The following is a 56,132-nucleotide window of genomic DNA, read 5'->3' as shown; positions in this document are numbered from 1 at the left end:
CGCGATGCGAGCGCTCGTGCCAGAGCATGGACAATTCGAAGCCCGGCAGTTCCAAGGGTGGCTCGACCACGCGCAGCACGGGCGCGTCGCGCACCAGCCGCTCGGGCAGCAGCGCGACAAGGTCAGTGCTGGCCACGACCGATGTCACGAACAGGAAGTGCGGCACCGACAGCACGACCCGGCGCGACAGGCCCAACGGCGCCAGCGCTTCGTCGGTGACGCCGTGGAAGCCGCCGCCGTCCGGCGACACGATCACGTGCTCGAGCGCGCAGAACTGCGCCAGGGTCGGGCGTCGCTTCAAACGCGGATGATCGGCGCGCCCCACCAACACGTAGCGCTCACTGAACAAGGCGCGCCGACGCAAGCCCTCGGGCGCGCCCTGGGTGGTGTGCAGGGCCAGATCGATCTCGCCCTGTTCGGCCTGCCTGGCCACACGCGCAGGCTGCATCTGCAGCACCGCCAGACGACAGGCCGGCGCCAGCGCACGCAGGCCGGCCAGCGCCGGCAGCAGCACCGCCGATTCGCCGTAGTCGGCCGAGGCCACGCGCCAGGTCTGCCGCGCCCGCGCCGGATCGAAAGGCCCTTGCGGCGACACTGCGCGTTCGACCGCCTCCAGCGCCTGCCGCAAAGGTTCGCGCAAGGCCTCGGCGCGCGCGGTCGGGCGCATGCCGCGCGGTCCCGGCAACAGCAACGGGTCGCCGAACAGGTCGCGCAGCTTGGCCAGATGCACGCTGACCGAGGGCTGCGAGAAATTCAGACGTTGCGCCGCGCGGGTCACATTGTGCTCGGCCAGCAGGGCGTCCAGGGTGACCAGCAGGTTGAGGTCCAGCCGCCGGAGATTATCCATTGCTATACCTGGAATATTGAGAATTCATTTCCAATATACCTGGAGGGGTTCTAGCCTGCGCGCACCCTCTCTCCGAGCCTTCGCATGAACGTCCTGCTCGTCTACGCCCATCCCGAGCCTCAATCCTTGAACGGCGCGCTCAGGGACTACACCGTCGAACGCCTGCGCGCGGCCGGTCACGAGGTCCAGGTCTCGGACCTGTACGCGATGGACTGGAAAGCCGTGTTGGACGGCGACGATCACCTGGACCGCCCGGCCGACGCGCCCTTCCATCCGGTGCTGGACTCCAAGCGCGCCTACGACAGCGGCCGTCAGAGCCCCGACATCGCCGCCGAGCAGGACAAGCTGCGTTGGGCCGACGCGGTGATCCTGCAGTTCCCGCTGTGGTGGTTCACGATGCCGGCGATCCTCAAAGGCTGGGTCGATCGCGTCTATGCCTACGGCTTCGGTTACGGCGTGGGCGAGCACTCCGAAGCGCGTTGGGGCGACCGCTACGGCGAAGGCACCCTGGCGGGCAAGCGCGCGATGCTGGTCGTCACCACCGGCGGCTGGGAATCCCACTATGGTCCACGCGGCGTCAACGGCCCGATCGACGACCTGCTGTTTCCGATCCAGCACGGCGTGCTGCACTACCCAGGCTTCGAGGTGCTGCCGCCCTACGTGGTCTATCGCACCAGCCGCATGGACGGTGAGCGCTACGCGGCCGTGCGCGACGGTCTAGGCGAACGCCTGGACGCGCTGTGGACGACCGCGCCGATTCGGTTCCGCCGCCAAAACGGCGGCGAGTACGAAATACCCGCGCTGACCCTGAAGCCGGAAGTCGCACCCGATCGGGTCGGATTCGGCGCGCATATCGAGTAGACGAATCTCTAGGCGGTGCGCGCCCGCAGTTGCTGTCTCCCCCTTTGAAAAAGGGGGATTAAGGGGGATTTGCTGTTGCCCCACCCACCGGCATCGCCATCAACTGCCGCTGCAGATCGAACAGGATCTCGTCGTCGCCTTCCAACCAGCCCTCGCTGTCCTGGCCGCGATAGTGGCGATGAAAGGCGCGCTGCGCCGCGGCGGGATCGCGCAGGTCGTAGCCGATGGTGCGCAGCGCAGCCCAGCGGTCGAAACCCGCGGGCGCGGCGGTGCGCGCGGCGCGCGGCCACAGGCCGAAGCCGGCCTCGGCCAGGCGCGACCAGGGGAACAGCGCGCTGGGATCGTGCTTGCGCGTGGGCGCGATATCGCCGTGGCCGACGATCAGTTGCGGCGGGATCGACAGGCGCTGGGTGATGTCGCGTAGCAAACGCAACAAGGTCTGGATCTGGGCCTCGGCGAAGGGCGCGCTGCCGTCGTTGTCCAGTTCGATGCCGATCGAGGCCGAGTTGAGGTCCTCGATGCCGCCCCAGTGGGCGGCGCCGGCATGCCAGGCGCGGTCCTGTTCCGAGACCAGTTGGTACAGGCGTCCATCGGCGCCGATCAGGTAGTGCGCGCTGACCCGGCGCTCGGGATCGCCCGCGCTGAGCACGCGCAGGGCGCCCTCGGCGCTGTCCATTTCGGTGTGGTGCAGCACGATCAGCTGGGCCCGGCGCGGGCCGTGGTTGGGCGAGCCGTGCCACTGTGCGAGCGGGTTGCGCGCGGGCGCGCTCGCGCAGGCGCCGAGCACGGCGATCAACAACGCCGCGATGCACAGACGCAATGCGTTCACAGGCCGAACGCGTACGGCGTTTTCAGAGTCGAGCTCTTCGGAAACGAGCTTGCTGGAACCGGATTTATTGAAAGCGGCTACCGACTGCACCATCGCGCTCCGTTCGCATCGCAGCCGGATCGTCGCACGACGCCCGCTCGCAAGCGAACCAGCGTATCGCGATCACGACCATGGCGGCCTTCGGCGCCAGCCTGCAGCGGCCTACGGCCAGGACGCGGCGGGCCGCGGTGCCGGAGGCCGCCACCCTCGCCTATTCGATGGCCGACGCGGCCGCGTCGGCCGCGGGGCGCCGGATCTGGCGGCGCAAGCCGATGCCGTACACCAGGTAATAGCCGACCAGGGTCGCCGCGATCGCCATCGTCAACGGGCTGGCCTGCGACGTCGGCATCCCGCTGGAGAACGCGCCGCCGGCCCAACGCCAGGCCAGGCGCCCGATCAGCAGCAGCGACAGCGCGCCGCCGATCCAGGGATTGGGCGTGTAGTACGCGTCCTTCATGCACGGCTCGACATGGGTATGGCGCAAGGCGAACACGCCGATCGCGGCGCCGATCAGGCTGCCCGCGAGCACGCCCGGCCATACGTGCGGCAGCATGACCGCACCGAAGATCAGGGCCAGCATCGCCACGCTCAGGATCGTCAGGCGCACCAGCGCGCGTCGCGGCCGGTAGGCCTGGCGGCCGAACTGGCTGCGGATGCGGCGGTAGTAGATCCAGCCGATGCCCGCGGTGGCGAGAATCGGCGTCATGGCGGGCAGGCTCAGTTGCATGGTCGCGCTCCAAGGTTCAGGCGCACTTTGCGCCGGCCGCGCGGCGCAGGCTAGGTGCCGGAGGTAACTTTCCGCGCTAGCCGGCCTTGACCTTGTGGCCGCCGAACTCGTTGCGCATCGCCGCCAGCAGCTTGTCGGCGAAGGAATCGCTTTCGCGCGAACGCAGGCGCTCCAGCAGCGAGGCGGTGATCACCGGCGCCGCCACGTCCAGGTCGATCGCCTCGGCCACGGTCCAGCGGCCCTCGCCGGAGTCCTCCACGTAGGGTGCGATGCCGTCCAAGGCCGGATTCTTGCCCAGCGCGTCCGCGCCCAGGTCCAGCAGCCAGGAGCGCACCACGCTGCCGTGGCGCCAGATCTGGGCGATCTGGTGCAGGTCCAGGTCGAAGCCGGGTTTGCGCTGCATGATCGCGAACCCCTCGGCATAGGCCTGCATCAGGCCGTACTCGATGCCGTTGTGGACCATCTTGGTGAAATGCCCGGCGCCGCTGGGCCCGACCCGGCCCCAACCGCGGTCCGGTGCCGGCGCCAGGGTCTCGAACAGCGGGCGCAGGCGCTCCACCGCGTCCTCGTCGCCGCCGATCATCAGGCTGTAACCCTCGGCCAGGCCCCAGATGCCGCCGCTGGTGCCGGAGTCCACAAAGTGCAGGCCGCGTTCGGCCAGCTCCGCCGCGCGCCGCATCGTGTCCTTGTAGTTCGAATTGCCGCCGTCGATCACGCTGTCGCCGGGGGCCAGCAACGGCAGCAACTGGGCCAGGGTTTCGTCGACGATGCGGCCGGCCGGCACCATCAGCCACAGCACGCGCGGCGCCGGTAGGGCCGTCACCAGTTCCGCCAGCGAGGCCGCGCTGCCGATGCCGCGCGCGGCCGCCTGTTCGCGCACCGCCGCGCCGGGGTCGTAGCCCGTCACGCGGTGCCCGCCGCGCACCAGGCGCTCGGCCATGTTCGCGCCCATTCGGCCCAGCCCGACCATACCCAGTTCCATCGCCCGCTCCCGCTGTAAGGTTGTGGCAGTGTATGGGGCCGGCCGGGCGGGCCCGCAACACGCTCCTCACGCAGCACTGCGTTGCACGGACGCTGCTGACAGGAACTGACACGCGCCCGGGCGATCATGGACCACAACCCAGCGAGGACCCGCTCATGCCCCTGCAAGGCAGTTGCCACTGCGGCAAGACCCGTTTCGAAGTGACCGAAGCCCCGACCGAAGTGACCCGTTGCACCTGTTCGATCTGCAGCAAGCGCGGCGGCCTTTGGGCTTACTACACCCCCGCCCAGTTCCGCCTGCTGACGCCGCTGGAAGACGTGGCCACCTACCGCTGGAACACCGGCATGGTCGCCCACCACTTCTGCGCCACCTGCGGCTGCACCACCTACGGCGAAAGCCCCAGCTGGGTCGATTTCAAGCCGGATTTCGACAACCCCAAGATCAGCATCAACGCGCGCCTGCTCGACGAGTTCGACCTGGACGCGGTGCCGGTGACGGTGATCGACGGCAAGAACCTGTGGTGAACGCGGCGGCGCGGCCCTAGAGGCCGTGCCCGCCCACCGGGTGGGTGGTGGTGCCGGCATCGAAGCCGGCGATCATCGGCATCGCGCGCGCGATCGCCGCGCGCACGGCCGGCAGCTTGAGCGAGGCGGCGTGGCTGTCCTGGCCGTCCCAGACCTCGGTGATCCAGATCGCGTCGGCATCGCCGGCGTCGTGGGCGACGATATAGCTCAGGCAGCCGGGCATGTCGTGCACGCCCTCGAGCAGGATCGCGACCAGTTCGTCGCGCTTGCCCGCATGGGCGGTCATCTTTCCGATCAATCCGTACATCGTCTGCGCTCCTGCGGGGCTCGCGCGCACCGGCGCGAAGGCGGCGCCGGTCGTGAGCACGAACTCGCGTCGCTTGCGGTCCATGGCGCGCATCTTAGCGCCGCCGCGGTCGATCGCGACCTCAGTCGGCCTTGACCATGCCCGCCGCGTCGGGATCGAAGCCCGGCGGGAACCGGGTAGTCGCGTCGTACTCCGCGCCCGACAGCCGACAACCGCCCAATGTCGCTTCACGCAGGTCGGCACCTTGCAGCCGCACGGGACCACCCAGCGCATCCAGTCCCATATCGGCATCGCGCAGGCACGCGGCGTACAGCCTCGCACCCTTGAGGTTCGCGCCTCTGAGATCGGCCCCTTCGAAATCGCAGCTCGACAGGTCGGTCTCTTGCAGCAGTGCCGCGTATAGGCTGGCACCGGTACAGTTGCGGCCGCGTAGCGTGGAAATGCCGCTGGCGAGCAAGCCGTCGAGGTCGGCGCCCTCCAGATCCGAGGATTCCGCGGACACGTAGCAGGCCATCAGGTGGCGGCCATCGTCATCGACGATGGTGACTCGACGCTTCGACATGACGCCTCCTACACAGCGCCCGATTATGATCCAGGCGCGCGGGTTCGCACGAGCGCGCGCTCTCCACCCGCCGAGGTGCCCATGCCCTGGACCCGCGACCGACTCGATGCCGAACTGGCCGCGCTGGAGACCCAGCTGCCGGCGGTGGAACACGATGTCGACCGCCACGACGTGCTCGCGCGTTTCGCGGTGTTGGCCAATCCCATACTCGAAGCCGCCGCCGCGGACGACTACGCGCATGCGCTGGACCGCATCCAGGCCATGCTGGCCGCGCGCGGGCTGGTGCTGGAGGACGACGGCGTCGCCGGCTAGGCCGCGCTGGCGTCGAACAGTTCGGGGCCGTAGGCGGTCAGGCGTTCCAGCACGCTGGCGCGGTCCGGGCATTCGAAGATACGCACGCGGCGCTCGACGAAGGCCTGCGAGGCTTCCTGCATCAGGAACGGCAGGTCCTGGTCGTCGCCGACGATGTAGATGGACGGCTTGCCCAGGATCAGGGCCCAACCGGCTTCGTAGAGCACGCTGGATACGATCCTCTTCGGATAGAACAGGATGAAATGACGGCTCTCGCGCAGCGCGGCCATGTCCTTGCGCAGCGCGAGTTCCTCCGGATCGAAGTCCTCCATCGTCGGCATCGTGGCGCCGGCGTAGAACACCGAGGCATAGCCGCAACGCTGCTTGAGCACCTCGATCATCGCCAGCACGGTGGCGCGGTTGTCGGCGTACTCGGCGTCGCCGCTGTGTCCGGCCATGGCCGCGGCCACGAACACGTCGTACTTGAAGCGGTCCAGGGCGATGCCGATGCGTTCCCTGACCCAGGCGTAGACGTCGCTGTCGCGGTCGTCGGGTTTGACGATGGAGGTATGCGAGCCGCGCACCACCTTGATCCGCGACGAGGTCAGGCCGATGCCCGCGCTCAGCGAGTCCACCCAGCGGTCGTAGACGGCCTCCACCGCCCAGGTCGGGATCGTGGTCCGGCGCAAGGTGCTGACGCGCTCGTCCAGGGCGATGTGGTTTTCGAAGCTCAGGTTGATCTTGCGCACCAGCTCGCCGTGCGGCCGCAACGCGCGCGCGTCGAGAGAGAACGCGCCCAGCCAGCCCGGCACCCTCAGCGATCCCAGCTGCGGCGTCGCCATCAGCAGCAGGCCGGCGATGCGGTTGAGCGCGTCGTGTTCGCCGGTTTCCAGCAGACGGTGGATCGTGGCCTTGCACAGCAGTCCGCCCATGCTGTGGCCGATCAGGACGATGCGCTTGTAGGCCTTGAGCTGGTCGCGGATCAGATCGGCCAGCACGCGCGCTTCGTCCTCCAGCGCGATCGATCGCGTCCAGGCCCAACGCCCGGCCGCGGTGCGGTACTGATACATGCCGACGTCGACCTCGGGCAGGTCGTCGTACAGGAAAGCGGGAAAGCGGCCCCAGGTCGCGCCCGGCCCGTAGCGGCTGCCGCCCAGACCGTGCACGAACACCAGCAGACTGTCGTTGGCGCTGACCGGGCTGCGCTGGTGCACGACCAGCGCCTCCTCGCCCAAGCGCGCGTAATCGGCCGGATCGGCGTAGGCGGCCTGCGACTCGCGTTTCATCGTCGTCCTCTCCATGAACGCCACGATGTCCTGACATCCAACGGCGCCGAGGCCGCCGACGGGCCAGCGCGCGGGCCGCGCGCGACTAGGCGGCCAGGGCCGCGATCGCCTCCACCTCGAACAGCATGCCGTCCAGGGCCAGGCGCGGCACCGGGATCAGGGTGCACGCAGGCTTGGCGGCATCGCCGAACGCGGCCTGCAACTCGGCCCCGAACACATGCAGGCGTTCCTCGCTGTGATCGACGATCAAGACGGTCAGTTTGGCGACATCGGCGGTGCCGGCCCCGGCCGAGGCCAGTGCGGTCTTGAGATTGGCCAGCGCCTGGCGCACCTGATCGCGGAAGTCGGGCGACAGGCGTCCATCGGCGGTTTCGCCGCCCTGGCCGGCGACCAGCAGCCAGCGCGTCGCGCCGCTCACGCTGGCCAGATGGGAATAGCCGTTGGGCGCGGGGTCGCAGAGGCCTGCGGGGTTGGAAAGGCTCAGCACCGGGGTCGGATGAAAGGTGGTCATGGTCGTCCTGTTGGGGAATGAATGCCGTCGGAGATGGCGACCGCGACGGCGCGATCAAGCGCGCGCCGCACGGCCGTCATGGGCTGGCGGACACCGGGACGACGATTCAGCGCGGATCCGCGTGACACCGCCACCCGCCCTGCCGCCGTCGGTCCGGGCGCAAACCTCACAACCGCGGCCCCGCCGCGTTGATAACGACAGGCGGACCCGTGCGCGCGTCCGCCGTCCTTATCACGCGCGCATGGAGACGCGACATGAGCCTTGCAACACACAAGTTCGCCCATGCACTGCTGGGCGCGGCGTTCTGGCTGGCCGTGCTGGGTTGGAGCGGCGCGGCCGCGGCCGCCTGTCCGGGCGCCAGCCCCTGCGAAACCATCCACGTTTACCGGATCCAGTCCTGGCCGACGATCCAGGTCGACGCCGCCGGTCGGCCGCTGATCTCGATCCAGGAAGCCAACGGCGCGGACGAAAAAGCCTTCGCCCTGGCGGTGGCCGGCCAAGTCGCCTCGAAGGCGCTGGCGATCCGCTACAACGTCACCCGCATCGAAGACCCGCCCAACGACTACTGCGAGTGCAATCTGGAGAACAAGAACAAGGGCTGCCCCTCCAACCTGGCACCGGAGCTGCTGCACCAGTGCGCGCGCGTCTGCCGGCGCGGCGCCTTGGACTCCTGCACCGGCACCGGCTTCAACGTCAAACAGGACAGCGGCGGCAAGTGGTACGCGTTTCCGGCCGCCACTCAATGCGGCGGCGCGCGCAACGTCTGGAAGAAGCACGCCTTCGGCGCGGTGAAGCCCACGTCCTGCGACTGGCTGGAGAACTCGCGCGTGATCAAGCAGGTCAGCTGCATCGCGACCGCGCTCGCCGCCGATCCCTTGGTCGGTCTGGACGCACTGTTCAACAACGGCGCGCCCTGCCCCGCGATCGCCGAAGCGACGCTGGAGTACCTGCCCTAAGCCGGGCTGCGATCGGCAATGCGCGCCCGCCTTATCAGGTGGGCGCGCGGCGCCGGCTCGGGCTGGGCGGCGTTTACAGGCCCAGCTCGCTCAAGCTCGGGTGATCGAGCGGACGCGGGCCCGAGGAATCCCAATGGAACTTGCGTTCGCCGGCCTCGATCGCCAGGTCGTTGATCGATGCGTGACGCTGGCGCATCAGGCCGTCGGCGTCGAATTCCCAGTTCTCGTTGCCGTAAGCGCGGAACCACTGGCCCGCCTCGTCGCGCCACTCATAGGCGAAGCGCACCGCGATGCGGTCCTCGCCGTAGGCCCATAGCTCCTTGATGAGCCGATAGTCGAGCTCCTTCGCCCACTTGCGGGTCAGAAAGTCGACGATCGCGGGTCGGCCGCTGAAGAACTCGGCGCGATTGCGCCAGGCGCTGTCCTGGCTGTAGGCGAGCGCGATGCGTTGCGGATCGCGGCTGTTCCAGGCGTCTTCGGCCGCGCGCACCTTGGCGATCGCGGTTTCGAGGGTGAAGGGCGGCAGCGGTGGGCGGGATGGGTTTGCGTTCATGGCTGTCTCTGGATCGGAAGAGAGCGGAACAGCGCTCCGGCGTGCCGGAGCGCTGCGGGCGGTTCATTGCTTGGCGAGGAAGTCGCGGATCAGCTGCGCGATCCGCGCGCCCTGGGTTTCCAGGGCGAAATGGCCGGCATCCAGCAAATGCACCTCGGCCTTGGGATTGTCGCGACGGTAGGGCTCGGCGCCCGCGGCCAGGAAGATCTGATCGTTCTTGCCCCAGATCACCAGGGTCGGCGGCTGATGCTTGCGGAAGTAGGCCTGCCATTGCGGGTACTTGGGCAGATTCTTGCGGTAGTCGTAGATCATCGCCAGTTGGATGTCGGTGTTGCCGGGCCGGTCCAGATAGGCCTGGTCCAGCGTGTAGGCGTCCGGGCTCACCAGCGACGGATCCGGCTCGCCGTGCAGGTACTGCCAACGCGTGCCTTCCAAGGTCATCGCGGCCTGGCGCAGGTGCTCGCCGTTGGCGGCGCTGTGGTCGTTCCAGTAGGCCTTGATCGGGTCCCAGAACTTGCCGATGCCTTCGAGATAGGCGTTGCCGTTCTGCACGATCAGCGCATCGACGCGCTCGGGATGCGCGCTGGCCAGGCGGAAGCCCACCGGCGCGCCGTAGTCCATGAGATACAGCGCGTAACGCGGCAGCTTGAGCTGGCGGGTGAACCCGTCCATCAGCACGGCGTAGTGGTCGAAGCTGTACTCGAACTCGTTCGGCGCCGGCGTCGCGCTGCGGCCGAAGCCCGGATAGTCGGGCGCGATCACCCGATAGCGATCGGCCAGGCGCGGGATCAGGTCGCGGTACATCTGGCTGGAAGTCGGAAAGCCGTGCAGCAGCAACAGCACCGGCGCATCGCGCGGGCCGGCCTCGCGATAGAAGATCTCCACGCCGTCGACCTTGACGGTGCGGTAGTGGACGGCGCTGGGATCCTGGCGTTCGATGCCGGCGGAGGGCGTCTGGGCCAGCGCCAGCGGTGCGGCGAACACGCTGGCGGTCGCCAGCAACAGGGCTGCGGCGGTGCGCAGGCTGGGCGAGGACTTGCGTGCGGTCGGGACGGACATGAGAGGGCTCCTTGGGGTTGGCTTGCGTTTTTGTACCGAACGATCGGTACAATAGATTCGGGCACCCCGCCCGTCAACGCCGGCAATGCGGACGCAGCGTTGCAGCGGTGGCCACATTGACCGCGCCGCGCACTGCAACCATATTGGACCGATCGTTCCATCCGACCGACCGCCATGCCCGCCCCTCTGCTCTCCCGCGATGCCGTCGTCGACCGCTTGCTGGGCGCGTTCCGCCGCCACGGCTACGACGCCGCGTCGCTGGGCCAGTTGTCCGAAGCCACCGGCCTGGGCCGCTCCAGCCTGTACCACTACTTCCCCGGCGGTAAGGAAGACATGGCGCGCGCCGTGTTCGATCGCGTCGATGCCTGGATGCAGGACGAGGTGCTGGCGCCGATGCAGGGCAGCGGCACGCCCGAGCGGCGCCTGGCCAAGGTGATCGCCAAGCTCGACCACTTCTACGGCGGCGGCGCCGAGGCCTGTCTGTTCGGCAACCTGGTCGTCGGCGATGCGCGCACGCTGTTCCAGGATCGGCTCAACGCGTCCTTGCGCGGCCTGATCGACGGATTCGCGCGACTGGCGCGCGAGAAGGACGGCGTGTCCGCGCGCGAGGCGCAGCGCCGCGCCGAGGACGCGGTGGTGCGCATCCAGGGCTCGCTGATCGTCTCCCGCGCGATCGCGGAATCCGAGCCGTTCCGTCGCGTGCTCAACAGCCTGCCGCAGCAACTGCTGGGCTGAGCGCGAGCTTCCGTCGCAACCGCATAGGAGATTGAACGCGCCGCCCGCGACCGTTCGTCGCCGGCCTGGCCGATTCCGCGTTGCCGATTCGTTCGTTGAGAGTGGCGCCTGGGCTTAGGGCGCGGAACGGATTCCAGGCACGACAAGGAGGTTGGCCATGCCGAACAGCGCGGACATGCTGTGGTTCAAGACCCGTTTCGCCGCGCGCGTCGTACCGGCGCTGGCGGGCACCCCGCTCACCCTGGACCTGATCACCGCCCTGGCCTGCCAGGAAACCGGCGAGGTCTGGCCGCTGCTGCGGCGCACATCCATGAGCGAGGAACGCATCCTGGCCCTGTGCGTGGGCGACACCCTGGACGCGAACGCCGGCCGCAGCGCGTTTCCGCAAACCAAGACCGCGCTGCTGAGCGTTGCGCGCGGCGACGAGATGTTCGCGATCGCGCGCCAGGCCCTGGTCGACATGGCCGCGCACGTCGAGGCCTACCAGGGCGCCGCGTCGCGGCCGAACAAGTTCTGCCATGGCTTCGGCATGTTCCAGCGCGATCTGCAGTTCTTCCGCGACGATCCGGACTATTTCCTCGAACGCCGTTACGAGCAGTTCGAGCAGACACTGGAGATGTGCGTGGCCGAGCTCAAGCGCGGCCTGCGCAAACTGCGCCTGCAGGACCGTCCGGCATTGACGACGATGGAGTTGGCCTCGGTGGCGATCGTCTACAACACCGGCGGCTTCAAGCCCGAACGCGGGCTGCGCCAGGGCCACTTCGACGGCCAGCGCTTCTACGGTCAGGCCATCTTCGATTTCATCCGCCAGGCCCAGACCGTGCCGACGCCGGACGCACCGGCGCCGCTGCCCACTCCGCGCCCAGGCGAGGCGGCCGTGCCTCCGCCCGCCCCGGTCACCGCCACCGGACCCTTCTTCCGCGTCGACACCCGCGTCTCGACCCTGCGCCTGCGCAGCGAACCGCGCGTCAGCCGTCCGCCCACCGCCAACGTCAAAGGCGAACTGCCGGACGGGCATCCGGTGCGCGCAATCACCGGCCGCGCCGTCAACGGCTTCATGGAAGTCGAAACCAGCCTGTTCGGCGCGCTGCTGCGCGGCTTCTGTTCGACCGAGTTCCTGGTCCGCGACGGCGGCATCGGCGAAATTCCAGTAGTCGAACCCGCACGCGACCCGCCGCGCACCGGCGTGGTCGCGGTGTTCATGCCGCGCCGGCCGGGCACGGTCACGCGGCGTCGCGACGCCGCTGGCGCGCATTCGCTCAACGAGGACGGCCAGCCCGAACGTTCCGGCGCCACGGCGCCGGAACTGCGCGAGCACCTGGCCCGAATCATCGACTGGCTCGCGGTCGACAAACCCGGCCACAAGCGCTACCAGCCGCATTCGGGCCTGACTTTCTGCAACATCTACGCCCACGACTACTGCCATCTCGCCGGCGTGTATCTGCCGCGCGTGTGGTGGAGCTCGCCGGCGATCGAAAAGCTGCGCCGCGGCCAGACCGTCGAGCCGCTGATCGGCAACACTATCTTCGAGGTGCGCGCCAACGACCTGTTCCGCTGGCTGCGCGATTTCGGTCCCGAATTCGGCTGGCGCCAGGTCGCTTCGCCGACGCGGCTGCAGGAAGAAGCCAACCAGGGCGCGGTGGCGCTGATCGTGGCGCGGCGCAAGATCGAGGGGAAATCCGGGCATATCCTGCCGGTGGTGCCCGAGACCGAAACCGAACGCGCGCACCGCACCGCCTCCGGCGAGGTCGACAAGCCGCTGCAAAGCCAGGCCGGCGTCAGCAACTTCCGCTACGGCACCAGCACCGCCAACTGGTGGAAGGACGAGCGTTTCGCCGAAAGCGCGTTCTGGGTCCACGCCTGAGCTGTTCGGCCGGCGCGGCGCGGTCGGGGGACCGCGATGCGCGGGAGGCGGCGCGCCCCAGGTCCACACGGACGACGTGGGGCGCGCCGGCTAAACCCTGACGCCGCTGCGGGCATCGCATCGAGGAGGCGCGACGACGAGGGTCGCACCCGTATCATGGCCCTGGCAATGCGTGGAGCGGCGAATGAAGGCTTTGTGGTTGGCGGCGGCCTTGTGCGTCGCAGGTAGCGTACCCGTGGGCGCGGCCGAGCCGGCGGCTGCAAAGCCCGATCGCGGCGTCTGGGTGATCCGGGATGTGACGGTAATCCCCGCCGATACCGATGAAGTGCTCGCGCACCGCAGTGTGGTGATCCGTGAGGGTCGCATCGCGGGTATCCAGGCACCTGGCGCCCTGCTCCATCCGTCGGGGGCACGCTACATCGACGGCCGCGGCAAATTCCTGATTCCCGGCCTGGTCGACGCGCACGTCCATATCGCCACCGAAGGCGCGCTGCGCGACAGCAAGAATCCGCTGCTGGCCGATCTCGATACCGGTGCCGACCACGTCTATGACCGCCACGTGCTGCTGAGCTTCCTCAAGGCCGGCGTGACCGGCGCGGCCAACCTGGGCGGCGGCGCGCACAGCGACGAGGACCTGCTGTGGCTGCGCGACGAGATCGCCGCCGGCCGCATCCTCGGGCCGCGCCTGTACGTGGCCAAGCGCATCAACGGGCCGCGCGCGGAAGTCGCTTCGCCGCGTCCGGCCGAAGTGCCGGCTTCCAAGCCCGGCGCGCCGACCACCGCCGCCGACGGCATCGCCGCCGTGCGCGCCGCGCGCGAGCGCGGCTACGACTTCATCAAGCCCTATCAGTTCCTCAATCGCGAGACCTACCAGGCCGTGGTCGAGGAAACCCGGCGCCAGGGCATGGTCAGCTCCGGCCACCTGCCGGAACTGGGCTGCGGCGTCTGCGCCGACCGCGCCTTCGCGTTCGCGCATCCGCTGGACAACATCGCCCACAGCGAGGAGCTGGGCCGCTACGGCCGCGAATCCGACTTGGCGCCGCGCGATATCGACGCGCTCGCCGAGCGCGTCGCGCGCGGGAAGATCGGCGTCACGCCGACCCTGATCACGCTCAAGCAGATCCTGCACATGTACGTGCAGCGCGAAGTCCCGCCCGTGCCCGGCGACTGGCTGGCGCTGGTCGATCCGGTCACCCGCCTGGACTGGGCGCCCGCGAACAACCCCTATCTCAGCGCGAAGTTCCGCAACCAGGACGGCGCCGACACCTTCTCGGCCGGCTACGATTTCTCGCGCCTGCTCACGCGCGAACTGTGGAAACGCGGCGTGCCGCTGACCATCGGCACCGACGCCCCCCTGCCGGGTCTGGCCTTCGGCGTTTCGGTGCACCAGGAAATGATCGAACTGCGCGAAGTGGGCCTGTCGCCGCTGGAGGTGCTGCGCGCTGCGACCGTCAACGCCCACCGCCTGTTCGACCGCCAGGGCGGTAGCGGCGCGGTACGCGTCGGCGAGCGCGCCGATCTGGTCCTGCTGGACGCCGACCCGCTGGCCGACCTCCGCAACGTCGCCCGCATCGACGGCGTGTTCGTGCAGGGCCGCTGGCTGCCGGCGGCCAGGATAGAAGCGATGCTGAAGGAGTCGGATCAGGCGATGCGCGAGCTCTCGCAACGCATCCAGGCCCGCCAGGCGGCAGCGGAGCGATCCAAGCCAGCGCCCTGACGGGTGGATCGCGGGCCTACGCCCCGGCGCCCCCGGGCGACAGGCCAACGCCACCGCGCGACCCGAACCGCCGGACCTATAGGCCGCGCCCGGACCGACGCCGCATCGAAGCCAGCACGGTCGACGCCTTGGCGCGATCCGAAGCATGCGGCAGCAATTTCGCCCGGCCCAGATCCACGTCTCGGCTCAGCGTGCTGACGCAGCGATTGGCGTAGCGGGTGCTGGCGTCGTACCTCGCATAGGCCGCGCGTGCTTCGTCGGGACGGCCCGCCTGCGACAGCGCGAGCGCCAGGGCCCCGTCGACGACATGCAGGTTCCAGCGCGCCTCCATGCCGGGCTGCGCCGCCAGCCGCCGCGTCGCGCGGTAATAGGCGATCGCCTTGTCGAACTCGCGCGTTCGCAGATACCACTCGCCGAGCGCACGGTAGACCCACACTTGCGACCCGGGGTCATCGGCCAGCCTCTGCAGTTGCTCGATCTCGGCGACGACCGGTCGCGCGCGCTCGATCTCGCCGCTGCGCAGCAAGGCGACGGCGTACACGGCTTGGGTGCCGATGCTCCAGGTATGCCGCGGACCGAACGCGATTTTGCGAGCGTGCAGACTGCGCGCCGCCCATGCCTCGGCAGGCACAGGGTCGTTGCCGCACAGATAGAGCACCGCTAGGTGATCCATGTAGGCGGCGGTGACGCCGTGCTGCTCCCCCAGCAGATCGATGAGGGTCTCCACCTCGCGCTGGAAGCGCCGGGTGGATTCGCGATGCCGGCCTAGCTCGCCCAGGGCCACGGCAATGCGAATGCGCGCGATGACGGCATTGCCGCTACGCGGGCCGCTGACGGCGCTGGCCAGGCCTGCGGCCCGCTCGCCGCTGAGCAGGGCCTGCGCGGGGTATCCGGCCGCCGTCTGGCAGACGCTGAGACTGCTGTAGGCATCGCCGAGCTCGCTCCCGCCTACGGCGCCCGGACGCTCCAGGATGCCGGTATAGGTAGCGATGCATTCGGCATAGCGATTGCGCAGCATCGCATTCCATCCGCGCGCCGCTTGAATGCGCCATTCCATCGAGGATGGCGCATCGACTCGGTAGGGGAACGCGGTCTGCAGTTCATCCAGGCGCGCTTGCGCACGATCCGGATAGCCGCGGTGCATGTCCACGGTCGCGCGCAGCAGACGCGCATCCGCGACCGCCCTCGGGCTCGCCCTATCCGCTCCGCCCAACAGCACGATGGCGCGATCGGCGGCGCGCTCGGCCGCAGCGTAACGCCCCCGCGAGATCAGCCCCTTGCCGAGCGCGACGAGGATGCGGCCCGCGGTACCGGGGTGCTCGCGAAAACGCGATTCGGCCGCTGCGATGCCCTCCTCCAACGTATCGGCGATGGACTTGTCGTGGTCGCGCCCTTCGAAGGGATCGCTGGCGGCCAGGATGTTCTCGCTCAGGAAATCGTTGACCGCGACGGTTTCGTCGCGCGCCAGCCGTAGCCGCGACCGCTCCTGCGCCGCATAGACCACGAACCCCGTCACCAGCGCGGTCGCGGCCAAGGTCGCCAGGGCGATGCCGATCGTACCGAGGGGATGGCGGCGGACCGTCCGGCCCAGGCGGTACAGGTAGCCGGCTTGTCGGGCCGCGACCGGCTTGAGTTCCAGGTATCGGATCAAGTCGTACTTCAACGCGGTCACGGTGGGGTAGCGCCGCGCGGGATCGTCCTGGGTGGCCATGCCGATCACGGCCAGCAGGTCCTGGCCCGGTTCGCGCAGGTTGCCCGCCCGCAGTACCGCGTCCAGCAGACGACCGAGCTGCCAGACGTCGGACGGCGTGCCGACGTGTTGCATGGCGCGCTGCTCGGGGCTGGCGTAGCCCGGTGTGAACGCGGCGGCCTGCTCCTCGTCCTGAGCCAGGCCGGCGATCCCGAAGTCCAGCAACTTGGCCTGCCCCTGCGGGTCGACCAGGACGTTGCCGGGTTTGATGTCGCGGTGGATCACCAGCCGACTGTGGGCGAACTCGAGCGCCCGCAGCACCGGCAGCAACAAGGCCACGCGCGCGCGCTCGCTCAGCGCGTTGGCCTGCGCATGCCGATCGATGGGCAGCCCTTCCACGTATTCCATCGCGAACCACGGATGTCCGTCGTCGGTGTGCCCGCCATCGACGAGGCGGGCGATGTTGGGATGCGACAGCCCGGCGAGCACCTGGCGCTCGCGCCGGAACAAGGCTTCGCCGGTCGGCGACTGGGCCGCGTCCGGCAACCATTTCAGCGCGACCGTCTGTTCGAAGTCGCCTTCGCAGCGCTCGGCCAGATAGACCTGCCCCATGCCGCCGCGCCCCAACTCGCGCACGATCCGCCAGGCGCCCACGCGCGCGCCCGCCATCAGCGCACGGTCGGCGAGCCGGGTGCGCAGCAGGTCCTGGAACAGCGCGCCGCGCAGGATCCCTTGCGGTTCGAGCAGGCGGTCGCGCAGCGCCATGCGGGGACGCTCAGCCCGTCTCGTCGGCCAGATCGCGCAGGCGCGCACGCGCGCGCTGCCATAGCCGCTGCGCGGACCGCAGCGGCAGATCCATTGCCGTCGCGGTCTCCTCCTCGCTCAGCCCGCCGAACAGCCGGCATTCCACCACCCGCACCAGTCGGGCATCGGTTTCGCCCAATCGCTTGAGCGCGGCGTCGATCGCCAGCAGTTCTTCGGCCTCGGAGTAGACCGCTTGCGCGATATCCAGATCGGCCTTGCCCAGGGTGGTGTGGGCCTGATCGCCTCCGCGCTTCTGGGTGAGGTGATCGCGTGCATGGTTGATCAACAGCTGACGCATGACCATCGAGGCCAGCGACAGGAAGTGGGCGCGGCTCTCGATATGGTCGGCGCCCGAACGGTTCAGGCGCAGGTAGCAGTCGTGCACCAGCGCGGTCACCTCCTGCGCGGCGGCCCCGGCGCTGGCGCGCCGCGCCAGGCGTTTCAGATCCGCATACAGCAGGTGCACCACGCGATCCCAGGCGGCATCGTCGCCGCCGCGCGCGCGCCCCAGCAGCACGGTGATTTCGCCTATACCCGCAAGCGTCGGCTCGGTCCGTTCAGGTCGCTCGATCACGGCGGCTCCAGGTGCGGCGGTTGCCGCGGCGCGCACGTCGTCCATCGCGTGCGACTCACGCTATATCACCGGCCGCGTTTTCGAGCTCCGAATTCGCGAGCCGCAAGCGCTCAAAACACAGGCAGCGATCACGAATTCGCGTGATGCGTTGCGGAAATCGGCGATGGCTGGCGGATCGCGCGTCGCTATCGGGTAGCTCCATACGATGGCATCGACAGGACGCCCGCTTATCCCCGCGATTACGCCTGAACAATTCCATCGCATATGCGCACATCAACGACACCATTTTGGAGATTCATTGATGAAAACCAGGCACATCAGAAACGCAGTCATCTCGCGCGCGATCGCCCTAGGCTTGATCGCGGCCGCCGCCACCTTCTCTGCCGCGGCGCAGTCGCCGGCCGCCGAGGGCAGGATCGCGTTGCGCGATCAATCGAATACGACGCTGCGCGTAGCGGCCGAACAGGGTCTGCGCACGATGATGTCGGAGTTGGCGCGCGGGCAGGCGGCCAATGCGCGCGTTCCGGCGGACTTTCCGATCGCGGTGGCGACCTTCGGCGAGCTTCGCAAGGTGTCGCTGGGTGCCGGCTTCGAGGTGAGCACGATCGACCCGGCGCCGCTGATGTTCGCCAAGCAGACGGCCGATCTGAGCCGCATGACGCGCGGCACGGATACCTGGAAGTTCATGCTGCTATCCGATGGCCGGCCGGTGGGCCTGCTGGACATGAACAAGGTCCAGGGCCGTTGGCAAGCGATCGGCGCGGGCTCATCGAAGCTGGCCGAGGATCTCGCCGCATCCGCGCCGGCGACCGGGGCCGGCGCGTTCCGCTTCGTGCGCATCTATCAGGCCACCTCCGACCTGATCGAAGTGCGCGGCGCCAACAACACCGCGCATTACGTGCCGCTGCGGTCGGCGCGGCGCTCGCTGTCGCTCTCCGACGCGACGGCGAAAAGCGCGACCTTGACCAGCGAGGAACTGCTGCCCTCGTTGCAATCCGCCGTGCAGGGCAACCTGCAGCGCGGCAGGCAGTGACCCACTACTTTCGGAGAAAGCCATGAACCTCAAGAACAAACTCTCCACTGCCCTGCTGCTGGCGCTGAGCGCCGTCGGTACCGCATCGGCCGGCGTGCTCAATGTTCCTCTGCACATGCAGGAACACAGCAACTGGTGCTGGGCCGCCTCGGCCACGATGATCCTGCAGTATCACGGCAGGCCTTTGGCGCAGTGCACCTTCGTCAACAAGGCGTTCAACATCAACTACGCCTGCGGCAACAGCACCTTCTACTGGAACAGCCCCGCCAATCAGGGCAACTGGAACTACTACGTCGACGACCACATGAACTACTACTGGGGCGGGATGCGCTTCTATCAGCAGAACGGCTACCTGAGCCAGGCCGATCTGCAGTACCGCATCAATGCCAACAAGCCCTTCATCATGTCCTGGCGCTGGAGCAACGGCGGCGGCCACGACGTGGTGGTGAAGGGGTATTCGGGCAGCTACGTGTACTTCAACGACCCCTGGGACGGCAGCTACACCCGCACCTACGCCTCGACCGTATCGGCGCCCGATCGGCATTGGGAAGACGTGCTGGTGCAGTACTGAGGCCGCTGCGCGCCCGCTCCACGGCGAGCGGGCGCGTGATGAGCGCAAGCGCACTCGCACCACGGCCCACCAGCGTCGCTGGGGTCCTCTCTGGCGGCGTTACCCGCGCATCCGCCGCGCGATCTCGCTGATCGCGGCGATACCCAGGGTCAGCGCGATCGTCGACAGCAGCTGCATGCGCGGGCCCTCGGTGAGCAGGGCCAGCGCGATCACCCCGCCCAGCATCGCCAGGCCCAGCCAGGTCAGGTAGGGAAAGGCGTTCATGCGGAACGGCAGCGGCGTGCCCAGGCGGTCGGCGCGACGGCGCAGGATCAGCTGCGAGACCAGCGACATGCCCCAGACCAGCAGGCAGGTCGAGCCGACCACGTTCAGTAGCGCCGGCAGCACGCGCTCGGGATACCAAAGTTCCAGCAGGGCGGCGAAGAACCCGAACGCGACGCTGGCCAGCACCGCGGCCACCGGTACCTGGCGACGGTCGACGGCGGCCAGGAAGCGCGGCGCTTCGCGGCGTTCGGCCAGCGAATAGATCATGCGCGAGGCGCCGTAGAGGTTGGCGTTGAGCGCCGACAGCAGCGCGATCACGGCGACCAGGGTGATCGCGGCGGCCGCGCCCGGGATGTTGGCGACCTGCAGCACCGCCGCGAACGGCGACTTCAGCGACTCGCTGGTCCAGGGCACCACCGCGATGATGACGCTGACCGAGCCGATGTAGAACACCAGGATGCGCCAGGCCACGGTGCGGATCGCGCGGGTGATGCTGCGCACCGGGTCCTGGGTCTCGGCGGCCGCGACCGCGACGATCTCGGTGCCGCCGAAGGCGAAGATCACCACCAGCAGCGCCGCGCCCACGCCGGCCCAGCCCTTGGGCGCGAAGCCGCCGTGGTCGACGAAGTTCGACAGCCCGGGCGACTTCACCTCCGGCAACCAGCCCAGCAGCAGCGCCGCGCCGACCGCGATGAAGGCCAGGATGGCGGCGACCTTGAGGATCGCGAACCAGAATTCGAAAGCGCCGAAATTCTTGACGCCCAGCAGGTTGATGCCGGTGAACACCACCATGAACAACAGCGACATCATCGCCACCGGCAGCCCCGGCCAGACCGTCGCGAGCAGACCCGCCGCGCCCACCGACTCGGCCGCGATCACGATCACCAGCTGCGCCCACCACAACCAGCCCAGGGTGGCGCCGGCGGTGGCGCCCATGGCGTCGGCGGCGTAGACCGAGAAGGCGCCGCTGGCCGGCTTGGCCGCGGCCATCTCGCCCAACGCGCGCATCACGATGATCACCAGCACGCCGGCGATCAGGTAGGACAGCAGCACCGCCGGACCGGCCGCCTGGATACCCACGCCCGACCCCAGGAACAGCCCGGCGCCGATCGCGCTGCCCAGGCCCATCATCACCAACTGACGCGGTTTCATCGCGTAGCCCAGCTGCGGTTCGGCGGGGCGGGCGGTCGTGGATTCGGGCGTCATTCGGCCATCTGCGATCGGAGCGGTGAAGGCGGAACGATACAGCAGCGGGGGCCGGGACGCGGGCCGTCGGCGCCACCGGAAGCCGGTCCCGCTAGGACCGCCCGCTTTGAATGTCCCGCCAAAGCTCCGGCGTAGGCGTCCAATCGCCCTCGCCAAGGATGGCCAGCGCCAGATTTTCGACCGGGTAGCCCAGTTCCGCGATCGCCGCTGCGGCGCCGCCGTCGTCCAGATGCGCAGACAGCGCGAAGCGGATGAAGGGGTCGTGATCGCGAGCGATCAGCAGGGTCATTTTCTTGGCCAGATCGTAGGACAAGCTATTGCCGTCGTCGCTGCGCAGGAACGAGGTACCGGCCCAGAATTCCTGGATGCGCTCACGATCCCAGAACACTCGGTGCTTGTGCGCGATCTCCTCCAGCGAGTAACCCGATGCGCGCGGATCGGCCAGGCTCGGAAACAATGCATGCTCCGTGTTGACCGCCATGCCCTCGTTGAGCCAGGCCGGTATCGGCAGATGCGACAGCAAAGCGTGAGTCAGTTCGTGCGCGATGACCGGCCGCATCGCGTCCATATCGAAGGCCGACAGCGCGAAGTGCCCGTAGCCCGCCTGGATGAATACTCCTGAAGACATGGCGTACACGCCACCGTCGTCGGGGTAATAGTGATCGATGTAGTCGTAATACGCGTCCTGATCGGCGAACACCAGGCAGACATGCTTCCCGCCACCCACCGGATGGGCCAGCGTCCCCAGATTGCCCATGATCCGACGCCGTGCGTGCTCGCAAAACGACAGAAACTTTCGCGCGTTGCCGTCCGGCAACCCCGCCAGCAGCAGGAATCGCTCAGACGTATGCACGCGGTAAACGTCGGGGCCCAGCGCTGCCGCAAGCTCGCGCAACCAGTTATCCGCCGCCGCGGTCCAGAAGGCGTCGCGTTCGGACTCCGACCAGAGGCCGTCCTCCGCTACCGCGATACGCTCCCAATCCGGCACCGGCTGGCGTGTGTCGGCCAGCCAATGCATGGTCACCTGCGGGTGCGCGGACGCGGCGGGCGGCGCGTGCGCCGCGGACTCGGGCGCAGCGCGAAACCAAGCTTTCAGTCGATCCAGCATGGGGCCTCCGGCAGAACGGTCAGGGTAACCCGCCCGGGCGAGGCGAGCCCAGAGGCCCCAGTCGGAGCAAACTGCAAGACTCAGTGCGCAGCTTCGACCTGCTCCGCCCAGCTTTTGACATCCTTGGTGCCATCCAGGAACGGCAGCACCGTGGTCGCCAGGCGCGGCGAGGCGAAGATGTCGTAGTGGGTCAGGTCCGGCAGGATCGCGAGACGGTTCTGGGACAAGGTCTCGCGGCCCCAACCGGCATCCTGCAGGCCGCCGCCCAGCAGTTGGTAGAACTTGACCATGTACTCCGGGCGGTACATGTCGCCGTCGCCGTAGACCAGCATCACCGGCAGCTTCAGCTGCTTTACCTCGGCCGACCAGTCGAAGTGGGCGCGCATGAAGTCGCCCAGGGTGTCGAGCAGGCGCGGGAACTCGTCGACGTTCGGCGCGACCGCGGCGTAACTTTGGTACATCGGCGTGTCCTTCATCATCGGTGCGGCCGCCGCGGTCAGGCCGTTCTGCTGCGCGCGGATGCCGGGATAGAAACCCTCGTCGGAGTACGCCGCCGACACCAGGGCCAGACGTCGCACGCTGGCCGGCTTCTGGATCGCCATGCGCAGCGCCACGCAGCCGCCCAGCGAATAGCCCAACACATCGACCTGCGGGTGACCGAGCTTGGCGACCAGCGCGGTCATGTCGTCGGCGTTGGCCTGACAACTGAAGGGCCGATCGCCCAGCGGCGTGCGGCCATGGCCCTGATAGTCGACCGCGATCACCTGACGGTGCGCGGCCAGCTGCGGCAGCACGGCGCCGAACATATCGGTCGAGCCCAGGCCGCCGTGCAACAGCAGCAAGGGCTCGCCCTTGCCGTGAATCTCGTAGTAGTAATCGATGCCATCGATCTTCTGACGGCCCTTGGTGACGGCGGCGCTGATCTTGGCCGCGGGACGGGTTTCGGCCGCGGATACGGCGGCGGGCAGCGCCACGGCGATGGCGGTACAGGCCCACAGGGCCAGGTCGAGCAGTTTCATGGTCGGTCTCCGGTGAGGTCCGGCGCCGGAATGGCGCCGAGTCTTAGCTCTCACTGGAACGACGAACCACGGTGGCCCGAATCGACACGCCCCGCTAAATTTTTTCGACGCCGCTCAATCCTCGGCGACCAGCCCGGTCTCCAGCGCGCGCTCGCGGTTGAGGAAAATCGCCATCGCCGTGCGCATGCGCAGGAAGCCGAGCTTGCGATAGAAGCCTTCCTTGCCCGGGTTGGCGTAGAGGATGATCTTGCGATGGCCGGCCGACAGCGTCTTCAGGCGCTCGATGATCGCCTTGCCCAGGCCGCCGCCCTGATAGTCCGGATGCACGGCGATGTCGCACAGATAGGAGCAGTCCAGACCGTCGGCGAGGGCGCGACCGGCGCCGACCAGGCGCTCGCCGTCGTAGACGAAGCACACATAGCGGCTGTTGCCGAACACCACGGCCAGATCGGCCGCGGGCTTATCGCCCAGCGGCGCGATCCGGTAGAGCTCGGACAGCCGTTCCCAATCGATACCTTCGAGGTCCAGTCGCCATTCCATCGTCGTCGTCATCTCATACGCTCGCAGGGCGCCTGTCGCGGCGCGGTGGTCGGGGGCGCGGGCGCTGGGTGGCCTGCACCGACCCAGCTTAGGCTGGCACTGGTTCCTTCTACGATCCAGTCTTGGTGAGCTCAGTGGAACGAGGTTTCGAGTTCCGGATCGACCTGGACGGCAGCGGCGGACGCCTGGGCCAATTGCACCAGCGATTGCGCGCGGCGATCCTCGACCGGCGCCTGCGCCCGTCCGATCGACTTCGAGGCTTTCTAAAGCGTTCGCGCGCGACCAGGCGCCGAACTCGCGACGCGCTCGCCGATTCTCAAGCCGGTCGCGGAGCATCTCGCACGCGCACTGAGTGATTCCCCTCACGAGGCGCGCGTCACGACGGCGTGACGTTGTTGCAGTACACAACGAATCCACAATCGACTTCACAGTTCCAATTTCACGGTGATGGCAACCTGAGCTTGAGTTCGGACTTGAACTCATCACCGACACGTCTGGACGACACCATCGCACCGGAGGCGGCAGGCAGCCGCGGCCACTCCGGCGATGCGCACAAGGAGCAGTGCGATGAACGATGCGCGTGCAGTCTCGTTGCCGCTGTCCGTGGCCCAGCTCGGATTGTGGTTCAGCCAGAAAATCGCCGGGCCTGGCGCCAATTTCAATCTCGCCGAGGCGATCGAAATCCACGGCTGGATCGATCCCGGCCTGTTCCTGCGCGCCTTGCGCCAGGTCTCGTCGGAAGCCGAGGCGGTGCGCCTGCGTCTGATCGACGTCGATGGCGTACCGCGTCAATGCGTGGTCGGCACGCGCATCGATGCGTTTCCGTACTTCGATTATTCCGAACTGAGCGATCCCGACACCGCGACCGCGGCGGCCGAGGCCTGGATGGCGCACGAGCTGAGCACGCAAACCGAGGTGGACGATCGTCCCTTGTGGGTGTGCGCCTTGTTCAAGCTCGCCCACGACCGCCACGTCTGGTACCACCGCGCGCACCACATCGTGCTGGACGGCTACGCGGGCGGCCTGATCGCGCGCCGCGTGGCCGAGGTCTACTCCGCCTACGCGCTCAATCGCGAACCGGACGCCAGCGGCTTCCATTCGCTGGCCTCGCTGCTGGAATCGGAGGAGAGCTACCGCGCATCCGACCGTTGCCGCCGAGACCGCGAGTACTGGCACGAGCAGTTGGCCGATCTGCCGGAACCGGTGACGCTGTCGCGACGGCAGGTGCGCGGCGACGGCGGCCTGCGGCGCAGCACCGGTTTCCTCGACAGCGAGCGCACCCGGCGTTTGCGCGCGCTCGGCAAACAACACGCGGCAAGCCTGCCGCAGGTGTTGATCGCCCTGATCGCCGCCTACTACTTTCGCGCCACCGGCGCCGCCGATCTGGTGCTGGGCATGCCGGTCAGCGGCCGGGTCAACCATCAGCTGCGGCATACCCCGGGCATGCTCGCCAATGCGGTGCTGCTGCGCCTGCGCATGCGGCCGCGACAGAGCATAGGCGAGCTGATCGCGCAGGTCGCGCGCGTGGTCGCGCAGGCGCTGCGCCATCAGCGCTATCGCTACGAAGACCTGCGCCGCGAGCTGGGCCTGGTCGGCCAGGGCCAGCGCGTGGCCTGGCTGGGCGTGAACATCGAACCCTTCGACTACGCGCTGGATTTCGGCGGCGCCACCGGCGTGCCGCGCAATCTTTCCAACGGCTCGGCCGAGGACCTCACCGTCTTCGTCTACGACCGCGGCGACGATGGCGGCCTGCGCTTCGACTTCGACGCCAATCCCTCGCTGTACGGCGACGCCGAACTGGACCAACACCGCCGTCGCCTGCAGCGCCTGATCGACGCCGCCCTGAGCGATCCCGCCGCCGCGTTGTGCGCGATCGATGTGATCGGCGAGGAAGAACGCGAGCGTCTGCTGCTGCACTGGAACGACACCGCCGCGCCCTTGCCCACCGCGACCCTGCCGGCCCTGTTCGCCGAGCAGGCTTGGCGCAGCCCGGAGGCGGTGGCCGTGTGCCACGGCGAGCGGCGCCTGAGCTATCGCGAACTGCACGTGCGCAGCCTGCACGAGGCCAACCGCCTGATCGAGCGCGGCGTCGCGCCCGGCCAGATCGTGGCGATGGCGCTGCCGCGCGACGAGAACCTGTTGGTGGCCATGCTCGCGATCGGCTTCGCCGGCGCGGCCTATCTGCCGCTGGACCCGGAAGCGCCGGAGGAACGTCTGGCGAACATGCTGGACGATGCGCGGCCGGTGTTGTTGCTGACCTCGGCGGAACTGGCGCCGCGGCTGGCGCGGCTGTCCACGCCGCTGGCGACGTTGGCGCCGGCCGAACTCGCGTCGTCGCTCGCGACCCCACGTGCGTTCGACCTGTCCACGCTGCGGTCGCGCGCCTACGTGCTCTACACCTCCGGCTCCACCGGCCGGCCCAAGGGCGTGGAGGTCAGTCACGCCAATCTGAGCAATCTGCTGGAGGCCATGCGCCGCCGCCTCGCGCCCTTGGCCGCCGATCGCTTCCTCGCGGTCAGTACCGTGATCTTCGACGTCGCCGCGCTGGAACTGTTCCTGCCCCTGATCGTGGGCGCGCGCACCGTGATCGCCGGCGCCGACATCGTGCGCGATCCCGCGCGCCTGGCCGGCCTGATCCGCGAGCACGGCATCGGCTATATGCAGGCCACGCCCTCGCTGTGGCGCATGCTGCTGTCCAGCGGCGACACCGACCTGAGCGGCGTGCATGCGCTGGCCGCCGGCGAAGCGCTGTCGGCCGAACTGGCGCAGCGGTTGGCGGCGTTGGCGGATCGGGTCAGCAATCTCTACGGTCCGACCGAGACCAGCGTCTACTCCACCGCGATCGAATTGTCGGCCGCCGACCTGGCCGCGCCGCCGATCGGCCGCCCGATCCGCAACACCCGCGTGTACGTGCTCGACGACAGCGGCGGACTGGCGCCCAGCGGTTGTCCGGGCGAGCTGTACATCGGCGGCGCCGGCGTCGCCCTGGGGTACCTCAATCGGCCCGAGTTGACCGCTCAGCGATTCCTGCCCGACCCCTTCGACCCCGACGGCGGGCGCATGTACCGCAGCGGCGACCGCGTGCGCTGGCGCGAGGACGGCGTGCTGGAGTACCTGGGCCGCAGCGATCAGCAGGTCAAGATTCGCGGGATCCGGGTCGAGCCGGGCGAAATCGAAAGCCAGCTGATGCGGCATGCCACGGTCGGCGAGGCCGCGGTGATCGCCGAGCCCGCCGGCAGCGAAGGCGGCCTGCGTCTGACCGCGTATCTGGTGCCGGCCGCGGGCGAGACCATCCGCATCGATGCGCTGCGCCGGCATCTGGCCGAGCGACTGCCCGACTACATGATCCCCAGCGCACTCGTGAGCCTGCCGGCGTTGCCGCTGACCCCCAGCGGCAAACTCGACCGCAAGGCCCTGCCCGCGCCGGAACGCGGCGAACGCAACGGATTCGTAGCGCCGCGCACGCCGGTGGAGCGCAAGCTCGCGGCGATCTGGAAGGAGCTGCTGGGCCTGACGCGCGTCGGCGTCCACGACAACTTCTTCGAACTCGGCGGCGACTCGCTGATCGCCGCGCAACTGATCGCGCGCCTGCCCGAGCGCTTCGGCAAGCGTCTGCCTGTCGCCAGTTTGTTCGAAGCCTCGACCATCGCCGGCTTGGCCGCGCTGCTGGAACACACCGACCACGAGCACGGCGACCCGCTGGGCGTGGTGCTGTCGCTGCGCCGCGCGACCACGCCCGGCACGGCCCCGCGCCCGCTGTTCTGCATCCATCCCATCGCCGGCCTCAGCCTGGGCTACTCCGGCCTGCTGCGGCATCTGGACCCGGCGATGCCGGTGTACGGCCTGCAGGCGCGCGGCTTGCGCGGCATGGATCGCCTGCCGGACAGCATCGACGAGATCGCCGCCGACTACCTCGCCCAGATCCGCCGCATCCAACCCGAGGGACCGTATCGCCTGCTCGGCCGCTCGCTGGGCGGTCTGATCGGCCACGCCATCGCCGCGCAGATGAGCGAACAGAGCGAGCGCGTGGAACTGCTGGCGATGATCGACAGCTATATGTTCACCGCCGGCGCGCCCGGGCAGGCGCGCGAGCCCAGCGACGAAGTGCGCGCGGCGCTGGACTTCCTGGGCATCGCGCCCGGGCCCGGGCCGGCGCCGCGCACGCTGGACGAACTGGCGCCGGCCCTGCTCGCCTACAACGCCCGTTCGATGCCGCTGCTGCGCGAGATCGCGCGCGATCATCCGCGCTTCGTCGAGCATGCCTTCGCGGTGATGCGCAACAACTTGGCGCTGGCGCGCCGGCATGCGCCGCGTCGCCTGGACCTGGACCTGGTCTACTTCCACGCCACCCAGCGCCTGAGCGACCCCTCCGCGCTGATCGAACACGATCCCGAGACCTGGCGGCCCTACATCGGCGGCCGCTTCGAACTGCACGCCTTGGACTGCCACCACGAGAGCGTGCTCGACACCCTGCCCGCCGCGCGCATCGGCCATGTCCTGAGCCGACACCTGGAACGGCTGCAACCGCGCAGCGCGGCCTGCGCGAAGGCAGGCGACGACGGCCTGCAACCGCGCACGGTGGCGCATGCCTGAGCCGACCATGAGCGCCATCCGACCGATCGCGATCTTCACCATCGGCACGCTAGGCGACGTGCTGCCCTGCGTCGCCCTGGGCCAGGGATTGCAGCGCGCCGGCTATCCCGTGCGCATCGTCACCAGCGCCAACTTCGCCCCGCTGGTGCGCGAAGCGGGCCTGGATCACTACCCGCTGACCGCCGACTTCGAGGCCATGTTGGCCGCCGACCGCAGCATCGCCGACCGCGGACTCAACCTGTACGCGATGGCGCGCACCTTCCGCGAGCGCTATGCGCATTGGGCCCGCCACTGGACCGCCGAAGGCCTGGCGGCCAGCGAGGGCGCCGGCCTGTTGATCGGCGTCAGCAATGCCATCCAGTTGGCCAAGGCGATGTCCGAAGCGCGCGGCCTGCCGTTCGCGGTCGCGCGCCTGCAGCCGCTGACGCCGTCGCGCCTGCTGCCGCCGATGGTGATGGCCGGCGGCCGCGACCGCCTGCCCGGCGCGCTCAGCCTCGGGCTGTACCGCCTGATCCACCTGCTGGTCTGGTACGTGATGAAGCCGGCGATCAACGACATCGTGCGGCCGCAACTGGGCCTGCCGCGCTATCCCTGGCACGGCCCGCATCTGGGCCGCAACGCCCAGCGCGAGAAGACGCTTAACGGCTACAGCCCCAGTCTGCTGCCGCGCCCGGCGGACTGGCCCGAGAGCTCGCAGGTCACCGGCTATTGGTTCGCGCAGAACACCGCCTGGCGGCCCGACGACGCCTTGCAAGCCTTCCTCGACGCCGGCGACAAGCCGATCTACGTCGGCTTCGGCAGCATGGTCAACGCCGACGCGGTCGCGTTCACCCGCACCGTGCTGGACGCGGTCGAGCGCAGCGGATTGCGCGCCGTGCTCGCGACCGGCTGGGGTGGCCTGGACGGCGCCGATGGCGCGCGCGACGGGCGCTGCTATTTCCTGCGCCAGGCCCCGCACGACGCCTTGTTCCCGCACATGTGCGCGGCCGTGCACCACGGCGGCGCCGGCACCACCGCGGCGGCGGTGCGCGCCGGCATTCCCTCGGTGGTCGTGCCCTTCTACGGCGACCAGCCGTTCTGGGCGCGCTGCCTGCACGCGCGCGGCGTCGCGCCGCCGGCGGTGCAGCGCAAAGGCCTGGATGCGGCGCGACTGGCCGCCGCCATCGCCGCCACACAGGCGCCATCGATGCGGCAGGCGGCCGCGCGGCTGGGCGACACGGTGCGCGCCGAAGACGGCATCGGCAATGCGCTGGCGCAGCTGCGCGCCTGGGGCCTGGTCGAGCCGCTCGCCGATCCCGTCCTACCCCACCGGCGGCACCTGCGGAGCGTGGCATGAACGCGTCGCCGGGCCGTCCGCTGAGCTTGTTCGAACGCGCCTTGTACGGCGACGGCACCCTGCCGGGCAACGTCGTCGTCACCGCCTGCATCGAAGGCCGGATCGAGCCGGCCGCGCTGCTGCGCGCGCTCGGCCACGCGCAGGCGCGGCATCCCCTGCTGCGCTGCCTGATCGTGGAACGCGAGGGCCGGCCTTGGTTCGAGCTGCGGCGCACGCCGCCGCAGATCCCGCTGCGCATCATCGATCGCCGCAGCGACGAGGACTGGGTGACCTGGTCGGACCGCGAGCTGCAACGCTGCTTCGACGGCAGGCGCGAGCCGCTGGCGCGCCTGTTGTGGTTGCGCGGCGAGCACCGCAGCGAGCTGGTGCTGATCTGCCATCACGCGATCTGCGACGGTCGTGCGCTGACCCACCTGCTGGGCGAACTCCTGCGCGATTGCGACGGACAGGAGCGCGCGGTCGAGACCCGCGACGCGCTGCCCGGCTTCGCCGATCTCTTGCCCGCCGCGGTGCGCGCCGATCGCGGCCTGCAGCGCAGCATCCGCTGGCGCGCGGCCGCCCTGGCGCTGGCCTTGCGCCTGTTGGTACGCGATCGCCCGGCGCAACGCTACGGCGCGATCTACCGCGAGCTGTGGACGCTGGACGAAGCCGCCAGCCGGCGCCTGTCCGAGCAATGCCGCGTGCAGCGCGTAAGCGCCTATGTCGCCATCAGCCTGGCCTTCGTGCTGGCCTTCCGCGCGGTCTGCGGCGCGCGGCGCATCCAGCGCTTCGTCGCCCCGGTGGACATGCGCAGCCTGCTGCCGAACATAGGCGACGACGATCTGTTCGGGATCGCGCCCACGGTCGAGCTGCGCCCCGGCAAGACCGGCGCCGGCACCGCCGCGCCGGAGGAATTCTGGACGCGCGCACGCGCCCTGCAGGCCGACCTGCAGCGCAAGATCGAAGTCCTGCCGGCCAAGGTCTATCGCAACTTCCTCGGCCTGGAACGCCTGCACGGGGTATTCGAGCGCATGGCCGTGTACGGCCGCTCGCGCCGCGCGGGCCGCCAGCTCACCCTCAGCAACCTCGGCCGCCTGTCGCTGGCGCAGGACTACCGCGGCTTCCACTTGCGCGCGGTGCGCGCCATCTCCGGCGTGGTCGGCGCGACGCCCGCGCATCAGCTGGTGATCTCGCGCTACGCCGGCCGCTACGACTTCGCGCTGTCCTCTGATCAGGAGTCGCTGCCGCGCGCGCAGGCGCTGGAGATCCGCGAACGCGCGACGGCCCTGCTGCTGGCGCTGACCGCGCCGCAAACGCAGCCCCGCGCCGAACCCGCCCCCGCCTCCGCCGAACCGGTGCGCGCCGCATGAACCGCTATGGCCTGATCTTCGTGCTCTACCAGCCCGACGCGGAGTTCGTCGACAACCTGCGCCACGCGCGCGAGATCTGCGCGGATCTGGTCGCGGTGGACAATACGCCCGAACCCGACGCGGCCCTGCACGAGGCCCTGCATCGGGAACGCATCGATGTCCTGGTCAACCGCAATCGCGGCGGCCTGGCGGGGGCCTACAACCGTGGCGCCGAGGTGCTGCTGGCGCGCGGCTGCGAGGTGATCTTCCTGCTCGATCAGGATTCCAAGATCGAGGCCTCGTTCTTCACCGCGATGATGCGGGCCAGCGCCGAGGTCGGCGGCGACAGTTTCGTGCTTGGGCCGCGCGTGTACGAGATCAACCTGCGCAAGTGCATGCCGACCTTTCCACCCGGCCGGCGCTTCCCCAGGCCGGTGCGCATGACCGAACGCGAGCACGGCCTGTTCCCGACCCTGTTCGTGATCTCGTCGGGCTCGGCGATCTCGGCGGCGGCCTATCGCAAGCTCGGCGCCTTCCGCGAGGACTACTTCATCGAGTACATCGATATCGAGTACGGCCTGCGCGCATCCAGCCAGGGGGTGCCGGTGTACGTGAACGCCGATGTGACCATGCAGCAGACCACCGGCCATATCCGCCGCCACGGCAAGCTCTACACCACCCACCACGTCGCCTGGCGCCGCTACTACGGCGCGCGCAACGCGGTGCACTGCCTGCGCCTGTACAAGGCGCATTGGGGCCTGCACTGGCTGAGCGGCGCGCTGGCCCTGCACCAGGGCCTGTGCGTGGCCCTGTTCGAGCCGGACAAGCTGCGCAAGCTCACCGCCATCGCCTGCGGTTACCTGGACGGCCGACGCGGGCGGCTGGGCACTTTCGAACGCCTGCATCCGCGCATCCACGCCTATTGCACCCGCGCCAGCCGCGATGCGCATCCGGCGGAGCACGCCAAGCCCGCATCCGCACCGGGAGACGCCGGGTGAGCCACCCGCTGTCCACGATCGAGCAGTTGATCGACGGCTGCATCGTCTACGCGCTGCGGATCGAGGGCGAGATCGACGAGACCGACCTGCGCAAGGCGATCGCGCGCGTGCAGGCCAAGCACCCGGCCTTGCGCGCGACCCTGCGCACGCAAGGCGCGGCGGTGCGCTACGTCGACGACGGTGCGGGCCCGATCCCGCTGCGCGCGCTGGCGCTTCGCGGCGGCGGCGACGCCCGCCGCGAGATCGACCTCGAGCTGCAGACGCCGTTCGCCGATGGCCAGCCGCAGCTGCGCCTGGTCTGGCTGCGCGGCGCCGGCCGCAGCGAGCTGCTGTTCGCGGCCTCGCACCGCATCTGCGACGGCATGAGCCTGCTGATCGTGGCCAGAGAGACCTTGCGCGCCTTGCACGACGACGCCCCGCTGCTGCCATACCCGCCGCTCACCGCCGCCGATATCGTCGGCGACTACAGGCCCGAGCATCCGCGACGGCGGCGCTGCGTCGCCGGCCTGATCGGCCTGGCCCTGCGACTGCTGCCGCCGATGGCCCCGCCGCGCAACCGCGAGCATCACCTGGAATGGAGCGCGGGCGCGGTGCTGTCCAGCGCGCTGCGCCAGCGTTGCAAGCGCGAGGACGTGTCGGTGCACGCCGCCCTGCTGGTTGCCCTGGACGAAGCCTTGCTCACCGCCCTGGGCCGCGAACAGGTGCCGGCCTGGATCGAAAGCCCCATGGACGGCCGGCGCGGGCGCGTGCCGGCGCTGGCCGACGATCGCCTGTTCTACGGCGGCGGCGGCCTGAAGTTCCGCACCGGCCAGGACAACGGCACCGGCTTCTGGGAACGCGCGCGCGACGCGCATCGCTCGATGCAGGCGCAGATCGAACGCGAGAGCCGTGAGATTCCCAGCCGCTACCACTTCTGCGAGCTGATCCGGCCGCCCGCGCCGGCGCGCTTGAACGCGCTGATCCGCTTCGGCAACGCGCTGGGTCTGAAGGGCAGTTGGAACCGCATCACCCTGTCCAACCTGGGCCAACTCGATCTGGTCGAAGACCACGCACCGTTCCGCCTCGAGGACTTCCGCCTCTACGTGCACTCGCATTCGGTGCGCGCACTGGGCCTGATGGTGTATTCCCTGCACGGACAGATCCGCTTCTATTGCATGGGCGACGAGCACTGCATCGACCTCGACCGCGCCCAGGCCCTGCGCGAAGCCCTGATGGCGGTGTTGGAAACCCAGGTCGCGCGCGCGCCGACCGCGGCGGCTCCGCCCGCGCGCGTCGAAGACGCGGCCCTGGCCGGCTGAGCCGCCCTGACTTTGGGCACGGCTGCGTCGCGGCCGCCATGGGGCTAACCTGAAGACCGCCCCCGATCGAGGAAGCCGCGATGGCGCTCGTGCTGTACCAGCATCCCCTGGCCTCGTTCTGCCACAAGGTCCTGATCGCGCTGTACGAGAACGGCACCGCGTTCGAGCCGCGTTTGATCGAACGCGCGGCCGCAGACGAGCACGCCCGCTTCCTCGACCTGTGGCCGGTCGGCAAGATGCCGGTGCTGCGCGACGAAGCGCGCGACGCGACGGTACCCGAGACCAGCATCATCATCGAGTACCTGGACCGGCATTACCCGGGTCCGCAACCGTTGTTGCCCGTCGATCCGGCCGCCAACCTGGACGCGCGCCTGTGGGACCGATTCTTCGATCTGTACGTGAGCGTGCCGATGCAGAAGATCGTGCTGGATCGGCTGCGCGGCGACGGCGAACGCGATCCGTGCGGCGTGGCCGACGCCCACGCCAGTCTCGCCATCGCCTACGGCATGGTCGAGCGCCGCATGGCCGGCAGGGTCTGGGCCGCCGGCGACAGCTTCGGCCTGGCCGACTGCGCGGCCGCGCCGGCCTTGTTCTATGCCGGCATCGTGAGCCCGTTCGGCGAGGCCTATCCGCAGCTCGGCGCCTACTTCGAACGCCTGCTGCAGCGCCCCTCCTACGCGCGCGTGCTGAGCGAGGCGCGGCCCTACTTCACCCTGTTCCCCTACTACGAGCGCATACCGGCGCGGTTCCTGGCCGAGGACTAGATGCGCGCGGGCGCCGACGCGCCATGACCTCGCAGGTCATGGCCGGCGCGACCTGCCCTGTCTATCATCGGCATGAAAGCCCGAACCTGGCCGCAGCAACGCGATGTCGGATTTCGCAGTCGCCCGATTGTTCGACAGCGGCACCCTGGCGGTGCGCGATGTGCTGTGCGGCGGCCAGTGCCGCCACCGCAGCCAGGAAGAGTGCGCCTCCTCGACCCATCTGGTGTTTCCCTATCGCGGCCTGTACTTGCGCCACGTCGGCCAGGACCAGTCGGTGGCCGACGCCAACCACGCCCTGTTGTTCAACGCCGGCGAGGGCTACCAGGTCAGCCACCCCGTCGCCGGCGGCGACGCCAGCCTGGTGATCGCCCTGTCCGAACCGCTGCTGCGCGAACTGGCGCCGGCCGAACTGCTGCAAAAGCGCGACCAGCTCGGTTTCCGTCTGCAATCGCTGCGTATCGACGCACGCGCGCAGGCGCTGGTCGCCCTGCTCCGGCATAACCTGCAGCTGGGCCGCATCGAAACGCTGGAAGCCGAGAGCCTGGCCCTGACCCTGGTCTGCCGCAGCCTGGGGCCGCGTACCACCCATATCACCGCGGCGACGCATGCGCGGCGCCGTTTGGTGGATCGGGTCAAGGTGCTGCTGGCCGCCGACCTGACCCGGCGCTGGACGCTGGAAGAGATCGCGGCCGAGATCGGTGGGTCGGCGGTCTATCTGACTCAGGCCTTCCAGCAGGTCGAAGGCCTGCCGCTGTACCGCTATCACCTGCGCCTGCGCCTGGCGCGCGCGCTGGATCGGATCCCGCACAGCCAGGATATGTCGGCGCTGGCTCTGGACCTCGGTTTCTCCAGCCACAGCCACTTCACCGCCGCGTTCAAGCAGGCCTACGGCCGCACGCCCTCGGCGTTCCAGCGTTCGGCGCTGGCCAAGAGCGCCTGAGGGCGCGCCGCGCAAACAGCTAAAGAATCCGACAGCGACGCCGCCGCCGCGATGGTCTCCTGAGCGTGCCCGAACCGGGCCCTATCGGAGAACCCCATGAACGAGAACACCTGCGCCGCTTGCGACAGCGAGCTGGACGAACACGCGATCCAGGTCACGATCGGCGGCCGTGCCGTCGAAGTGTGCTGCGAAGAATGCGCGCACAAGCTGCGCGAAGCGGAGCTGCGGCCATGAGCGGCGGTCAGCGCTATTTCGCCGACCGCCGTACGGTCGACACCGCCTCGGGCCGGATCAGCTACGTCGAACAGGGCCAAGGCCCGGTGGCGCTGTTCGTGCACGGCGTGCTGCTCAACGGCTACCTGTGGCGGCATCAGCTCGCCGAGCTCGGCGATAGCCGGCGCTGCATCGCGCCGGACTTGCTCGGCCACGGCTACACCGAGGCCGGTACGGGACAGGACGCGTCGGTTACCGCCAACGCCCACATGCTGGCGCAGTTCCTCGATGCGCTGGGCATCGACCGCGTCGACCTGGTCGGCAACGACAGCGGCGGCGGCATCTGCCAGATCTTCGCCGCGCTCTACCCGCAGCGCATTCGCAGCCTGGCGCTGAGCAACTGCGATGCCCACGACAACTGGCCGCCGGAGGCGTTCAAGCCTTTCGTGGCGATGGTCGCCGCGGGCGGGCTGGGCGACACGCTGCAGGCCATGCTGGCCGACAAATCGGTGTTCCGCAGCGCGCTGGCGCCGGCGTACGAGCGCCCGGAACAGGTCAGCGACGCCACCATCGATACCTATCTGCGGCCGCTGTTGGAACCGGCGCGCCTGGGCGAGCTGGAACGCTTCGTCAACGCCTTCGACTGCCGCCACACCCTGGCGATCGAGGACGGCCTGCGCCGCTTGCAGGCGCCGACCCTGATCGCGTGGGGCACCGACGACGTCTATTTCCCGCTGCAGTGGTCGTTCTGGTTGCAGCAGACCATCCCCGGCACGGTGCGGCGGGTGGAGTTCGAGGGCGCGCGCATCTTCTTCCCCGAGGAGCGCTGGCAGGACTTCAACCGCGAACTGCGCGCGCATTGGCAGGCGCATTCGGTCGAGCCGGTGCGCGCGCAGGCCGCCACGGCATGAATCGCCACGGCGCGCATCCGCTCTCTCACGCCAGGTCACGGAGTTTCAACTGATGCACACCATCGCTGTCTACGGTGCTTACGGCCACACCGGCCGCTTCGTGATCGCCGAACTGCTCCGGCGCGGCCTGGTGCCGCGCCTGGGCGGACGCGACGCCGCCAAGTTGGCGGCGCTCGCCCAGGCCCATCCGGACCTGCAATGCCGTCAGGCGTCCATCGAGGCGCCGGCCGAGCTGGATAGACTGTTGGAAGGCGCCGCCGCGGTGATCAACTGCGCCGGCCCCTTTCTGGACACCGCCGCGCCGGTGCTGGAGGCGGCACTGCGTGCGCGAGTGCCGTATCTGGACCTGTGCGCCGAGCAAGGCGCCGTGCTCGACTTGGTCGAACACCACGACGAGCGCGCCCGCGTCGCCGGCATCGTCGCGATACCGGCGATGGCCTTCTTCGGCGGTCTGGCCGATCTGCTGGCCACCGCCGCGCTGGGCGATTGGCCCGAGGCGGACGCGATCGAAATAGCGGTCGCGCTGGATAGCTGGCACCCGACCGCGGGCACGCGCATCACCGGCCAGCGCAATCAGCGCGCGCGGCTGGTGATCGCCGATGGCGGACTGTCGCCGCTGGCGCAGCCGCCGGCGACGCGCGACTGGACCTTCCCGGCGCCTTTCGGCGTCCAGTCCACCGTCGCGTTGCCGTTCTCGGAGATCGCCACCCTGTCGCGCCATGTGCGCAGTACGCGGGTGGATTCGTACATGAACCTGACCGCGATCCAGGACGTGCGCGATCCGCACACGCCGCCGCCGACGGCCGCGGATGCGAGCGGACATTCGGCGCAGCGCTATGCGGTCGATGTGCGCGTGCATCGCCAAGGCCGCAGCCATCGCGCGTTCGCGCAAGGGCGCGACATCTATGCGGTCAGCGCGCCGCTGATCGTCGAGGCCTTGGTACGGATCCTCGACGGTCGCGCGCACGCGGTGGGTGTGGTCGCACCGGGTCAGACCTTCGACGCGGCGGCGTTCCTGAGCGCGTTGCCGGCGCTGCAATGGACGCTGGAGGTCGAGGCCTGAGCGCTAGGGCCGGCGGACCCGCAGGCTCCGCCGTCCCACACTCAGTAGAACGCGATGCCCGGACGCAGGATCAGATGGAAGATCAGCGTCAAGGCGATCAAGGCCAGCAACGGCACCGCGATCGAACGCACCGGCGCGGTTTCGCCGGCGCGCGCGGGAATCGCGAACCAGGCCGCGGCCTGCATCCACCACAGGCCGATCACGTACTCGGCCACCGGCACGATCGCAACCTGGTCCAGGCTGCCCGGCACCCGCATCGCGATGATCAAGGGCAAGGCCAGCAAGCCCGGCAGGGTCGCGACGCGAAACACGAAGCCCGCGCGCCGGCCCGGCGTGGCGACCTCATCGGCTTGCGCGGCCAGGCTGAGCAGCGGGCGCAGCAGGCGCACCGCGATCCACACGATCAAGGCCATCGCCAGTAAGGCGGCGACGGTCTTGGTCGCCGCGCTCCACTGCAGGTACTCCATCGCCATGCCGACGTCGTTGCCGGGAAAGATCGCGCCGACCACGAACTGCGGCAGGGCCTGATAGCAGCCGTGGAAGACCATCCACAGCGCGAACATCCGCCACAGCGCCGAACGCGGCGGGCAGCGCTTGAGCCAGTAGGCGCAGAGCGCGGCCAGGATCAGGGTCGCCAGCGCGCCCGTGCCCTGGAACAGCTTGGCCAGCGTGTTGTCGCCGTCCCAGTTGTGATTGTTGTGGAACAGGGTCGGCCGCAAGCCCGGCGTGAACGCCTTGGGCAGGACCAGGAACAGTTCCTGCACGAAGAAGATCAGGCTGAAGCTCAAGGCGTACAGCAGCATCGAGGCCAGGATCAGCTTCCAGTCCCAGGCCGGCGACGGCGAGGCCGCGCGCGCTTGTCCGCGACTGCGCAAGACGCCCCACAGACCCAGCAACACGGGGCCGCCCAGGGCGAAGGACGGAGCGAAGACGGACAAGAAACCGGTAGAGGTCATTGCGAGCGAGCGTGGCGGGGATCAGGCGCGAGTGTAGGGCCTTCGCGGCCGCGCGAACGGCTCAGCGCCGAAATTCGTAGAGCACGTCTTCGCGCAGACCTTCCAGCAGCTCCTCGCTCAACATCGGCAAGGGCAGGCTTTCGCGCGCGGACAGCACGATGTCGGCGTCGAGGGCGCCGCTGTAGTGATGCATCAGCAGTCCCATCTGCGTGTTCTTGGTCTGGGTCAGCATGTCGCGGATGAAGGCCAGCCACGGCTCCGTGGATTCGACGACGCGCTGCGCGCGCTTGTCCTGCTGCTGGGCGAGCGCGCGCTCGATCTTGGCCCCGCTCCAACCTTTGCGGCGCAGGCGCTGGATCGCCTCGTCCATATCCTTGGCGCGCTCGCGCAGGCGCCGGCCGATCGGCACGTCGCAGTCGCAATGCCCGGGCGTGGTCAGGTAATGACGCAGGCCGGGACCGATCTGGCGGTCGATGCTGGGGTTGGATATCGGCAGCAGACGGCGCCCATGCCGTTGCGCGATCGCCGCCAAGGCGGCGTGGTCGGCGTCGGTGGGCAGGGTGGCGGTGATGAAGCGGCACATGCCCGCAGTTTAGGCGAAGCCGAACCTGGCGTTCGGCGACCATCCCAGCCATCGCCGCGGGTGGGATCAGGGCCTTCCGGCACAAGACCGCGCGGGCCGCGGGGCCTATAAACAGCGCAGACGTCACCGATGCCGACAGGAGTCCCGCATGCCGCCGTCCAGCTCCGCTCCCCAACCGCGCCTGGCCGCCTGGGTCGAACGCGGCGCGCAGCCGGCGATCCTGGCCGGCGCCTTGCTGCTGTGGTGGAGCCTGCTGCCCAGCGAGGCGGCGAGCCTGATCGTGCTGATCGCAGCGCTGTTGGCGGCCAGCGCCTTGGAGGCCTGGATGCCGGCGATGCCCGAGTGGCGACAAAGCCTGGGCACGCGCCTGCGCCTGATCGGGGTGTACGCGCTCGCGTTGGCGCTGTCGGTGCTGCTGTTGGGCGCCTACGAGGCGGTACTGGGGCCGGCGCTGAGCGGAGTCCGCGCCGGCATCGGCGCCGCACTGTGGCCCGAGACCTGGCCCCTGCCGCTGCAGGCGGCGCTGCTGTTCTTCGCCTCCGACCTGATCTATTACTGGATTCACCGCGCCATCCACCGCTGGCCGCTGCTGTGGCGCCTGAGCGGGCACGGCTTCCACCACGGCTTCCACAACCTGCACGCGCTCAATGTCGGCACCAACCATCCCTTCGAGGTGGTGTTCCTGATCCTGCCGCTGGTGCTGCTGGCCGCCGCCACCGGCGCACCGGAACGGGCGGTGGAGGCCGCGGGCATCGTGCTGATGGTCAACGCGGTGCTGGCGCACGCCAACCTGCGCATGCACACGCCGGGCCTGTCCTGGCTGATCACCAGCGCCGACCATCACCGCCGCCACCACTCGCTGGTGTTCGAGCAGAGCAACAGCAACTACGCCTGCAACGCGATCGTCTGGGACCGCCTGTTCGGTACCTACAGCCAGGGCCCGGTCGCGCAGACCGGGATCGGTCCCAACGAGCCGGGCCTGTGGCGCATGTACCTGCTGCCGTTCCGCGAACCGGTCGATGCCGACACGGTGTCGTCGCGCCGACACGCGCCGCCCGACTGAGGTCGACGGGCGCCGCGCAAGCGTCGCAAAGCCCGTCGCAGCGCGGTTTCATAATTCTTCACTCGCCGATCAGGCACTTCAGACGGTTTCCCGCTGTGATCGCGGCTCCTTCCGCCGATGAGAGCCGATCATGTCCCTGCACCGCCTGCTGCTGTTGCTCGCCCTGGCCAGTCCCGCCGCGTACGCCGCCGACGACGGCTGGCCCGACGCGCGCCCCAGCGAGAGCGCGTTCGACCCGGTGCCGCTGAAGGCGCTGGACGCCCGCCTGAGCGACGGCCGCCTCAAGCAGCTGACCAGCGTGATGGCGGTCCAGCGCGGCCAGCCCGTGTATGAGCGCTACTTCAACGGCGCCGACGCCCAGACCCTGCACGACGTGCGCTCGGCGACCAAGAGCGTGACCGCGCTGCTGGCCGGCGCGGCCATCGATCGCGGCCTGCTGCCCGGCGTGCAGGACCGCGTCTACGACCGCTTCCCGGAGTTCACCGCCGCCCATCGCGTCGACCCGCGCCTGCGCGCGACCACCCTGGCCGATCTGCTGACCATGAGCTCGCTGTGGGAATGCGACGACGAGAACCCGTTCTCCAGCGGCAACGAGGAGCGCATGTACGTGACCGAGCGCTGGCTGGACTTCGCCCTGGCGCTGCCGGTGAAGGGCTACGCGCCGTGGATGCGCAAGCCGGCCGACAGCCCGCACGGGCGCGCCTTCGCCTACTGCACCGCCGGTTCCTTCGTGGCCGGCGCGGTGATCGAACGCGCGACCGGCCAGCCGCTGTCCGAGTTCGCCGCGCAGGCCCTGGAGCGGCCGCTGGGCATCGAACGCAGCCAATGGAACCGCTCGCCCGAGGGCATCGGCATGGGCGGCGGCGGTACCCGCTACCGCACCCGCGACCTGGCCAAGTTCGGTCAGCTGGTAGTCGACCAAGGGCGCTGGCAGGGCAAGCAGGTGATCTCGGCCGGCTACATCGCCGCCATGACCAGCGTGCAAGCCCAGGCCAACGACGAATCCGAGTACGGCTACCAGTGGTGGCGCATGCACTTCCAGGTCGGCGGCCGCGACGTCGCCGCCTGGGCCATGTCCGGCAACGGCGGCAACTATGTGTTCGTGGTGCCGGAGCGGCAGTTGGTGGTAACCATCACCAGCAGCGCCTACAACCAGCGCGACGGCCACACCCAATCGCGCGAGATCTTCCGCGAGCTGTTGGCCGCGTTGCGCTGACTCAGGGGAGGTCGGCCGGCTTCCAGTCGGCCGACGCCACCCGCGCGCGCTGGGCCGCGAGGTCGGCATCGATGCGCGCCAGCACGCGTGCGTAGCCGGGATCGCCGTGCAAGGCGCGGAACAAGGGCGAGGCCTGCAGGTAGGCGCGGTCGCGATAGCCCGCGCCGACCGCCTCGTCCAGCGCGGCCACGGCCGCGGCCGGCTGCCGCCGCCCCAGTTCCAGCAAGGCCAGCTCCAGGTACAGGCTGGGCCAGGGCGCCGGTTGCGCCGACTTCGGACGCAGCTCGGCGATGCGCTGCGCGATCCATTGCGGGCTCGGCGCGGGTTCGGCGTAGAGCCCGTCGACGGTGATCCCCAGCGATCCCTGCGGGCGCAGGCGCCGCGCCTGCGCGAACGCGAGGCGCGCGGCCGCGCGATCGCTGCGTTGCAGGGCCAGCTCGCCTTGCAGCAGATACAGCTCAGGATGCGGCGTGCCGCGCGTCAGCGCTTCGTTCAAGGCGCTGGCCGCTTCATCGTAGCGGCCGGCGCCGAACAGGCTGCGCGGCCAGGCGATATTGGAGAACACATTGTCGGGGAACAGGCGGAAATTGGCCTGGTGGCGGCGGCGCGCGGCTTCGGCGAAACCCAGCAGCTCCAGTTCGCGCGCGACCTGGACGTCGCGGAAACGCACCCGCGCCGGATCGCCGCGCAGTTGCATGTTGCCGCGCAGGGCGTCGGCGATCTTGCCCTGCTCCTGATACAGATAGGCCAGCGAGGCGCGGGTGTGGTCGTCGTCCGGGTCCAGGCGCAACGCGCGCTCGTAGCCGGCCACGGCCTGGCCGATATCGCCCAGGCAATCGTGCGCATAGCCCAAGGCGCTCCAGGCCGCCGCGCTGCCGGCATCGCGGCGCAGCAACTGCCGGGCCAGGCGCAGCCCGCGCTCGGCATCGTCGCGGCTGCCGTTGTAGAGGCAGGTGCGCGCGCTGGACAGACGGCTCAGCCCCAGCAACGCCGTGGCATCGTCCGGATCGGCGGCCAAGGCTTGTTGGTACAGCGCGATCGCGCGTTCGTTGTTGTCGGCCTGGCCGATGCCGGCGTAGTAGGCCGCTCGCGCCAGCAACGGCGAGCGCGGCCGCTCGTGGTTCGCCCGCCACCACAGCGCCGCGCCCACACCGATCAATGCCAATGCCGCGAGCCCGGCCCACAGCCAGCGCCGCGTTCGCCGCGTCGGCGCCTGCGGCGCGGTCTCGGCCTCCGCCAGCGGCCGCGGCGGCGCGCACAGCTGATAGCCCTGCCCGCGCACCGAACGGATGTAGCGCGGCGCCCGGCTGTCGTCGCCCAGGGCCTGGCGCAGCAACTTGATGCGCTGGGTGATGGTTTCCTCGCTGACCACCGCCGGCGCCCAGACCTCGCTGGCCAGTTGATCGAAACCCAGCACGCGGTCGCCGTGCGAGAGCAGGCAGGCGAACAGGCGGAAGCTGAGCCCGGACACGTCCAAGGCCACGCCCTCGCGCTCCACGCGTTGGCGTTGCAGATCGATGCTCAGGTCCAGCAGTTGCAGTCGGGACACGGCGATACGAGGCAGCGGAGGGAACGCGCACCAGGGCGCGGCGTCCGCGATGCTACACGGCGCGCGACCGCGTAGTCGCGTCGACCGTGCTTTCGCCCGCGCCGGCGCGCTAGCCCGGCGGCCGCACGCGGAACACCACGCTGATGCGCGGCCCCTGCGCGCGCCGGGTCTTGGGGATGCCGTGCTCGTGGCTGAGCTGGGAGGCGTGGCTCATGCTGAGCAGGCTGCCCGGGGCCAGGTCCACGGCGATGGTCTCGCGCGCGCCGCGCTGGGCGCGGATCAGCATGCGCCGCGGCGCGCCCAGCGAGACCAGGGTGATGGGATGGCCGCGCAACAGGGTGTGCAGCTTGTCGTGGTGCATGGCCACGCTGTCGTGGCCGTCGCGGTACAGGTTCATGCCGATGCGGTTGTACGGCGCCGGCACGCGGGCGCGCACCTGCTGCAACATTCGCGCCAGCGGCAATGCGTCGGGCAGCTCGTCGGTGGCGTAGTGGGCGAGCAGGCGCGGCACGTCGACGATGCGGTCGTACATGGGGCGCTGCAGATGCGTCCAGGCCGCGCGCGCATGCAGCGCCTCGAACCAGACCCGCGCGGTCGCGGCATCGACGAAGCCGGGCCAATAGCGCACCCCGCCTTCGGCGTCGTCCACCAGGGTCTGGCAGTCGGGCGCGAACAGGTCGTCGGCGTAGTCGCACAGGGCTTTCATGGCCGACCTCAATGGAAATCGCGCGAGCTGGTCTGCAGCTCGCCGAGCAGATGGCTCAGGTCCTGCAGCTCGCGCGCGATCAGATGGCGCACGCCGTCGACCTGCTCCCAGCGCCCGCGCACCGCCAGCAGACGCGCGCCCAGCAGGGCCTTGCGCGACCGCAGCGCCACGTCCTGCCACACCACCACGTTGACCGAGCCGTGCTCGTCCTCGAGGGTGACGAAGATGGTGCCGCCGGCCGTGGCCGGGCGCTGGCGCTGGGTGACGATGCCGGCCGCATGTACGCCGCGCCCGTGCCGCTGCGCGCTCAGCTGCTGCGAGTCCATCACCCGCAGCTGTTGCAGGCGCTGGCGCAGCAAGGCCAGCGGATGCGCGCGCAGGCTCAGGCCGACCGCGCGGTAATCGGAGGCCACGTCCTCGCCCTGGGTCGGCGCAGGCAGTTCGATGAGGTCCTCGTCCGGGCTGTCGGGCAGCAGCGGACGTTGACGCTCGATCCCCGCCACCGCCCAGCGCGCGGCATGGCGATGCCCGGCCAGGCTCTGCAAGGCGCCGGCCTCGGCCAGGGCGTGGCGCGCTTTCTCGTCGAGGCCGGCGCGCAGGCACAGGTCGCGCACATCCGCGAACGGCGCCTGCGCGCGCGCGGCGACCAGCGCGCGCGCCATCGTCTCCGACAGCCCGCTCACCTGACGCAGGCCCAGGCGCAGTGCCGCCTGCCCGTCGTCGTTCTCGCCGATGCGCAGGCCGCCGCCCTCCAGCGTGTTGTCCCAATCGCTGCGGCTCACGTCGACCGGGCGCACTTCCACGCCGACGCGGCCGCCGCGCCCACGGCGCGCGTCCTGCACGATTTCGCTGGGCGAGTAGAAGCCCATCGGCTGCGCGTTGAGCAAAGCGCAGACGAAGGCCGCCGGCTCGTGTCGCTTCATCCAGCAGCTGATGTAGACCAGCTTGGCGAACGAGGCCGCATGGCTCTGCGGGAAACCGTAGGAACCGAAGCCCTTGATCTGCTCGAAGATCTGCTCGATGAAGGCGGAGGAATAACCCTTGCCCTCCATCAGCTCGCGGATGCGCTCGCGATGCGGTTCCATGTCGCCGCCGCGGCCCCAGGCCGCCATCGAACGGCGCAGACCATCGGCCTCTTCAGGGGTATAGCCGGCGTGGATCACCAGCTCCATCACCTGCTCCTGGAACAGCGGAATGCCCAGGGTCGGGCCAAGGATGTCCTCGATCCCGGCCGAGGGATACTCCACTTTCTCCTTGCCCTGCCGCCGCCGCAGATAGGGATGCACCATGCCGCCCTGGATCGGACCGGGCCGCACGATCGCGACCTCCACCACCAGGTCGTAGAAGTTTTTGGGCTTCAGGCGCGGCAGCATGCTCATCTGCGCGCGCGATTCGATCTGGAACACGCCGACCGTGTCGGCGGCCTGGATCAGTTCGTAAGTCGGACCGTCGCCGGCCGGCAGACGCGCGATGTCCAGGCGATAGCCGCGATGGCGTTCGATCAGGTCCACGGCCTTGCGGATGCAGGTCAGCATGCCCAGCGCCAGGCAGTCGACCTTGAGCAGCTTCATGGTCTCCAGGTCGTCCTTGTCCCACTGGATGATGGTGCGCTCGTCCATGGCCGCGTTCTCCACCGGCACCACCGTGCTCAGGGCCGCATCGCTGATGACGAAGCCGCCGACGTGCTGCGAGAGATGACGGGGATGCCCGCGCAGTTGCGCGGTCACCGCCAGCACGCGCCGGATCAGCGGATTGTCCGGATCGAAACCGGCCTCGCCCAGGCGCTGCTCCATCGGCGTCTCGCCGTTGCCCCAGCCGTAGCATTCGGCGAGCAGCGCGATCTGGTCCGGCGGCAAGCCGAAGGCCTTGGCCACGTCGCGCACCGCGCTCTTGCCGCGGTAGCGGATCACGGTGGCGGCCAGCGCCGCGCGCTCGCGGCCGTACTTGGCGTACACGTACTGCAGCACTTCCTCGCGCCGCTCGTGCTCGAAGTCGACGTCGATGTCGGGCGGCTCGCCGCGCTCCTCGGACAGGAAACGCGCCATCAGCAAACGGCTCTCGGCCGGATTCACCGCGGTGATGCCCAGCGCGTAGCACACCGCCGAATTGGCCGATGACCCGCGCCCCTGGCACAGGATGTTGAGCGAGCGCGCGTAGCGCACGATGTCCTCCACGGTCAGGAAGAAGGCCTCGTACTTGAGCTTGGCTATCAGTTCCAGCTCGCCGTCGATCTGCGCGACGACGGCCTCCGGCGTGCCGTCCGGCCAGCGCTGGCGCATGCCGGCCTCGGTCAGAGCGCGCAGCCAGGTGGTGGGCGTATACCCGTCCGGCACCAGTTCGGCCGGATAGTCGTAGCGCACCTGATCCATGCGGAAGCGGCAGCGACGCGCGAGCCCGACGGCAGCGGCCAGCAACTGCGGCGGATAAATGTTGCCCAGCGCGCGGCGCGTGCGCAGGTGGCGCTCGCCGTTGCGGAACAGCTGCGCGCCGCAATCGGCCAGCGGCGTGTTGTGGCGGATCGCGGTCATGGTGTCCTGCAGCACGCGCTGGCGACGCAGGTCCATGTGCACGTCGCCGCTGGCCAGCGCCACCAGCCGCAGCTGCGCCGCCAGCGCCAGCAAGATCTGCAGGCGCGCGACATCGTCCTCCTCGCGGCGCAGTTCCACCGCCAGAAACGCGCGCTCGCCGAGCAGGGCGCGCAGCCAGCCTCCCTGCTCGGCGTCCGGCGCCGACGCCGGCAGCCACAGCGCGAACACGCCCGCCTCGGTATCGCCCAGCACTTGCTGCAGGTCCTGCCGGGTCAGGCGGTAGGCGCCTTTGGGCGCGGCGCGCCGCGCGATGGTGATCAGCCGGCACAGTTGGGTGTAGCCGTCCTGGGTTTCCACCAGCAGCACCAGCTTCAGCCCGCACTCCAGCGTGAACTCGCTGCCCACCACCAGATCCAGGCTGGTCGCGCGCGAGGCCTCGTAGGCGCGCACGATCCCGGCCAGCGAGCATTCGTCGGTGATCGCCAACGCCTGGTAGCCGCAGTGCAGCGCTCGCGCGAACAGGTCCTCGGCGCTGGACGCGCCGCGCAGGAAGGAGAAGTCCGACAGGCAATGCAGCTCGGCGTAGGCGGGCAGATCGTCGGCGCTGTCGGTGTCGTCGTTGGCGGCCTGCAGGCGCAGCCGCTGCGCGACTTCCCAGGCGCGCGGCGGACGCCCGCCCGGTGTGTCGCGGTCGACGCCGTTCACGGCATCGTCCCAGCTCATGCGAACCACCCGTGCAGCATCCAACCCTCGCGCTCGCCCGGCGCCGCATAGGCCCAGGCGCGTTGGCCCTGGCCGGTCTCCAGCACGTAGTAATCGCGCCGCGCGTCGGCGCCGTCCCACCAGCCGCTTTCCAGGCGTTCGGGACCGGACAGGATGCGCGGCTGCGGATCGCGCAGCGGCACGGGCTGCGGCAGCAGCCACAGCGGGCGAGGCGGACGCGCGGGCGCCGCGCCGATGCGGGTCTCGTCGCCGTCCACGCGTCGCCAGGCCCGCTCCGGGCGCGGATCGCCGGCCGGCGTCACCCGATACACCGCCTCGTCGCCCAGGCGCGCGCGCATGCGTTCGCGCAGTTGCGGCCAGGGCTGGCTCTGTTGCGCGCGCAGATCGAACAGATCGCGCGAGGCCGGCACGAACGGCGGCAGTTCGCGCGCGAGCAAACGCAGCGCCACCACCGGCTGCGCGATCTGGACCCGCTCCAGACGATTGCGGGTGAGCTCGAACAGCATCGCCGGCTCGCGCTCCGACGCCAGCAGGCCGACCTCGACGTCGGTGTGCGCGCCTTCGTGCTCCAGGCGCAGCACGAAGCGCTGCACGCCGCCGTCGCGGATCGACAGATAGGTGCACAGATCGCCGAGCAGACGACGCAGCGGAAACAGCAGCGCCATGTGGCTTTCCACTTCGTAGCCCAACTCCACCCGCGCATCGAAATGGTCCGGCGGCGCGTAGTAGCTCAACGGGTCGTCGGCCTGCCCGTACAAGCGATCCAGATGCTCCAGCAGCGGCAGACCGAAGCGACGGCGCAGGCTGTCGCGCGGCAGCGCGCGCAAGGCGCGCAGGTCACGCACGCCCATGCGCTGCAGGCGCTCGCCGTCGCCCTCGGGCAGGCGCGCGCGCCGCACCGGCACGCGGTCCAGGTAGTCCGTCATCGCGCCGGGATGCGGCAGGGCCAGACCGTCGCTGAGACCGGCCAGCACGTGCGCCGCGCGCGCGGTCGGCGCCAGGGCGATGCGATGGCTGAAGCCCAACGCGGCAAGTTCTTCGCGCAGCCGCGCCTCGATGCGCGGCCACGGCCCCAGCAAGCGGAAACTGGCGCGCACCTCCAGCACGATGCAGCCCGGCCATTGCGCGCTGACCAGCGAACTGTGGCGGTAGGCCCAGGCGGCCAGGAAACGCTGCCAGCGCGCCTCGGCCTGCGGCTCGTATTCCACCATCGCGAAATCCGGCAGCAAGGCATGCGCGGCGGTCAGGCGCATGCCCGCGCGCAGGCCGGCCTCGGCGGCGCGAGTGTTGACCGCATGCAGGCTGCGCAGCTGCGCCGGCCCGGTCACCAGGGCCAGCGGCGGGTCGGGATCAGGCAGACGCCGGAGGACGGCGTCCAGCGCCAGCTGCGGCAGCAGTATGCAGGCCCACAACATGCGTGCGTCTCACGCCGTGCCCGGTGCGTAGGTCTGCGCGGGCGCGGGACCGCCGCGGCATTTGCGCACCTGCCAGGCCCCCTGGCCGCGGGCGTCGCGCGCGTATTCCACGCGCAGCGCGGCCGGCGAGGGATTGGCCGCGTGCTTGCGATCGCGCAATGCGAAACCCAGGCAGTCGCCGCTGTCGGCGGCCACCTGCAAACGCCGCAACGCCTGCGTATCGGCCTGCAGCGGCCAGCCGATCACCGCCGCGCAGGCGCCGCTGCGCAGGCATTGCTCGAACGCCCACAAGGCATCGCGCGGACCGGCATCGACGATCTGCAGCGCGGCCAGGTCCACACCGGCGGCCTGCCACGCCGGCGCATACGGCAGATACGGCGGCGCGATCAGCGCCACCGTGCCGCCGGCCCGGGTCGTGCGCACCAGGGTCGGCATCAACAACGACAACTCGCCCACCCCGTCGGCGGGCAACAGCAACTCGGTCAGCGCGCGTCGCGGCCAGCCGCGCTGCGGCAACAGCGCGTCCAGCGCCGCATGCCCGGTAGGCTCGCCCTCGGCGGCGATGCCGGCGCTGCGCCCGGCGTGCCACAGCGTCTGCGCGGCCAGCAGGGTTTCGATGGCGACCACGCCGCCCATCTCAGCCCAGCCGCACCAGGCCGCAGTAGACGCCTTCGATGGCGAAATCCTGATCCGCTTCCACCACGATCGGCGCGTGCGCGGGATTGCGCGGCAGCAGGCGGATCTGCCGGCGCGTGCGTTGCAGGCGCTTGATGGTCAGTTCGCCGTCGATGCGCGCGACCACGGTCTGGCCGTCGCGGGCGTCGGCGGTGCGGTGCACGCCGACCAGGTCGCCGTCGAGGATGCCGTCGTCGATCATCGAATCGCCCTGCACCTTCAACAGGTAATCCGGCGCCGGCGAGAACAGGCGACGGTCCAGCCACAGTTGTTGGTCCAGGCCGATGTCGGCCCCGATCGGCGCGCCCGCCGCGACCCGGCCCAGCACCGCCAGCGGCAGCACGTCGGCGCCGCCGCCGGGCAGGCGCAAGCCGCGCTTGCGGCCTGGGACCAGGGCCAGCAGGCCGTCGGCGACCAGGGCCTGTACGTGCTTCTGGGCGGCATTGCGCGAGGCGAAACCGAAGGCGGCGGCGATCTCGGCCAGGCTGGGCGCGCGCCCGGCCGCCAGCTCCCGGCGCAGGAAGGCCAGCACGGCGGCGCGTTGCGGCGGCAGGGAGTCGATCGGGTCCATAGGTGTACATTTGTACACCCATTGGTCGCCCGAGGCGAGACCCCGGCTGCGCGCCGTTCGTGATCCGCGCCCAGGCCACCTCGATGGTCTGGAACGGCAGCGAAGACGAGGCCTATCGCTCGCTGTCCGATGCCATAGGCGACGCCCACCTGCAGCTGGTCCACTCCCTCAACAAAGACGGCAGGCGAACAAAGCGGGCTGATCGCCCGACGGTTCGTTCGATCTCGACCGGGGCGGCGCCCCGCCCTGACCCGCCCACGCGGCGATCGTGCCGCAGGCGGGCGCTAACCCGAAGCGCGAGGCCGGCCGCCTGTATCCTTGGCGGCACGCAGTTGGATGCGCAGTCCAGCTGCAGGAAGCCTGCGCGACGCAGGCATCGCGCCGCACACGCCGCCGGGGACACATGCTTCGAATTCTTCTGCTGCTCGCCGTCTGCCTGCTGGCCGGCTGCGGCGTCACCCCGGGCATCGTCGAGCGCGACGTGCTCACCCTCTATCCGGGCTGCACGCTGGACAAGCTCAACGAGACCCGCAAGCTGGGCCGCGACGACAAGCTGGTGCTGGCCAAGTTCACCTACACCTGCAAAGACGAAACGCACCTGCGTTACGGCAACCTGGTCTACACCAAGACCATGGACACCGGCGTCACCATCTATTGCTGCGCGCGCGAAGCGACGCCGGAAGAGCTCTAACCGGCGCGGCCGAGCTCGACGACGCTCAATCGTGCTGCGCGGCCGTATCGCTCAAGCTGTAGACGTAGGCCTGCACGCGGCTGCCGTCGGCCAGCGTCGCCGTGGTCGGGACGCGCCGGTAGCCCTCGCCTTCGAACTCGTCCAGACGCGCCCAGTGCTCGGCCAAATGATCCGAGCTGAACACCAGACCGGACACCTCGGCGCCGTCCTCGTCCAGCACGAGGCCCGGAAAACCCGCCGCCGCGCCCCAGCCTTCCTGCAGCAAGGTGCCGACCACGCTCGCGGGCTCCCATCGCCCCGGAATGTCGGCCATAACGTGCGCATTGACGCGGCCCGGGGCCAGCGTTCCGTATACGAACAGTCGCTCGGTCATCGCCATCTCATGGGTTCGGAAACATCTGATTCATTGTAAATGGTCGTCGCCCTGATTCGATCCGGAGTGGCGCGAAGGAAGCGGCATGAGCCTGGAGGCGACCATCCCGACCATGGCGGCGATCCACGCGCGCGGTTCGGACATCCTCGCAAGCGCCGGCCCTCAAGGCGTCGACGCTTCCGAATGCGACATATCGCCGCGCGTCAAAGGCAGGCGCGCGATCAACTCGTTATCCACGGATTCGAAACGCAGACGCAGCCCGAACCGTCCGCACAGGCGATGCACGATGGTCAGCCCCAGGCCGAAGCCGTCGCTGCCGTCGCCCTTGCGAAACAACGCGACGCCTTCCTCGCTCACGGGAAACGCGTCCTCGCGCGCGGGGTTGCGGATGAGCAGAGCGTCGCCTTCGACACCTATGCGTATCGTGCCGGCATCGGTATGGGCGAAGGCGTTGCCGACCAGGTTGGTCAGGACGATGCGCAGCACGGCCGCCGGCGCACGCACCCGCGCGCTGTCCGGCACGTCGAAGCGCAGCTGCACCGGCTTGCCGTCGAGGCGGCAGGATTGCTCCAGCACGATCTGTTCCAGCAGCGGCAGCAGGCGCAACTCGACCGCCGGGGCATCGGCGTGCTCCTCGCGCGCCAGGGTCAACAAGGTATCGACGGTTTGCTCCAGATGCATCGTGGATTCGCGGATCAGGCGCGCATGGCCGCGCGCCGCCGGGCCCAACTCGGGCTGCAGGTCCAGTTGCTCGCCGGCTGCCCGAATAACGGCCAGCGGCGTGCGCAATTCGTGGCTGGCGTCGCGGGTGAAACCGCGTTCGCGCTCGATGAACTGGCGCAGGCGCGCGGTCATGTCCTCCAGGCCTTGAGCGACCGCGCCCACTTCGTCGTCGCCGTCCGCGGACGACCAGCTCGACGGCAGACGGGCCGGGTCCAGATGGTCGACCTCGTCGGCCAGACGCGATAGGCGCCGGGTGATGCGCAGCGACACCAGGTAACCCGCGACCAGGGCCAGCGCGACGGCGATCAGCGAGGTCCACGCGAGCAGCCACAGGATGGAATCGCGCATCGGCTTCACCACCAGGCCGCGACTGACGTCGTACAGCAACCAGGCGACCTCCCTGTCCGCGCGTAAGGCTCGGACGTGATAATGGCGGCCGTCGCGCCCCGAGGCCTCCAGGCGTTGCGGTTCGCGACGCATCAGCTGCGCTACCTCCGGAGGTAGCGTGGCGAGGCTGCGATGAAGCTGGATGCGTGGGTCTCGGGTGGGGCCCCAATAACCGGTTTCGGCTCGGCGCGCCTTCTGATACGCGGCCTCGTCCGCGACCTGCGCGTTCAGAAACGCGTCCTCGACTTCATAGGTGAAAACCACGGCATACAGCGAGAACACGGCCGCCACGGCCAGCGTGACGCCGGCCAGCACCAGCAGAATGCGCCGCTGCAGGCGGCGGTTCGGATTCACAGGTCCGTCTCCAGACGGTAGCCGACGCCATGCACGTTGCGCAGCATCGGCGACACGCCCGGCGGGTCGAGCTCGCGCCGCAGCAGATACAGATGCGTGCGCAGCGGATCGGACGGCGGCGACTCGTCGCCCCACAGCTGGCGCACCAGCTCCGAACGCGTGAGCGAACGCGGATAGGCCTCGGCCAGGGCGCGCAATAGGTGCAAGCCGCTCTGGTTGAGCGCCAACATCCTGTCTCCGCGCCGGACGGCGCCGCTACGTCGATCGATCACCAGGCTGCCGATCCTCAGATCGTTCGCTTCACCGACGCGGTGGCGACGCGACAGGGCGACGCAGCGTGCGAGCAACTCGGCGCCCGAGAAGGGCTTGACCAGATAGTCGTCGGCGCCGGCATCGAAGCCCTGCAGTTTGTCGGCGACCGCATCGCGCGCCGTCAACATCAGCACCGGCACGTGGCGGTCCGCGCGCGCGCGCAACTCCCGGCACACGCGCAGGCCGTCCAAACCGGGCAGGCCCAAATCCAGCACCAGGACGTCGGGCGGCTGGTCCAGCGCGAGTTGCAAGCCGCGACGACCATCGGCGGCGAAGTCGGCGCGATGGCCGTGGGACTCGAACAAGGTCGCCAGCGTCGCCTGCAGTGCGAGGCTGTCCTCCACCACCAACACCCTGAGACCGGAACGCGTCATCTCACTCGTCCAATCGCCGCATCAAGGCCTGAGCTTCGGGCAACTGCGGGTGGGTCGCAAGCACGCGGTCCAGCAGGCTGCGCGCCTGGTCGCGCCGCCCCAGGCGCCGGTGCGCTTCAGCGCGGCTGAGGCTCAACTCCGGGGCGGTCATGTACGGCGCGGCCAAGTCCATCGCGACCAGCGCCGCGCGCACCGCTGCGTCGTCCTGGGCAAGCTGCAGTTGGTAGTGGCCGATGATGCCGATCAGTTCGGGGTGGAAGCGCGCGGGCGCGTCGGCGAGTTCGGTGACCGCGGTGGCGCTGCCGGCGAGGGCGCGTTGAAGCAGCGCAAGGCTGGCCTCGTCCCGGTCCGGTACGCGCGGCTGCGGCGTCATGCCCAGGCCACGGACCAGCGCCTCGGCGACGGCATGCGTGGAGTACGGGTTCTGGCCGGTGATCAAACGCTCGTCGACCGCCAGCATGGGCATCATCAGCGGCGCCTCCACCCAGCGCGCGCCGCGCGCGCGCAGGCCGTCCTCGAGTACGAACGGAAACGCCTGGGACCACTTCTTGCCGAACACGCTTTCCTCTTCGGCGCTGAAGCCGGTGACCCGCCTGCCCTCGATCAGCCGGCGGCCGTCGGCCAGGCGCACTTCGGCCAGGGCGGCGCTGCCATGGCAGACGGCGGCGACCAGACCGCCGCGGTCGTAGACGCGCCCCAACAAGGCCGCCAGCCCCGGATGCTCGGCCAGGTCCAACATCGCGCCCTTTCCGCCCACCACGTAGACCGCGTCGTAGGCCGCCGGATCCAGTTCGTCGATACGCGCCGTGGCTTCCAATTGCGCCATGACGCCCGCATGCGCGAGCAGGCGCGCGTTGGCGGCATCGCGCGCGTTGTAGGCGTCGGCTTCGACCTTGCCGCCAGCCGGGCTCGCCAATTTCACCTGCAGGCCGTTGTCCACGAAGATGCCCCAAGCCTGCGCCAACTCGTCCATCTCGAAGCCCGGCCGGGTCTTGCCGCCGTCGCGGCCCGCCGAACTGAGCACGATCAGCACCGAGGGCGATGCCTTCGAGGTATCCGGTGCCGCCGGCGTCAGCGCGAGCGCGCTGCTGGGCGAGGCCGCCGCGAGGAGTAAGCAAATCCAGAGGGTGCGTCGTAGCGACATGAGGCGATCCCGCAGTGAACTAGGTAGCCCTCATTGTTCAGGCGCAGTATCAAAAATTCGGCAAACGCTCGTGCCCGGGCGGCCGAGGCGTCGCCCGACGCGTATCGCCCTCTGGCTGTCCGCCGCGCTCCGACTGGCGCCTAACGCACGCGAACGAAGCGATCGTCGTCCCAACGCAAGGAATCGACGTCATCGGCGTAGCGGAAAACCTCGGGTGCGTCGAGCGCGGACTTGCTGGCGCCGAACAAGCCGGGGCTCGCCGGCGTCAAATTCAGACGCATCTCACCCAGCCGGACCTCCAAGCCGTGCGCGCCCTGCACCACCTCCAAGCTGCCCAGACGCTCGCTGCGGAACACCCCCAGATATCGGCGCGTCTCGGCTTGCGACGGCATCCATGCCCAGTCGCCCCAGATGCCGTCGGCGCGGGCTTTTTGCACACTCTCACGCCGTGCCGAGACGACACGCGCCAGGCGCGAGGGATAGTCCGCCACCGCCTTGCGCAGGCGCTCGCTTTCGCCGCCCTTGTCGGTGGATAAGCCGATAAAGGCCTTCATCAGCTCCAGTGCCAGCCCCTCGATCGCGCTATCGCTGTTCACCACCAAGGAAAAACCGGCGTCCCTCGCCGGCAGCAGGACGGTGGCCGACACCACACCGGTGTAGCTACCGGGGTGCATCAACACGCGCTCATCCTTGTAGACGCACGAGTACCAGCCGAGACTGTATCCGTCGCACACGAACTCGCCATCCGACAGCTTCGCCTGCGCTATCGGGCGCTGGGCGCGCTCGAAGCCACGGGCCGACGGGGTTCCGGTCGGAGAATGCCGGCGCAGGTTGGCCCGCATCCAGGTCGCCATGTCGTCCGTGGAGGCGAGCAAGCCGCCTGCCGCGTGCATCAACTCGTCCGGTTTGGGTGGATACGCGATCCACGCGCTGCCGTCCCAGCGATGGTTCCACACCATCCGATGCGTGGGCACTTGCGATGAGCGGCTATGGACCTGTTCCAGCCGCAGCGGCCGCAGCACTTCCTGCCGCAACCAGTCTTTCCAATCCCGGCCGGTCCGCGTTTCCAGCGCGGCGCCGTAAATCAGGTCGCCGATGTTGGCGTAGCGGAACCCCTCTTCGCGCGCTTCGGTGTAGCGCGCGAGCATGGCCGGGTAGTCGCTCGCGGGCACGGCGCGCACGTAGGCGGTCAGGAAGTTCAAGGTATCCGTCTTCAATCGTTCCTGATGCGACAGCAGATCCGCCATCGTGATCTTGGCCGGATCCGCGGGCGCCGGCAGCACCAGTCGTGGCCAGATCTCCGCCAAACTGGTATCCAGCGGCAGCACGCCGGTCTCGTCGAGGTGGGCGGCCAACAAGGCGATGAACGATTTGGTTTGCGAAGCGATATAGAACCGCGATCCGCGATCGACCGTTCCAGGATGCCCCGCGCGCGCGACGCCCTGGACGAATCGCAGAGGAGTGGCGTCGCCGTGCACGATCAGCGCCGACACCGCGGGAAAAGAGCCCGGCGTCTTTTGGATATCCGCCAGCGCCGCGCGGATTTCATGAGCCGCCGCCCGCACGCCGGATGCGCCGTCGTCGGGTTCGCTCGCGGCCGCCACGGAGGTCGTGGCCATGGCCCACACGACACCGAAGCAAGCCCGACGCAACGCGGCTGCCCTTCCAATCCTGAACAGTCCGATATGCATGCCGCTCTCCATAGGCGTAGGGACCGACCTCCGCACAAGGCACCTCGGCTGTCGCGAACCCTGGATACGCCGGCCGCGAGATCGGTTGCAGGGCCCGAGCTTTCGCTTCAGTCGGAAAACGAACGCTGCGGCAGGGACCACGCCCCGCGCGCAGGCGGGGTCATGCACGTCGTCTTGTCGCCACCGGTGTTAGCGTCGGCCTTCCCCCAAGCCGGAGCGCAGCATGGAAACGCAACGGATTCATCGCGGTCGCTTGATCGACCACGTTCAATTGGTGGTGAAGGACCTCAAGGCCAGTCAGGGCTTCTACGAAGCCGTATTCAAGACGCTGGACATCCCCATCGGCGGTGCCGGCGACGATTTCTTCTGGGCCGACGAGCTATGCGTGTCCACCGCCGACAGCCCGATGGCGGACGGCAAGCTGACCGGTCGCCACCATCTGGCGTTTCAGGCCAGGGATCGCGCCAGCGTGGACGAGTTCCACAAGCAGGCGCTGGCCCATGGCGGCAGCGACAACGGCGCGCCCGGCGAACGCACCTACCACCCGGGCTATTACGCGGCCTTCGTGCTCGATCCGGACGGCAACAACATCGAAGCCGTGTACCACGGCGAAGGCCGACGCAGCGCCGCTTCGATCACGGTCGACTTCGAGGCTTAGGCAGCGTCCGAATCGCGATGCTGACGCGGCGCCCGGCTCAGCTCTTGTAGTTCATCGCCCGGTTGATGCCCAGCGCGGCGAGCGTGCCGATCGCGCCCGACAACAGGTAGGCGCCCAGCCAGGCCAAGCCGAACTGCGAGCACAGGCCCAGCGCGACCAGCGGTGCGAAGGCCGCGCCGATCAGCCAGGCGAGGTCGGAGGTGAGCGCGGCGCCGGTGTAGCGGTAGCGGCGGCCGAAGTTGGCGGTGACCGCGCCCGCGGCCTGGCCGTAGGACAGGCCCAGCAGCGCGAAGCCGATCAGGATGAAGGCGTCCTGGCCCAGCGAACCGGCGCCCATCAAGGTGGGCGCGAAGCCGCTGAACATCGCGATCACGATGGCCAGGCCGCCCAGGGTGCGGGCGCGGCCGACGCGGTCGGCGATCAGGCCCGACACGACGATGCCGCCGGCGGCGATGAAGCCGCCCAGGATCTGCACCATCAGGAAGCCGACGATGGACTGATCCGAGTACAGCTTGATCCACGACAGCGGAAAGATCG

Annotated in this window: 53 protein-coding genes (2 of these 53 running past the window's edge); 23 read left to right on the top strand and 30 right to left on the bottom strand. The window is 69.5% G+C overall.

Annotated features, from left to right (window positions below; all coding sequences use genetic code 11):
* Positions 1–847 carry the 5' portion of a LysR family transcriptional regulator gene (locus ASE35_RS09460; protein WP_057163691.1) on the bottom strand. Its footprint begins 47 nt before the window's first position, so 847 of the gene's 894 nt are visible here — the first part of the coding sequence; it begins with the start codon at positions 845–847; its stop codon lies off the left edge, out of view.
* Positions 848–931: 84 nt separating this feature from the next.
* Here ASE35_RS09460 and ASE35_RS09455 point away from each other — a divergent pair, with 84 nt between their 5' ends.
* A complete protein-coding gene (locus tag ASE35_RS09455) occupies positions 932–1,708 on the top strand; it encodes an NAD(P)H-dependent oxidoreductase (protein WP_057163690.1) in 777 nt (258 codons plus the stop codon).
* A gap of 58 nt (positions 1,709–1,766) precedes the next feature.
* Here ASE35_RS09455 and ASE35_RS09450 read toward each other — a convergent pair whose 3' ends face one another.
* The 3 genes from ASE35_RS09450 to gnd form a co-directional block, all read right to left on the bottom strand.
* Entirely contained in the window at positions 1,767–2,537 is a 771-nt protein-coding gene (locus ASE35_RS09450) for an N-acetylmuramoyl-L-alanine amidase (RefSeq protein ID WP_057163689.1), read from the bottom strand.
* Between the two features lie 250 nt (positions 2,538–2,787).
* Positions 2,788–3,303 (bottom strand): hypothetical protein, encoded by a 516-nt coding sequence (locus tag ASE35_RS09445; RefSeq protein WP_057163688.1) that lies wholly within the window; start codon positions 3,301–3,303, stop codon positions 2,788–2,790.
* A gap of 76 nt (positions 3,304–3,379) precedes the next feature.
* A complete protein-coding gene (gene gnd / locus ASE35_RS09440) occupies positions 3,380–4,285 on the bottom strand; it encodes a phosphogluconate dehydrogenase (NAD(+)-dependent, decarboxylating) (RefSeq protein ID WP_057163687.1) in 906 nt (301 codons plus the stop codon).
* A gap of 155 nt (positions 4,286–4,440) precedes the next feature.
* On the opposite strand from gnd, the gene ASE35_RS09435 reads away from it, so the two are divergent.
* Positions 4,441–4,809: a GFA family protein gene (locus tag ASE35_RS09435; protein WP_056178548.1), complete on the top strand. Its 369-nt coding sequence runs from the start codon at positions 4,441–4,443 to the stop codon at positions 4,807–4,809.
* 16 nt (positions 4,810–4,825) lie between these two features.
* Here ASE35_RS09435 and ASE35_RS09430 read toward each other — a convergent pair whose 3' ends face one another.
* Both ASE35_RS09430 and ASE35_RS21540 read right to left on the bottom strand, forming a co-directional pair.
* Positions 4,826–5,200, bottom strand: a complete 375-nt coding sequence (locus ASE35_RS09430) for a putative quinol monooxygenase (protein WP_082607252.1) — start codon at positions 5,198–5,200, stop codon at positions 4,826–4,828.
* 37 nt (positions 5,201–5,237) lie between these two features.
* Positions 5,238–5,678, bottom strand: a complete 441-nt coding sequence (locus tag ASE35_RS21540) for a pentapeptide repeat-containing protein (RefSeq protein WP_057160364.1) — start codon at positions 5,676–5,678, stop codon at positions 5,238–5,240.
* 81 nt (positions 5,679–5,759) lie between these two features.
* On the opposite strand from ASE35_RS21540, the gene ASE35_RS21535 reads away from it, so the two are divergent.
* Positions 5,760–5,990, top strand: coding sequence for a hypothetical protein (locus tag ASE35_RS21535; RefSeq protein ID WP_057160363.1), 231 nt, complete (start codon positions 5,760–5,762; stop codon positions 5,988–5,990).
* On the opposite strand, the gene ASE35_RS09415 is transcribed toward ASE35_RS21535, so the two are convergent.
* Positions 5,987–7,255: an alpha/beta fold hydrolase gene (locus ASE35_RS09415; RefSeq protein WP_057163686.1), complete on the bottom strand. Its 1,269-nt coding sequence runs from the start codon at positions 7,253–7,255 to the stop codon at positions 5,987–5,989. The genes ASE35_RS21535 and ASE35_RS09415 overlap by 4 nt on opposite strands.
* A gap of 85 nt (positions 7,256–7,340) precedes the next feature.
* The gene (locus ASE35_RS09410) at positions 7,341–7,766 is read right to left on the bottom strand and encodes a RidA family protein (RefSeq protein WP_057163685.1); all 426 of its coding nucleotides are present in this window, start codon (positions 7,764–7,766) and stop codon (positions 7,341–7,343) included.
* Between the two features lie 254 nt (positions 7,767–8,020).
* Between ASE35_RS09410 and ASE35_RS09405 the strand changes: the two genes are divergently transcribed.
* Positions 8,021–8,722, top strand: coding sequence for a hypothetical protein (locus ASE35_RS09405; protein ID WP_057163684.1), 702 nt, complete (start codon positions 8,021–8,023; stop codon positions 8,720–8,722).
* 73 nt (positions 8,723–8,795) lie between these two features.
* Here the strand turns inward: ASE35_RS09405 and ASE35_RS09400 are convergent, their stop codons facing one another.
* On the bottom strand, positions 8,796–9,275 hold the full coding sequence (locus ASE35_RS09400; RefSeq protein WP_057163683.1) for a nuclear transport factor 2 family protein: 480 nt from the start codon (positions 9,273–9,275) through the stop codon (positions 8,796–8,798).
* Positions 9,276–9,338: 63 nt separating this feature from the next.
* Positions 9,339–10,334 carry an alpha/beta hydrolase gene (locus tag ASE35_RS09395; RefSeq protein ID WP_057163682.1) on the bottom strand — a complete coding sequence of 332 codons (996 nt, stop codon included), beginning with the start codon at positions 10,332–10,334 and terminating at the stop codon, positions 9,339–9,341.
* A 174-nt stretch (positions 10,335–10,508) separates the two neighbouring features.
* Here ASE35_RS09395 and ASE35_RS09390 point away from each other — a divergent pair, with 174 nt between their 5' ends.
* The 3 genes from ASE35_RS09390 to ASE35_RS09380 all read left to right on the top strand — a co-directional run bounded on the left by ASE35_RS09390 (position 10,509) and on the right by ASE35_RS09380 (position 14,650).
* Entirely contained in the window at positions 10,509–11,069 is a 561-nt protein-coding gene (locus ASE35_RS09390) for a TetR/AcrR family transcriptional regulator (RefSeq protein WP_056178529.1), read from the top strand.
* A 157-nt stretch (positions 11,070–11,226) separates the two neighbouring features.
* Complete coding sequence (locus tag ASE35_RS09385; protein WP_057163681.1) at positions 11,227–12,933, top strand: hypothetical protein; 1,707 nt, start codon at positions 11,227–11,229, stop codon at positions 12,931–12,933.
* A gap of 184 nt (positions 12,934–13,117) precedes the next feature.
* Positions 13,118–14,650, top strand: a complete 1,533-nt coding sequence (locus ASE35_RS09380) for an amidohydrolase family protein (RefSeq protein WP_157489382.1) — start codon at positions 13,118–13,120, stop codon at positions 14,648–14,650.
* A 76-nt stretch (positions 14,651–14,726) separates the two neighbouring features.
* On the opposite strand, the gene ASE35_RS09375 is transcribed toward ASE35_RS09380, so the two are convergent.
* Positions 14,727–17,105, bottom strand: a complete 2,379-nt coding sequence (locus ASE35_RS09375) for a serine/threonine-protein kinase (protein WP_057163679.1) — start codon at positions 17,103–17,105, stop codon at positions 14,727–14,729.
* 10 nt (positions 17,106–17,115) lie between these two features.
* A complete protein-coding gene (locus ASE35_RS09370; protein WP_162259045.1) occupies positions 17,116–17,718 on the bottom strand; it encodes an ECF-type sigma factor in 603 nt (200 codons plus the stop codon).
* 355 nt (positions 17,719–18,073) lie between these two features.
* Here ASE35_RS09370 and ASE35_RS09365 point away from each other — a divergent pair, with 355 nt between their 5' ends.
* Both ASE35_RS09365 and ASE35_RS09360 read left to right on the top strand, forming a co-directional pair.
* On the top strand, positions 18,074–18,751 hold the full coding sequence (locus ASE35_RS09365; protein ID WP_057163677.1) for a hypothetical protein: 678 nt from the start codon (positions 18,074–18,076) through the stop codon (positions 18,749–18,751).
* A gap of 22 nt (positions 18,752–18,773) precedes the next feature.
* On the top strand, positions 18,774–19,322 hold the full coding sequence (locus ASE35_RS09360) for a C39 family peptidase (protein WP_056178512.1): 549 nt from the start codon (positions 18,774–18,776) through the stop codon (positions 19,320–19,322).
* Positions 19,323–19,421: 99 nt separating this feature from the next.
* Here the strand turns inward: ASE35_RS09360 and ASE35_RS09355 are convergent, their stop codons facing one another.
* From ASE35_RS09355 to ASE35_RS09340, 4 genes are all read right to left on the bottom strand, one after another.
* Positions 19,422–20,792: an amino acid permease gene (locus ASE35_RS09355; RefSeq protein WP_056178509.1), complete on the bottom strand. Its 1,371-nt coding sequence runs from the start codon at positions 20,790–20,792 to the stop codon at positions 19,422–19,424.
* Between the two features lie 91 nt (positions 20,793–20,883).
* Complete coding sequence (locus ASE35_RS09350; RefSeq protein ID WP_057163676.1) at positions 20,884–21,900, bottom strand: hypothetical protein; 1,017 nt, start codon at positions 21,898–21,900, stop codon at positions 20,884–20,886.
* Between the two features lie 80 nt (positions 21,901–21,980).
* On the bottom strand, positions 21,981–22,919 hold the full coding sequence (locus tag ASE35_RS09345; protein WP_057163675.1) for an alpha/beta hydrolase: 939 nt from the start codon (positions 22,917–22,919) through the stop codon (positions 21,981–21,983).
* 114 nt (positions 22,920–23,033) lie between these two features.
* Entirely contained in the window at positions 23,034–23,471 is a 438-nt protein-coding gene (locus ASE35_RS09340; RefSeq protein WP_057160351.1) for a GNAT family N-acetyltransferase, read from the bottom strand.
* Between the two features lie 555 nt (positions 23,472–24,026).
* Here ASE35_RS09340 and ASE35_RS09335 point away from each other — a divergent pair.
* The 10 genes from ASE35_RS09335 (at position 24,027) to ASE35_RS09295 (ending at position 36,903) form a co-directional block, all read left to right on the top strand.
* Entirely contained in the window at positions 24,027–28,052 is a 4,026-nt protein-coding gene (locus tag ASE35_RS09335; protein WP_057163674.1) for a non-ribosomal peptide synthetase, read from the top strand.
* A 7-nt stretch (positions 28,053–28,059) separates the two neighbouring features.
* Positions 28,060–29,388 (top strand): glycosyltransferase, encoded by a 1,329-nt coding sequence (locus ASE35_RS09330; protein WP_235570035.1) that lies wholly within the window; start codon positions 28,060–28,062, stop codon positions 29,386–29,388.
* Positions 29,385–30,737: a condensation domain-containing protein gene (locus ASE35_RS09325; protein ID WP_057163672.1), complete on the top strand. Its 1,353-nt coding sequence runs from the start codon at positions 29,385–29,387 to the stop codon at positions 30,735–30,737. The genes ASE35_RS09330 and ASE35_RS09325 overlap by 4 nt, the downstream gene beginning before the upstream one ends.
* Positions 30,734–31,714 (top strand): glycosyltransferase, encoded by a 981-nt coding sequence (locus ASE35_RS09320; RefSeq protein ID WP_057163671.1) that lies wholly within the window; start codon positions 30,734–30,736, stop codon positions 31,712–31,714. Before ASE35_RS09325 ends, ASE35_RS09320 begins: the two co-directional genes overlap by 4 nt.
* Complete coding sequence (locus ASE35_RS09315; RefSeq protein ID WP_057163670.1) at positions 31,711–33,012, top strand: condensation domain-containing protein; 1,302 nt, start codon at positions 31,711–31,713, stop codon at positions 33,010–33,012. The genes ASE35_RS09320 and ASE35_RS09315 overlap by 4 nt, the downstream gene beginning before the upstream one ends.
* 80 nt (positions 33,013–33,092) lie before the next feature.
* A complete protein-coding gene (locus ASE35_RS09310) occupies positions 33,093–33,776 on the top strand; it encodes a glutathione S-transferase family protein (RefSeq protein ID WP_057163669.1) in 684 nt (227 codons plus the stop codon).
* Between the two features lie 103 nt (positions 33,777–33,879).
* On the top strand, positions 33,880–34,716 hold the full coding sequence (locus ASE35_RS09305) for an AraC family transcriptional regulator (RefSeq protein ID WP_057163668.1): 837 nt from the start codon (positions 33,880–33,882) through the stop codon (positions 34,714–34,716).
* 96 nt (positions 34,717–34,812) lie between these two features.
* Positions 34,813–34,950 carry a hypothetical protein gene (locus ASE35_RS21730; protein ID WP_175488926.1) on the top strand — a complete coding sequence of 46 codons (138 nt, stop codon included), beginning with the start codon at positions 34,813–34,815 and terminating at the stop codon, positions 34,948–34,950.
* On the top strand, positions 34,947–35,840 hold the full coding sequence (locus ASE35_RS09300) for an alpha/beta hydrolase (RefSeq protein ID WP_057163667.1): 894 nt from the start codon (positions 34,947–34,949) through the stop codon (positions 35,838–35,840). Before ASE35_RS21730 ends, ASE35_RS09300 begins: the two co-directional genes overlap by 4 nt.
* A gap of 52 nt (positions 35,841–35,892) precedes the next feature.
* Positions 35,893–36,903: a saccharopine dehydrogenase NADP-binding domain-containing protein gene (locus ASE35_RS09295; protein ID WP_057163666.1), complete on the top strand. Its 1,011-nt coding sequence runs from the start codon at positions 35,893–35,895 to the stop codon at positions 36,901–36,903.
* 41 nt (positions 36,904–36,944) lie between these two features.
* Here the strand turns inward: ASE35_RS09295 and ASE35_RS09290 are convergent, their stop codons facing one another.
* On the bottom strand, positions 36,945–37,859 hold the full coding sequence (locus ASE35_RS09290) for a hypothetical protein (RefSeq protein WP_057163665.1): 915 nt from the start codon (positions 37,857–37,859) through the stop codon (positions 36,945–36,947).
* 61 nt (positions 37,860–37,920) lie between these two features.
* Positions 37,921–38,442, bottom strand: a complete 522-nt coding sequence (locus tag ASE35_RS09285; RefSeq protein ID WP_057163664.1) for a hypothetical protein — start codon at positions 38,440–38,442, stop codon at positions 37,921–37,923.
* Between the two features lie 148 nt (positions 38,443–38,590).
* On the opposite strand from ASE35_RS09285, the gene ASE35_RS09280 reads away from it, so the two are divergent.
* Together ASE35_RS09280 and ASE35_RS09275 are read left to right on the top strand one after the other, a co-directional pair.
* Entirely contained in the window at positions 38,591–39,505 is a 915-nt protein-coding gene (locus ASE35_RS09280) for a sterol desaturase family protein (protein ID WP_057163663.1), read from the top strand.
* Between the two features lie 130 nt (positions 39,506–39,635).
* Positions 39,636–40,721, top strand: coding sequence for a serine hydrolase (locus ASE35_RS09275; RefSeq protein WP_057163662.1), 1,086 nt, complete (start codon positions 39,636–39,638; stop codon positions 40,719–40,721).
* A gap of 1 nt (position 40,722) precedes the next feature.
* On the opposite strand, the gene ASE35_RS09270 is transcribed toward ASE35_RS09275, so the two are convergent.
* The 6 genes from ASE35_RS09270 to lexA form a co-directional block, all read right to left on the bottom strand.
* On the bottom strand, positions 40,723–42,270 hold the full coding sequence (locus tag ASE35_RS09270) for a winged helix-turn-helix domain-containing protein (protein ID WP_057163661.1): 1,548 nt from the start codon (positions 42,268–42,270) through the stop codon (positions 40,723–40,725).
* 109 nt (positions 42,271–42,379) lie between these two features.
* Entirely contained in the window at positions 42,380–42,976 is a 597-nt protein-coding gene (locus tag ASE35_RS09265) for an alpha-ketoglutarate-dependent dioxygenase AlkB (protein ID WP_056178456.1), read from the bottom strand.
* Between the two features lie 8 nt (positions 42,977–42,984).
* Entirely contained in the window at positions 42,985–46,227 is a 3,243-nt protein-coding gene (locus ASE35_RS09260; RefSeq protein WP_057163660.1) for an error-prone DNA polymerase, read from the bottom strand.
* Entirely contained in the window at positions 46,224–47,642 is a 1,419-nt protein-coding gene (locus ASE35_RS09255) for a DNA polymerase Y family protein (protein WP_057163659.1), read from the bottom strand. Before ASE35_RS09255 ends, ASE35_RS09260 begins: the two co-directional genes overlap by 4 nt.
* 9 nt (positions 47,643–47,651) lie before the next feature.
* Positions 47,652–48,278: a translesion DNA synthesis-associated protein ImuA gene (gene imuA / locus ASE35_RS09250; protein WP_057163658.1), complete on the bottom strand. Its 627-nt coding sequence runs from the start codon at positions 48,276–48,278 to the stop codon at positions 47,652–47,654.
* Position 48,279: 1 nt separating this feature from the next.
* Positions 48,280–48,879 (bottom strand): transcriptional repressor LexA, encoded by a 600-nt coding sequence (gene lexA, locus ASE35_RS09245; protein WP_056179902.1) that lies wholly within the window; start codon positions 48,877–48,879, stop codon positions 48,280–48,282.
* A 412-nt stretch (positions 48,880–49,291) separates the two neighbouring features.
* Between lexA and ASE35_RS09240 the strand changes: the two genes are divergently transcribed.
* Entirely contained in the window at positions 49,292–49,579 is a 288-nt protein-coding gene (locus ASE35_RS09240; protein WP_056178444.1) for a hypothetical protein, read from the top strand.
* A gap of 25 nt (positions 49,580–49,604) precedes the next feature.
* On the opposite strand, the gene ASE35_RS09235 is transcribed toward ASE35_RS09240, so the two are convergent.
* The 5 genes from ASE35_RS09235 to ASE35_RS09215 all read right to left on the bottom strand — a co-directional run bounded on the left by ASE35_RS09235 (position 49,605) and on the right by ASE35_RS09215 (position 54,937).
* The gene (locus ASE35_RS09235; RefSeq protein ID WP_057163712.1) at positions 49,605–49,952 is read right to left on the bottom strand and encodes a gamma-glutamylcyclotransferase family protein; all 348 of its coding nucleotides are present in this window, start codon (positions 49,950–49,952) and stop codon (positions 49,605–49,607) included.
* A 162-nt stretch (positions 49,953–50,114) separates the two neighbouring features.
* Positions 50,115–51,416 (bottom strand): HAMP domain-containing sensor histidine kinase, encoded by a 1,302-nt coding sequence (locus ASE35_RS09230; protein ID WP_057163657.1) that lies wholly within the window; start codon positions 51,414–51,416, stop codon positions 50,115–50,117.
* Positions 51,413–52,102 (bottom strand): response regulator transcription factor, encoded by a 690-nt coding sequence (locus tag ASE35_RS09225; RefSeq protein WP_057163656.1) that lies wholly within the window; start codon positions 52,100–52,102, stop codon positions 51,413–51,415. The genes ASE35_RS09230 and ASE35_RS09225 overlap by 4 nt, the downstream gene beginning before the upstream one ends.
* 1 nt (position 52,103) lies before the next feature.
* On the bottom strand, positions 52,104–53,246 hold the full coding sequence (locus ASE35_RS09220; protein ID WP_057163655.1) for a type 1 glutamine amidotransferase domain-containing protein: 1,143 nt from the start codon (positions 53,244–53,246) through the stop codon (positions 52,104–52,106).
* A 140-nt stretch (positions 53,247–53,386) separates the two neighbouring features.
* Positions 53,387–54,937 carry a serine hydrolase domain-containing protein gene (locus tag ASE35_RS09215; protein ID WP_162259044.1) on the bottom strand — a complete coding sequence of 517 codons (1,551 nt, stop codon included), beginning with the start codon at positions 54,935–54,937 and terminating at the stop codon, positions 53,387–53,389.
* Positions 54,938–55,160: 223 nt separating this feature from the next.
* Between ASE35_RS09215 and ASE35_RS09210 the strand changes: the two genes are divergently transcribed.
* Entirely contained in the window at positions 55,161–55,595 is a 435-nt protein-coding gene (locus ASE35_RS09210) for a VOC family protein (RefSeq protein WP_056178432.1), read from the top strand.
* 37 nt (positions 55,596–55,632) lie between these two features.
* Here the strand turns inward: ASE35_RS09210 and ASE35_RS09205 are convergent, their stop codons facing one another.
* Positions 55,633–56,132: the final stretch of an MFS transporter gene (locus tag ASE35_RS09205; RefSeq protein WP_057163653.1), read on the bottom strand. Its footprint extends 814 nt past the window's final position; 500 of the gene's 1,314 nt are visible here — the last part of the coding sequence; the start codon falls outside the window, past its right edge; it ends in the stop codon at positions 55,633–55,635.

This window comes from Lysobacter sp. Root916, assembly GCF_001429785.1.
In the GTDB taxonomy this organism is placed as follows: Bacteria; Pseudomonadota; Gammaproteobacteria; order Xanthomonadales; family Xanthomonadaceae; genus Lysobacter.
This window is presented reverse-complemented; position numbering and strand designations above follow the sequence as displayed.

What these genes read in the sequence shown, in the direction of transcription:
- ASE35_RS09455 (WP_057163690.1), top strand. Translation starts at nt 932, where the DNA reads ATGAACGTCCTGCTCGTCTACGCCCATCCCGAGCCTCAATCCTTGAAC.
- ASE35_RS09445 (WP_057163688.1), bottom strand. Translation starts at nt 3,303, where the DNA reads ATGCAACTGAGCCTGCCCGCCATGACGCCGATTCTCGCCACCGCGGGC.
- gnd (WP_057163687.1), bottom strand. Translation starts at nt 4,285, where the DNA reads ATGGAACTGGGTATGGTCGGGCTGGGCCGAATGGGCGCGAACATGGCC.
- ASE35_RS09435 (WP_056178548.1), top strand. Translation starts at nt 4,441, where the DNA reads ATGCCCCTGCAAGGCAGTTGCCACTGCGGCAAGACCCGTTTCGAAGTG.
- ASE35_RS09430 (WP_082607252.1), bottom strand. Translation starts at nt 5,200, where the DNA reads ATGGACCGCAAGCGACGCGAGTTCGTGCTCACGACCGGCGCCGCCTTC.
- ASE35_RS21540 (WP_057160364.1), bottom strand. Translation starts at nt 5,678, where the DNA reads ATGTCGAAGCGTCGAGTCACCATCGTCGATGACGATGGCCGCCACCTG.
- ASE35_RS21535 (WP_057160363.1), top strand. Translation starts at nt 5,760, where the DNA reads ATGCCCTGGACCCGCGACCGACTCGATGCCGAACTGGCCGCGCTGGAG.
- ASE35_RS09415 (WP_057163686.1), bottom strand. Translation starts at nt 7,255, where the DNA reads ATGAAACGCGAGTCGCAGGCCGCCTACGCCGATCCGGCCGATTACGCG.
- ASE35_RS09410 (WP_057163685.1), bottom strand. Translation starts at nt 7,766, where the DNA reads ATGACCACCTTTCATCCGACCCCGGTGCTGAGCCTTTCCAACCCCGCA.
- ASE35_RS09405 (WP_057163684.1), top strand. Translation starts at nt 8,021, where the DNA reads ATGAGCCTTGCAACACACAAGTTCGCCCATGCACTGCTGGGCGCGGCG.
- ASE35_RS09400 (WP_057163683.1), bottom strand. Translation starts at nt 9,275, where the DNA reads ATGAACGCAAACCCATCCCGCCCACCGCTGCCGCCCTTCACCCTCGAA.
- ASE35_RS09395 (WP_057163682.1), bottom strand. Translation starts at nt 10,334, where the DNA reads ATGTCCGTCCCGACCGCACGCAAGTCCTCGCCCAGCCTGCGCACCGCC.
- ASE35_RS09390 (WP_056178529.1), top strand. Translation starts at nt 10,509, where the DNA reads ATGCCCGCCCCTCTGCTCTCCCGCGATGCCGTCGTCGACCGCTTGCTG.
- ASE35_RS09385 (WP_057163681.1), top strand. Translation starts at nt 11,227, where the DNA reads ATGCCGAACAGCGCGGACATGCTGTGGTTCAAGACCCGTTTCGCCGCG.
- ASE35_RS09380 (WP_157489382.1), top strand. Translation starts at nt 13,118, where the DNA reads ATGAAGGCTTTGTGGTTGGCGGCGGCCTTGTGCGTCGCAGGTAGCGTA.
- ASE35_RS09375 (WP_057163679.1), bottom strand. Translation starts at nt 17,105, where the DNA reads ATGGCGCTGCGCGACCGCCTGCTCGAACCGCAAGGGATCCTGCGCGGC.
- ASE35_RS09360 (WP_056178512.1), top strand. Translation starts at nt 18,774, where the DNA reads ATGAACCTCAAGAACAAACTCTCCACTGCCCTGCTGCTGGCGCTGAGC.
- ASE35_RS09355 (WP_056178509.1), bottom strand. Translation starts at nt 20,792, where the DNA reads ATGACGCCCGAATCCACGACCGCCCGCCCCGCCGAACCGCAGCTGGGC.
- ASE35_RS09350 (WP_057163676.1), bottom strand. Translation starts at nt 21,900, where the DNA reads ATGCTGGATCGACTGAAAGCTTGGTTTCGCGCTGCGCCCGAGTCCGCG.
- ASE35_RS09345 (WP_057163675.1), bottom strand. Translation starts at nt 22,919, where the DNA reads ATGAAACTGCTCGACCTGGCCCTGTGGGCCTGTACCGCCATCGCCGTG.
- ASE35_RS09340 (WP_057160351.1), bottom strand. Translation starts at nt 23,471, where the DNA reads ATGACGACGACGATGGAATGGCGACTGGACCTCGAAGGTATCGATTGG.
- ASE35_RS09335 (WP_057163674.1), top strand. Translation starts at nt 24,027, where the DNA reads ATGAACGATGCGCGTGCAGTCTCGTTGCCGCTGTCCGTGGCCCAGCTC.
- ASE35_RS09330 (WP_235570035.1), top strand. Translation starts at nt 28,060, where the DNA reads ATGAGCGCCATCCGACCGATCGCGATCTTCACCATCGGCACGCTAGGC.
- ASE35_RS09325 (WP_057163672.1), top strand. Translation starts at nt 29,385, where the DNA reads ATGAACGCGTCGCCGGGCCGTCCGCTGAGCTTGTTCGAACGCGCCTTG.
- ASE35_RS09320 (WP_057163671.1), top strand. Translation starts at nt 30,734, where the DNA reads ATGAACCGCTATGGCCTGATCTTCGTGCTCTACCAGCCCGACGCGGAG.
- ASE35_RS09310 (WP_057163669.1), top strand. Translation starts at nt 33,093, where the DNA reads ATGGCGCTCGTGCTGTACCAGCATCCCCTGGCCTCGTTCTGCCACAAG.
- ASE35_RS09305 (WP_057163668.1), top strand. Translation starts at nt 33,880, where the DNA reads ATGTCGGATTTCGCAGTCGCCCGATTGTTCGACAGCGGCACCCTGGCG.
- ASE35_RS21730 (WP_175488926.1), top strand. Translation starts at nt 34,813, where the DNA reads ATGAACGAGAACACCTGCGCCGCTTGCGACAGCGAGCTGGACGAACAC.
- ASE35_RS09300 (WP_057163667.1), top strand. Translation starts at nt 34,947, where the DNA reads ATGAGCGGCGGTCAGCGCTATTTCGCCGACCGCCGTACGGTCGACACC.
- ASE35_RS09295 (WP_057163666.1), top strand. Translation starts at nt 35,893, where the DNA reads ATGCACACCATCGCTGTCTACGGTGCTTACGGCCACACCGGCCGCTTC.
- ASE35_RS09290 (WP_057163665.1), bottom strand. Translation starts at nt 37,859, where the DNA reads ATGACCTCTACCGGTTTCTTGTCCGTCTTCGCTCCGTCCTTCGCCCTG.
- ASE35_RS09285 (WP_057163664.1), bottom strand. Translation starts at nt 38,442, where the DNA reads ATGTGCCGCTTCATCACCGCCACCCTGCCCACCGACGCCGACCACGCC.
- ASE35_RS09280 (WP_057163663.1), top strand. Translation starts at nt 38,591, where the DNA reads ATGCCGCCGTCCAGCTCCGCTCCCCAACCGCGCCTGGCCGCCTGGGTC.
- ASE35_RS09275 (WP_057163662.1), top strand. Translation starts at nt 39,636, where the DNA reads ATGTCCCTGCACCGCCTGCTGCTGTTGCTCGCCCTGGCCAGTCCCGCC.
- ASE35_RS09265 (WP_056178456.1), bottom strand. Translation starts at nt 42,976, where the DNA reads ATGAAAGCCCTGTGCGACTACGCCGACGACCTGTTCGCGCCCGACTGC.
- ASE35_RS09260 (WP_057163660.1), bottom strand. Translation starts at nt 46,227, where the DNA reads ATGAGCTGGGACGATGCCGTGAACGGCGTCGACCGCGACACACCGGGC.
- ASE35_RS09255 (WP_057163659.1), bottom strand. Translation starts at nt 47,642, where the DNA reads ATGTTGTGGGCCTGCATACTGCTGCCGCAGCTGGCGCTGGACGCCGTC.
- imuA (WP_057163658.1), bottom strand. Translation starts at nt 48,278, where the DNA reads ATGGGCGGCGTGGTCGCCATCGAAACCCTGCTGGCCGCGCAGACGCTG.
- ASE35_RS09240 (WP_056178444.1), top strand. Translation starts at nt 49,292, where the DNA reads ATGCTTCGAATTCTTCTGCTGCTCGCCGTCTGCCTGCTGGCCGGCTGC.
- ASE35_RS09235 (WP_057163712.1), bottom strand. Translation starts at nt 49,952, where the DNA reads ATGACCGAGCGACTGTTCGTATACGGAACGCTGGCCCCGGGCCGCGTC.
- ASE35_RS09225 (WP_057163656.1), bottom strand. Translation starts at nt 52,102, where the DNA reads ATGACGCGTTCCGGTCTCAGGGTGTTGGTGGTGGAGGACAGCCTCGCA.
- ASE35_RS09220 (WP_057163655.1), bottom strand. Translation starts at nt 53,246, where the DNA reads ATGTCGCTACGACGCACCCTCTGGATTTGCTTACTCCTCGCGGCGGCC.
- ASE35_RS09215 (WP_162259044.1), bottom strand. Translation starts at nt 54,937, where the DNA reads ATGCATATCGGACTGTTCAGGATTGGAAGGGCAGCCGCGTTGCGTCGG.
- ASE35_RS09210 (WP_056178432.1), top strand. Translation starts at nt 55,161, where the DNA reads ATGGAAACGCAACGGATTCATCGCGGTCGCTTGATCGACCACGTTCAA.